The organism is Arthrobacter humicola, from assembly GCF_039531445.1.
Lineage (GTDB): Bacteria > Actinomycetota > Actinomycetes > Actinomycetales > Micrococcaceae > Arthrobacter > Arthrobacter humicola.
Window position 1 is genome coordinate 183,080 of sequence record NZ_BAAAQB010000012.1, and the last position, 56,549, is coordinate 239,628.

The 56,549-nt window shown below is 69.0% G+C and carries 52 protein-coding genes, 1 tRNA gene and 1 riboswitch (2 of these 54 running past the window's edge); of the genes, 28 read left to right on the plus strand and 25 right to left on the minus strand.

All coding sequences use genetic code 11. The features are described 5' to 3' along the window. Window positions 1–1,003, minus strand: the 5' portion of a protein-coding gene (locus tag ABD243_RS05280; protein ID WP_344362861.1) for an aminotransferase-like domain-containing protein. Its footprint begins 599 nt before the window's first position; 1,003 of the gene's 1,602 nt are visible here — the first part of the coding sequence; the start codon lies at window positions 1,001–1,003; the stop codon falls past the left edge of the window. 61 nt (window positions 1,004–1,064) lie between these two features. On the opposite strand from ABD243_RS05280, the gene yczE reads away from it, so the two are divergent. Then, window positions 1,065–1,697 carry a membrane protein YczE gene (gene yczE / locus ABD243_RS05285; RefSeq protein WP_344362864.1) on the plus strand — a complete coding sequence of 211 codons (633 nt, stop codon included), beginning with the start codon at window positions 1,065–1,067 and terminating at the stop codon, window positions 1,695–1,697. Between the two features lie 222 nt (window positions 1,698–1,919). Here yczE and ABD243_RS05290 read toward each other — a convergent pair whose 3' ends face one another. The 9 genes from ABD243_RS05290 to ABD243_RS05330 all read right to left on the minus strand — a co-directional run bounded on the left by ABD243_RS05290 (window position 1,920) and on the right by ABD243_RS05330 (window position 12,842). Beyond that, complete coding sequence (locus ABD243_RS05290) at window positions 1,920–2,783, minus strand: DNA-formamidopyrimidine glycosylase family protein (RefSeq protein WP_344362867.1); 864 nt, start codon at window positions 2,781–2,783, stop codon at window positions 1,920–1,922. Then, window positions 2,776–7,923 carry an Lhr family helicase gene (locus ABD243_RS05295; protein ID WP_344362870.1) on the minus strand — a complete coding sequence of 1,716 codons (5,148 nt, stop codon included), beginning with the start codon at window positions 7,921–7,923 and terminating at the stop codon, window positions 2,776–2,778. The genes ABD243_RS05290 and ABD243_RS05295 overlap by 8 nt, the downstream gene beginning before the upstream one ends. A 62-nt stretch (window positions 7,924–7,985) precedes the next feature. Continuing rightward, window positions 7,986–8,615 (minus strand): DUF4232 domain-containing protein, encoded by a 630-nt coding sequence (locus ABD243_RS05300; RefSeq protein ID WP_344362873.1) that lies wholly within the window; start codon window positions 8,613–8,615, stop codon window positions 7,986–7,988. Window positions 8,616–8,729: 114 nt separating this feature from the next. Beyond that, window positions 8,730–9,416 carry a YcnI family copper-binding membrane protein gene (locus ABD243_RS05305; RefSeq protein WP_344363128.1) on the minus strand — a complete coding sequence of 229 codons (687 nt, stop codon included), beginning with the start codon at window positions 9,414–9,416 and terminating at the stop codon, window positions 8,730–8,732. Window positions 9,417–9,742: 326 nt separating this feature from the next. Continuing rightward, on the minus strand, window positions 9,743–10,360 hold the full coding sequence (locus ABD243_RS05310) for a hypothetical protein (protein WP_344362876.1): 618 nt from the start codon (window positions 10,358–10,360) through the stop codon (window positions 9,743–9,745). Window positions 10,361–10,494: 134 nt separating this feature from the next. Next, window positions 10,495–10,638 carry a hypothetical protein gene (locus ABD243_RS05315; protein ID WP_344362878.1) on the minus strand — a complete coding sequence of 48 codons (144 nt, stop codon included), beginning with the start codon at window positions 10,636–10,638 and terminating at the stop codon, window positions 10,495–10,497. Continuing rightward, window positions 10,625–10,870, minus strand: coding sequence for a hypothetical protein (locus ABD243_RS05320; RefSeq protein WP_344362880.1), 246 nt, complete (start codon window positions 10,868–10,870; stop codon window positions 10,625–10,627). The genes ABD243_RS05315 and ABD243_RS05320 overlap by 14 nt, the downstream gene beginning before the upstream one ends. A 213-nt stretch (window positions 10,871–11,083) precedes the next feature. Further along, window positions 11,084–11,644 carry an SRPBCC family protein gene (locus tag ABD243_RS05325; RefSeq protein ID WP_344362883.1) on the minus strand — a complete coding sequence of 187 codons (561 nt, stop codon included), beginning with the start codon at window positions 11,642–11,644 and terminating at the stop codon, window positions 11,084–11,086. Window positions 11,645–11,825: 181 nt separating this feature from the next. Next, window positions 11,826–12,842, minus strand: a complete 1,017-nt coding sequence (locus ABD243_RS05330; RefSeq protein ID WP_344362887.1) for a LacI family DNA-binding transcriptional regulator — start codon at window positions 12,840–12,842, stop codon at window positions 11,826–11,828. A 162-nt stretch (window positions 12,843–13,004) separates the two neighbouring features. Between ABD243_RS05330 and ABD243_RS05335 the strand changes: the two genes are divergently transcribed. The 14 genes from ABD243_RS05335 (at window position 13,005) to ABD243_RS05400 (ending at window position 27,725) form a co-directional block, all read left to right on the plus strand. Then, window positions 13,005–14,570, plus strand: a complete 1,566-nt coding sequence (locus ABD243_RS05335; protein WP_344362889.1) for a sugar ABC transporter ATP-binding protein — start codon at window positions 13,005–13,007, stop codon at window positions 14,568–14,570. After that, the gene (locus ABD243_RS05340) at window positions 14,567–15,589 is read left to right on the plus strand and encodes an ABC transporter permease (protein ID WP_116767064.1); all 1,023 of its coding nucleotides are present in this window, start codon (window positions 14,567–14,569) and stop codon (window positions 15,587–15,589) included. The genes ABD243_RS05335 and ABD243_RS05340 overlap by 4 nt, the downstream gene beginning before the upstream one ends. Beyond that, entirely contained in the window at window positions 15,579–16,592 is a 1,014-nt protein-coding gene (locus tag ABD243_RS05345) for an ABC transporter permease (RefSeq protein WP_344362908.1), read from the plus strand. The genes ABD243_RS05340 and ABD243_RS05345 overlap by 11 nt, the downstream gene beginning before the upstream one ends. Window positions 16,593–16,650: 58 nt before the next feature. Next, window positions 16,651–17,736: a rhamnose ABC transporter substrate-binding protein gene (gene rhaS / locus ABD243_RS05350; RefSeq protein WP_425547128.1), complete on the plus strand. Its 1,086-nt coding sequence runs from the start codon at window positions 16,651–16,653 to the stop codon at window positions 17,734–17,736. Window positions 17,737–17,865: 129 nt separating this feature from the next. After that, window positions 17,866–18,240: an L-rhamnose mutarotase gene (locus ABD243_RS05355; RefSeq protein WP_116767062.1), complete on the plus strand. Its 375-nt coding sequence runs from the start codon at window positions 17,866–17,868 to the stop codon at window positions 18,238–18,240. Further along, complete coding sequence (rhaI, locus tag ABD243_RS05360) at window positions 18,237–19,403, plus strand: L-rhamnose isomerase (RefSeq protein ID WP_344362914.1); 1,167 nt, start codon at window positions 18,237–18,239, stop codon at window positions 19,401–19,403. Before ABD243_RS05355 ends, rhaI begins: the two co-directional genes overlap by 4 nt. A gap of 6 nt (window positions 19,404–19,409) precedes the next feature. After that, window positions 19,410–21,461: a bifunctional aldolase/short-chain dehydrogenase gene (locus ABD243_RS05365; protein ID WP_425547129.1), complete on the plus strand. Its 2,052-nt coding sequence runs from the start codon at window positions 19,410–19,412 to the stop codon at window positions 21,459–21,461. Beyond that, on the plus strand, window positions 21,458–23,017 hold the full coding sequence (locus ABD243_RS05370; protein ID WP_344362918.1) for a rhamnulokinase: 1,560 nt from the start codon (window positions 21,458–21,460) through the stop codon (window positions 23,015–23,017). The genes ABD243_RS05365 and ABD243_RS05370 overlap by 4 nt, the downstream gene beginning before the upstream one ends. After that, on the plus strand, window positions 23,014–23,817 hold the full coding sequence (locus ABD243_RS05375) for a (Fe-S)-binding protein (RefSeq protein WP_344362921.1): 804 nt from the start codon (window positions 23,014–23,016) through the stop codon (window positions 23,815–23,817). Before ABD243_RS05370 ends, ABD243_RS05375 begins: the two co-directional genes overlap by 4 nt. Then, window positions 23,814–25,385: a LutB/LldF family L-lactate oxidation iron-sulfur protein gene (locus ABD243_RS05380; RefSeq protein ID WP_344362925.1), complete on the plus strand. Its 1,572-nt coding sequence runs from the start codon at window positions 23,814–23,816 to the stop codon at window positions 25,383–25,385. Before ABD243_RS05375 ends, ABD243_RS05380 begins: the two co-directional genes overlap by 4 nt. Next, entirely contained in the window at window positions 25,382–26,023 is a 642-nt protein-coding gene (locus ABD243_RS05385) for a LutC/YkgG family protein (RefSeq protein WP_344362927.1), read from the plus strand. Before ABD243_RS05380 ends, ABD243_RS05385 begins: the two co-directional genes overlap by 4 nt. A 108-nt stretch (window positions 26,024–26,131) precedes the next feature. After that, window positions 26,132–26,398 (plus strand): hypothetical protein, encoded by a 267-nt coding sequence (locus ABD243_RS05390; RefSeq protein ID WP_344362929.1) that lies wholly within the window; start codon window positions 26,132–26,134, stop codon window positions 26,396–26,398. 161 nt (window positions 26,399–26,559) lie between these two features. Further along, window positions 26,560–27,312: an SGNH/GDSL hydrolase family protein gene (locus tag ABD243_RS05395; RefSeq protein ID WP_344362932.1), complete on the plus strand. Its 753-nt coding sequence runs from the start codon at window positions 26,560–26,562 to the stop codon at window positions 27,310–27,312. A gap of 212 nt (window positions 27,313–27,524) precedes the next feature. Next, a complete protein-coding gene (locus ABD243_RS05400; protein ID WP_344362934.1) occupies window positions 27,525–27,725 on the plus strand; it encodes a hypothetical protein in 201 nt (66 codons plus the stop codon). 106 nt (window positions 27,726–27,831) lie between these two features. Here the strand turns inward: ABD243_RS05400 and ABD243_RS05405 are convergent, their stop codons facing one another. Both ABD243_RS05405 and ABD243_RS05410 read right to left on the minus strand, forming a co-directional pair. Then, window positions 27,832–28,416, minus strand: coding sequence for a dihydrofolate reductase family protein (locus tag ABD243_RS05405; protein ID WP_344362937.1), 585 nt, complete (start codon window positions 28,414–28,416; stop codon window positions 27,832–27,834). Window positions 28,417–28,663: 247 nt separating this feature from the next. Further along, a tRNA-Ser gene (locus ABD243_RS05410) sits at window positions 28,664–28,753 on the minus strand. A gap of 128 nt (window positions 28,754–28,881) precedes the next feature. Between ABD243_RS05410 and ABD243_RS05415 the strand changes: the two genes are divergently transcribed. Genes ABD243_RS05415 through ABD243_RS05430 form a run of 4 tightly spaced genes read left to right on the plus strand, consistent with a single transcriptional unit; the run spans window position 28,882 to window position 32,893 of the window. Continuing rightward, the gene (locus tag ABD243_RS05415) at window positions 28,882–29,928 is read left to right on the plus strand and encodes a dehydrogenase (protein ID WP_344362939.1); all 1,047 of its coding nucleotides are present in this window, start codon (window positions 28,882–28,884) and stop codon (window positions 29,926–29,928) included. Window positions 29,929–29,931: 3 nt separating this feature from the next. Next, entirely contained in the window at window positions 29,932–30,330 is a 399-nt protein-coding gene (locus ABD243_RS05420; RefSeq protein WP_116768385.1) for a 6-pyruvoyl trahydropterin synthase family protein, read from the plus strand. A 4-nt stretch (window positions 30,331–30,334) separates the two neighbouring features. Further along, entirely contained in the window at window positions 30,335–31,558 is a 1,224-nt protein-coding gene (locus tag ABD243_RS05425; protein ID WP_344362945.1) for a glycosyltransferase family 4 protein, read from the plus strand. A 48-nt stretch (window positions 31,559–31,606) separates the two neighbouring features. Beyond that, a complete protein-coding gene (locus tag ABD243_RS05430) occupies window positions 31,607–32,893 on the plus strand; it encodes a DNA glycosylase AlkZ-like family protein (protein WP_344362947.1) in 1,287 nt (428 codons plus the stop codon). 10 nt (window positions 32,894–32,903) lie between these two features. On the opposite strand, the gene ABD243_RS05435 is transcribed toward ABD243_RS05430, so the two are convergent. Then, entirely contained in the window at window positions 32,904–33,404 is a 501-nt protein-coding gene (locus tag ABD243_RS05435) for a nucleoside deaminase (protein WP_344362950.1), read from the minus strand. 89 nt (window positions 33,405–33,493) lie between these two features. Here ABD243_RS05435 and ABD243_RS05440 point away from each other — a divergent pair, with 89 nt between their 5' ends. From ABD243_RS05440 to ABD243_RS05455, 4 genes are all read left to right on the plus strand, one after another. Next, entirely contained in the window at window positions 33,494–34,336 is an 843-nt protein-coding gene (locus ABD243_RS05440) for a phosphatase PAP2 family protein (RefSeq protein WP_344362952.1), read from the plus strand. Between the two features lie 12 nt (window positions 34,337–34,348). Then, on the plus strand, window positions 34,349–34,984 hold the full coding sequence (upp, locus tag ABD243_RS05445; protein ID WP_091255877.1) for a uracil phosphoribosyltransferase: 636 nt from the start codon (window positions 34,349–34,351) through the stop codon (window positions 34,982–34,984). 60 nt (window positions 34,985–35,044) lie between these two features. Next, window positions 35,045–35,422, plus strand: coding sequence for a VOC family protein (locus tag ABD243_RS05450; RefSeq protein ID WP_116768382.1), 378 nt, complete (start codon window positions 35,045–35,047; stop codon window positions 35,420–35,422). A gap of 80 nt (window positions 35,423–35,502) precedes the next feature. Beyond that, window positions 35,503–36,183 carry an HAD-IA family hydrolase gene (locus tag ABD243_RS05455; RefSeq protein WP_344362956.1) on the plus strand — a complete coding sequence of 227 codons (681 nt, stop codon included), beginning with the start codon at window positions 35,503–35,505 and terminating at the stop codon, window positions 36,181–36,183. A gap of 28 nt (window positions 36,184–36,211) precedes the next feature. Here the strand turns inward: ABD243_RS05455 and ABD243_RS05460 are convergent, their stop codons facing one another. The 7 genes from ABD243_RS05460 to ABD243_RS05490 form a co-directional block, all read right to left on the minus strand. Then, window positions 36,212–38,368: an ArnT family glycosyltransferase gene (locus ABD243_RS05460; protein ID WP_344362959.1), complete on the minus strand. Its 2,157-nt coding sequence runs from the start codon at window positions 38,366–38,368 to the stop codon at window positions 36,212–36,214. Window positions 38,369–38,374: 6 nt separating this feature from the next. Continuing rightward, window positions 38,375–40,444, minus strand: coding sequence for a glycosyltransferase family 39 protein (locus ABD243_RS05465; RefSeq protein WP_344362962.1), 2,070 nt, complete (start codon window positions 40,442–40,444; stop codon window positions 38,375–38,377). Next, window positions 40,441–41,928, minus strand: a complete 1,488-nt coding sequence (locus ABD243_RS05470; protein WP_344362965.1) for a bifunctional glycosyltransferase family 2/GtrA family protein — start codon at window positions 41,926–41,928, stop codon at window positions 40,441–40,443. The genes ABD243_RS05465 and ABD243_RS05470 overlap by 4 nt, the downstream gene beginning before the upstream one ends. A gap of 177 nt (window positions 41,929–42,105) precedes the next feature. Next, the gene (locus ABD243_RS05475) at window positions 42,106–42,567 is read right to left on the minus strand and encodes a hypothetical protein (RefSeq protein WP_344362967.1); all 462 of its coding nucleotides are present in this window, start codon (window positions 42,565–42,567) and stop codon (window positions 42,106–42,108) included. A gap of 181 nt (window positions 42,568–42,748) precedes the next feature. Next, on the minus strand, window positions 42,749–43,555 hold the full coding sequence (locus ABD243_RS05480; protein WP_344362969.1) for an aggregation-promoting factor C-terminal-like domain-containing protein: 807 nt from the start codon (window positions 43,553–43,555) through the stop codon (window positions 42,749–42,751). After that, a riboswitch (cyclic di-AMP (ydaO/yuaA leader) is annotated at window positions 43,555–43,714 on the minus strand. Its footprint overlaps the gene before it by 1 nt. Before the next feature lie 181 nt (window positions 43,715–43,895). Continuing rightward, window positions 43,896–45,560, minus strand: a complete 1,665-nt coding sequence (locus tag ABD243_RS05485) for a sensor histidine kinase (RefSeq protein ID WP_344362972.1) — start codon at window positions 45,558–45,560, stop codon at window positions 43,896–43,898. A 3-nt stretch (window positions 45,561–45,563) separates the two neighbouring features. Next, on the minus strand, window positions 45,564–46,304 hold the full coding sequence (locus ABD243_RS05490; protein ID WP_116768375.1) for a response regulator transcription factor: 741 nt from the start codon (window positions 46,302–46,304) through the stop codon (window positions 45,564–45,566). Window positions 46,305–46,554: 250 nt separating this feature from the next. On the opposite strand from ABD243_RS05490, the gene ABD243_RS05495 reads away from it, so the two are divergent. The 4 genes from ABD243_RS05495 (at window position 46,555) to ABD243_RS05510 (ending at window position 50,171) form a co-directional block, all read left to right on the plus strand. After that, a complete protein-coding gene (locus ABD243_RS05495; protein ID WP_344362976.1) occupies window positions 46,555–47,463 on the plus strand; it encodes a hypothetical protein in 909 nt (302 codons plus the stop codon). A 534-nt stretch (window positions 47,464–47,997) separates the two neighbouring features. Further along, window positions 47,998–48,861, plus strand: a complete 864-nt coding sequence (locus ABD243_RS05500; protein ID WP_091255892.1) for a winged helix-turn-helix domain-containing protein — start codon at window positions 47,998–48,000, stop codon at window positions 48,859–48,861. A 100-nt stretch (window positions 48,862–48,961) separates the two neighbouring features. After that, entirely contained in the window at window positions 48,962–49,489 is a 528-nt protein-coding gene (locus ABD243_RS05505; RefSeq protein ID WP_344362979.1) for a SixA phosphatase family protein, read from the plus strand. 139 nt (window positions 49,490–49,628) lie between these two features. Further along, on the plus strand, window positions 49,629–50,171 hold the full coding sequence (locus ABD243_RS05510) for a hypothetical protein (protein WP_344362981.1): 543 nt from the start codon (window positions 49,629–49,631) through the stop codon (window positions 50,169–50,171). Window positions 50,172–50,246: 75 nt separating this feature from the next. On the opposite strand, the gene ABD243_RS05515 is transcribed toward ABD243_RS05510, so the two are convergent. The 5 genes from ABD243_RS05515 to ABD243_RS05535 form a co-directional block, all read right to left on the minus strand. Next, window positions 50,247–50,921, minus strand: coding sequence for a hypothetical protein (locus ABD243_RS05515; RefSeq protein ID WP_344362984.1), 675 nt, complete (start codon window positions 50,919–50,921; stop codon window positions 50,247–50,249). Window positions 50,922–50,938: 17 nt separating this feature from the next. After that, a complete protein-coding gene (locus tag ABD243_RS05520) occupies window positions 50,939–51,601 on the minus strand; it encodes a TetR/AcrR family transcriptional regulator (RefSeq protein WP_344362986.1) in 663 nt (220 codons plus the stop codon). Then, window positions 51,598–53,670: a YhgE/Pip family protein gene (locus ABD243_RS05525; protein WP_344362989.1), complete on the minus strand. Its 2,073-nt coding sequence runs from the start codon at window positions 53,668–53,670 to the stop codon at window positions 51,598–51,600. Before ABD243_RS05525 ends, ABD243_RS05520 begins: the two co-directional genes overlap by 4 nt. Continuing rightward, on the minus strand, window positions 53,667–54,350 hold the full coding sequence (locus tag ABD243_RS05530) for a heme ABC exporter ATP-binding protein CcmA (RefSeq protein ID WP_344362991.1): 684 nt from the start codon (window positions 54,348–54,350) through the stop codon (window positions 53,667–53,669). The genes ABD243_RS05525 and ABD243_RS05530 overlap by 4 nt, the downstream gene beginning before the upstream one ends. 104 nt (window positions 54,351–54,454) lie before the next feature. Continuing rightward, a complete protein-coding gene (locus ABD243_RS05535) occupies window positions 54,455–55,960 on the minus strand; it encodes a dihydrolipoyl dehydrogenase family protein (protein ID WP_344362992.1) in 1,506 nt (501 codons plus the stop codon). A gap of 164 nt (window positions 55,961–56,124) precedes the next feature. Here ABD243_RS05535 and ABD243_RS05540 point away from each other — a divergent pair, with 164 nt between their 5' ends. After that, window positions 56,125–56,549: the 5' portion of a FadR/GntR family transcriptional regulator gene (locus ABD243_RS05540; protein ID WP_344362994.1), read on the plus strand. The gene runs 319 nt beyond the window's last position; the window shows 425 of its 744 coding nt (coding positions 1–425); its start codon is at window positions 56,125–56,127; its stop codon lies beyond the right edge, outside the window.

The window sequence follows — 56,549 nt, forward strand, 5'->3', positions numbered from 1 at the left end:
CGAGGTTCAGCTCCCGCAAGGTCTCGTCCACCACCAGCACGGTGCCCGATGCCGCTGCGGCCTTCACGAGGCGGCGCCGCTGGGCGTCGGGCATCAGCCGGCCCGTGGGGTTGTGGAAGTCCGGCACCACATAGGCCATCGCGGGCCGCTGCTGCAGTAGCGCTGATTCCATGGCCTCGAAGTCCCAGCCGCCTGCACCGTGGTGAGGAACGCCGTGGTGGCCAATTCCTTGGTGGCTAGCGCCGTTGCCCGCCGTGCCGGTGTGGCCTGTGCCGGTGCGGCCCGTGCCCGTCGGCCCTGGGGCGGGCATGGCCACGGGAACCGGGCGGCAGCCCGCGGCCCGGATGGCGTCGAGGGCGTTCGGGTAGCTCGGATGTTCCACGAGCACCTTGGTGCCCGAGCGGCCGGCCAGGGTGCGGAGCACAATGTTCAGGGCATGCTGTGCGCCCGAGGTGACCAGGATCTGCCCGGCCTTGGTCGGAACACCCGCGGCGGTGTACCGCGCTGCGATAGCTTCGCGGAGCGGGCCCACGCCCAGGGCGTCGTAGCCGAAGCCCGGCAGCAGTGCCGGCAGCTCCGTCAGCGCCGCGGCAAAGGCCCGGTGCACCACTTCGCCGCTGGCGGGCAGGGACGCGTAGGCCAGGTCCAGGATTCCGTCCGGCACCGCCAGACCCGGAGCGCCGCTGAGCCGCAGGGCGCCATCAGGGCCGCCGGCATGCGCGGGCCCCTGGCTCGGGATGCAGCTGCGGCTCCGGCTGCCCTGACCGCTGCTGAGGAAGCCCTGCTCGCGCAGCAGAGCGTACGCCGAAGTTACCGTCGTGCGGCTGATTCCAAGGCTTACGGCCAGGGAGCGCTCGCTCGGCAGGGCGACATCCAGGGCAATGCGCCCGTCGAGGATGAGCAGGCGGACGACGTCGGCCAGCTCGCGGTAGGCGGGTGCAGCACCAACGTTCCACTCGCCCAGCTGGCGGGCCAGTGATCCGGGCGTCAGAGAAATCGGCATGTAGCCAGTATTCCAAACTGGCTATGGATTACAAGGCCAGTTTTCGTGGAGGATGGAGTCCATGTTGACCCGCAGACTCCTCCAGCTCCTGATCGGCCTCGCCATGTACGGCGTTTCGCTCGCAATGTTCATCCGGGCCGGCCTGGGACTGGATCCCTGGGACGTCTTCCACCAGGGACTCGCTGTTAAGACCGGGCTGAGCATCGGCACGGTGGTGGTGATCGTCAGCTTCCTCGTCCTGCTCTTTTGGATTCCGCTCCGGCAGTGGCCCGGCGTCGGCACTCTGTGCAACGCCGTGCTGGTGGGTGTGTTCGCGGACGTCGGACTGGCCCTCATCCCGAAGTTCTCGCACCTTGGCGGCCAGATCGGAATGCTCGCGGGGGCCATCGTGCTCAACGGCATCGCCTCTGCCTGCTACATCGGCGCCCGCCTCGGACCCGGGGCCCGGGACGGACTCATGACGGGACTCGCCCGGCGCACGGGCTGGTCGGTGCGGGCCTCCCGCACCGGGATCGAAGTGGTGGTCCTCGGGGCCGGCTGGCTGCTGGGCGGTTCTGTTGGTGTGGGCACGGTGCTGTACGCGCTGGCGATCGGCCCGCTGGTGCAGTTGTTGCTGCCGCGGTTCACCGTGCCGGAAGTGAAGCGGCCCGAGATCCCGGTGGCGGCGGCCGACACCGCCGTCGCGGCTTCTTGAGCGCGACTTCTTGACCGCGGCTTCCTGACCTCCGAATCCTGAGCGGTCCATCCGGTACCCGCATCTTGACGACGGGGGAAATCCCTGCCGACGCACAGATTTCCCCTCGACGCGGGAATCCAGGTGTCCTCAGGTAAAGAGCGCCGCGCAGACGCTATTCCGCGTCACGAGTCCGATCACGCGGCGCAGGGGTCGCTACGCAGGGGTCCCTACGCCCGGGGGCTACGCCGGTCCCGTTGCGGGGGCCGGCAGCGGCTGGCACGTGGGGCAATAGTAGATGTCCCGTTCCTCTGTGAGCGTGCCGGTGCCGGTCTCCTTGCCAAGGACTCCGCGGCGGATCGGGGAGCCGCATTTGAGGCACGGCTGGTGCTCGCGCCGGTAAACCCAGTAGCCGGGGCGTCCGGCCGTGCGGCCCCCCGGAATGCCCCGCGCATTCAGCACGGTGGTCCGGCGGCCCGGGCCGAGATTGGCCGCCAGCAGTCCCTGGGCCTCCGTGATCATGGCGGCGAGATCCGGTACCGCGGACACGGGCGCCGCCGGATGGACGCCCGAGAGGAAGCAGGCCTCGCACCGGTAGATGTTCCCGATCCCTGCCAGCTTGCTCTGGTCCAGCAGGGCGACCCCGATGGGGACATCGGGGGCCGCGCGCAGCCGGCGTTCGGCCTCGGCCGCGTCCCAGTCCGGGCCCAGCAGATCCGGGCCCAGGTGCCCCACGATCGAGTCTTCCTGGTCGGTGCGGACCACCTCAAGAATGCCGAGGGAGAACCCCACGGCGTCGGCTGTGGCGGTGCGCAGCACGCACCGGGCCGTGAAGCCGGGCTTCCGCCAGCGCCCTCCGGAGGGGTAGACCTGCCAGCTGCCCTCCATCTTCAGGTGCGAGTGGATGGTGAGCCGGTCCTTCGGCGTCGGCCCCTGCACCCGCATCAGCAGGTGCTTGCCGCGGGGCACCACCTCGTCCACAGTCCAGCCGCCGAGCTTCAGGGTGGCGAAGCGCGGGACGCGGAAGTCGGACGAAACCAGTTCCTTGCCGGCCAGAGCGGCATGCAGCTGCGCCGCGGCGCGGAAGACGGAATCGCCCTCAGGCACGGATCCTCAGTCCCTTCGGGGTGGAGTAGGCCCCGGCCTGGGCGAGGGCGGCGGCCACCGGGGTGTCGAGGATGCCGTGGCCGTTGACTTTCTCCATGATCAACTTGTCCACTGCGCCGCGGGTCACCACTCCCACCAGGGCCGTGCCCGCCGCGGCCAGGACCTCGGCGTCGTCGCTGAAGGCGAGCAGGGTCTTGCCGCCGCGTTCGACGTAGAGGGCCAGGGCGCCGTCGACCAGAACCACAAGGGCTCCGGCTTTCCGGCCGGGGCGGTGGCCTGTGCCGGCGTCGACGTTGAGCGCAGGCCACGGGAGCGCGGCGCCGTAGGGGTTGGCGGGGTCGGTGGCGGCGAGGGCGAGCGCCACCGGTTCGGCCTTGTGCAGCTGGGCGTCCTCGACGTAGGACCGCAGCCGGTCCACCGTGGCCGGTACGGCGAACTGCGCGGCGCCGAGGTGCTCGATGAAGTAGCCGCGGCGGCACCGGCCGGCCTCCTCGAGCCGTGCCAGCACCTTGTACATGAGGCCAAAGCCGCCGAGGATGTTTTCTGCCATGACGGAGCCGCGGGTGACCACGCCGTAGCGGTCCAGAAGGAGTTCCGCGGTGGCCCGGGCGTGGATGGTGGCATCGAGTTCCGGGGATGGCAGGGCGGACCAGCGTCCGGCGGCGAGCGGGGGCGCGGGCGCGGTGCCGGTCACCGAGCCGTACCTGCCGCCGGTGAGTCCCGGCGATCCAAGCAGGCCGGTGCCGTGCGCACGCCCGGGCCGGCTGAGCCGCGGCGCGCGGGCCCGCGGGGCGCGCCCCACCTGCCGGTGCGCGGTGTGCCCGCCGGCGATGAGGGCCCGGACGGGGGCAAAGGTGTCGCCTGTGATCCGGCCCGCCCAGGCGAGATCCCACAGCGCGGCCACCACGTCCTGGTCGCTCAGCACGGTGTCCATGCCGCCGGCAACGTCGGTCAGCTGACGGAAGAAATAGCCGCCGCCGTTGGTCTGCAGGTGTTCGAGGAGCCGCCGTTGAGCATCGCCGGGTTCGAAATCGACGGCGGGATTCAGCGTCAGTTCGGCCGAATCGGCGAGGTGGAGGCTGATCCAGCCGTCGTTGCCGGGCAGCGAGCCGGCCCCGGACCAGAGGACTTCGCCGGCGGCCATGAGTTCGTCCAGCATGGCGGGCTGGTAATTGGAGACGCGGCTGGCCAGCACCAGCGGCTCCCAGGCGGAGGCCGGAATGGGCACGCCGGAGAGCTGGTCGACGGCCGTGATGATGCCGTCGAGGCCGCGCAGCGCGGACTGCCCGCGGCCGCCGGGTGTTCGCACGTTTTGCCAGGCGGGAAGGAACCGGCCGTACGCCGTGGCGTCCACGGGCTCCACTTCGGCCCGGAGCGCGGCGAGCGAACGGCGGCGCAGCTTGCGGAGGACCTCCGCGTCGCACCACTCGCTCACTCCCGCCAAAGGCGGAACGACAGGCGCAACGGCACTCGGGGCCGTGGCCGCCGCGTCCTCGGATTCCTCGGATTCCTTGGAGTCCGCGGTGCTGGCTGCCGTAGTGTCCGCCGTGACTGCGGGCGCCGGTGCGTGCGGGCGGAACTCGCCTTCCACCACGCGGCCGTCCGCGGCGAGCCGCTTCAGCGCGGTGCCGACGACGGCGACGCCGAGTCCCAGCCGGGCCGCGGCCTCGGCGGCTGTGAAGGGCCCGTGCGTGCGGGCGTAGCGCGAGACGAGGTCGCCGAGCGGGTCAGCGACCGGCTCGATGAACGCCAGCGGCACGCCCATGGGCAGCGGCACGCCGAGGGCATCGCGGAGCCGGGCGGCGTCTTCGACCGCCGCAAAGCGTTCGACGCCGGCGATGTTGACCTTGATCGCCCGGTTGGCCCGCTGCAGCGCGGTCAGGTGGGCCGCGGCGACGTGGACCCCGGTGACGGCGTCGCCCGCCACAGGAGTCTCGGCAGACGCTGGAGCAGGCTCCCGCGCCGGGGCAACCTCGGCGCTCGCCAGTGCCAGGGTTCCGGCGGGTTCAATGCCCGCGGTTGGTGCCGCCACCGATTCCAGGCGGGCGGCAACCTCGTCCGGAGTGAGCGGGCCCAGGAGGCGCAGGAGGTCCGCGACGCCCTCCAGCCCGCGCGCCCGGCGGTCCGGAGCGAGCCGCTGCAGCTCACGTTCCGTGGCGTCGATGACCTTCGCGTCGAGGAGTTCGCGCAGCTCCACCCGGCCCAGGAGCTCATTGAGCAAGGTGGAATCGAGCGCCAGGGCCGCGGCGCGGCGCTCCGCCAGTGGTGAATCCCCTTCGTAGAGGAACTGGGCCACGTAACCGAAGAGCAAGGACTTCGCGAACGGTGAGGGCTGTTGGGTGGTGGTCTGGACGATCCTGAGCTCGCGGCGTTCCACCGAGGCGGCGATGTCCTTGAGCGCCGGAAGGTCGTAGACATCCTGCAGGCACTCGCGCACCGTCTCCAGGACAATGGGGAATGTCGGGTACTTCCGGGCCACATCGAGCAACTGCGCGGAGCGCTGCCGCTGCTGCCACAGCGGCTGCCGTTTGCCGGGGTTCTGCCGCGGCAGGAGCAGGGCGCGGGCGGCGCACTCGCGGAAGCGGGAGGCGAAGAGGGCACTGCCGCCGACCTCCGCCGTCACGATCTGTTCCAGCTCCTCGGGATCGAAGAGGAAAAGCTCCGCACCCGGCGGCTCGTCTTCCATCATGGGCACCCGCAGCACGATGCCGTCGTCGGCGGCCATCGCCGAGCCGTCCATCCCGTAGCGCTGGTGCAGGCGCTGGCCCACGGCCAGGGCCCACGGCGCATGCACCGGCAGGCCGAAGGGGCTGTGCAGCACCACGCGCCAGTCCCCGAGCTCGTCGTGGAAGCGTTCCACCACAAGGGTGGTATCGCTGGGGACCACCTCGGTGGCGAGCCGTTGTTCGGCGAGGTACTGGATCAGGTTGTTCGCCGCGTAGTCGTCCAGCCCGCTGGCCTTGCATCGCTCGGTGGCTGGTCCGACGTCGGACGCTGAGAGTTCGCGCATGAACGCGCCGAGGGCGCGACCCAGGTCCACGGGCCGGCCCAGCGAATCGCCCTTCCAGAACGGCAGCTTGCCCGGCTGACCGAACGCCGGCGAGACGAGGACGCGGTCGTGCGTGATGTCCTCGATCTTCCAGCTGGTGGCGCCAAGGGCGAAGATATCGCCCACCCGCGATTCATAGACCATTTCCTCGTCGAGTTCGCCCACCCGGCGCCCGCCCTTGGCCGCCGCCGTGGCAGGGCTGGCTGCCCTGCCGTCCGCACTGGCACCGCCGGCGGGACCGCCGGTGCCCTCGACCTCGGTGCCGATGATGTAGACGCCGAACAGCCCGCGGTCCGGGATGGTTCCGCCGGAGGTGACGGCGAGCCGCTGCGCCCCGGGACGGCCCTCGATGGTCCCGGCGTTCCGGTCCCAGATGACCCGCGGCCGCAGCTCCGCGAATTCGTCCGAGGGGTAACGTCCGGCGAGCAGGTCCAAGGTGGCCTCGAACGCGGACCGGGGGAGCGAGGCGAAGGGCGCCGACCGCCGGACCGTGGCGAACCATTCCTCGACGTCGATGGCGCCCAGCGCGGCGGCGGCGACCGTCTGCTGCGCAAGGATGTCCAGCGGATTGGCCGGCACGCTGAGCCGCTCGATCTTGCCGTCGAGCATCCGTTCCACGGTGATGGCCGTGTGGACGAGATCGGCCCGGTGCTTGGGGAACAGGACGCCCTGGGAGATTTCGCCCACCTGGTGGCCGGCGCGGCCCACCCGCTGCAGGCCGCTGGCCACCGAGGGCGGCGACTCGACCTGCACCACGAGGTCCACAGCACCCATGTCGATGCCCAGTTCCAGGGAGGACGTGGCCACGACGCAGCGCAGCCGCCCGGATTTGAGATCGTCCTCGATCAGGGCCCGCTGATCCTTGGACACGGAGCCGTGGTGGGCGCGGGCCAGCACGGGATCGGCGCCCGCGGTGCTGCCGGCCTGGGCCATCATTTGCGCCGGCGTGGCGGTGGAGGTGGGCAGCGCCGAGGCGCCGCCGGACTGCACGGCGATCGGCACAGCATTCGGTCCGGCTTCGAAGTCCGGCGCGTCTGCGCCAAACTCGGTCCAGCCGCCGCCAGCTGCCATGAGCTGGCGTTCGGCGTAGATCTCGTTGAGCCGGGCGGTAAGCCGTTCGGCGAGGCGGCGGGAGTTCGCGAACACGATGGTGGACTGGTTGGCCAGCACCAGGTCCACGATCTTTTCCTCCACATGCGGCCAGATGGACGCCTGTGGCTGGAGACCGGAGGCAGGACCGGAATCGAAAGCCCCCGCGGCGCCCTGGAGATCGGACATGTCCTCAACCGGGACAGAAACGGTCAGGTCCCAGTTCTTCCGCGACGGAGGAGCCACAATTTCCACCGGTGCCGACCCGGCGAGGAACTGCGCCACCAGCTCTTTGGGTTCCACGGTGGCCGACAGCCCGATCCGCTGGGCGGGCTTGGGCAGCAGCGCGTCGAGCCGTTCCAGCGACACCGCCAGATGTGCTCCGCGCTTGGTGCCGGCGACGGCGTGGACCTCGTCGATGATGATCGTGTCCACCTCGCTGAGGGTTTCCCTCGCCTTGGACGTCAGCATCAAGAAGAGGGATTCCGGGGTGGTGATGAGGATGTCCGGCGGGTGGCTGAGCAACGAGCGGCGGTCGGCCGCCGTCGTATCCCCGGACCGGACGCCCACGGTGATGAGCGGGGCGGGAAGGTCCAGGCGTTTGGCGGTCTGCGTGATGCCGATCAGCGGCGCGCGGAGGTTGCGTTCGACGTCGACGCCGAGGGCCTTGAGTGGGGAAATGTACAGTACGCGGGTCTTCCGCGGGACCGTTTTCCGGCGGCCGCCCTTGGCCGTCGTGTCCAGGCCGGGCAGGGCTTCGGGCTCGGCCGGGGCGGAGGCGATCAGCCGGTCCAGCGCCCAGAGGAACGCAGCGAGCGTCTTGCCGGAGCCGGTGGGAGCGACAACGAGGGCATGCGAGCCGGAGGAGATGGCATTCCAGGCGCCGTTCTGGGCCGGGGTGGGCCCGGAAAAGGCGCCCAGGAACCAGTCCCGGGTCGGCCGGCTGAACCGGTCCATGGCGTCGGCCGCAAGTGTGCCGCCGGCGAGCTCCTGCCCCTTCATTCCTCCATCATGCCCTACCCGGCCGACACTATTGGCCGGGCAACGTCCTGGGGCGTCTGGGGCTACTTCGGCTGGAAGGCCCCGATGGTCAGCAGGTTGATCTCGGTGTTGCTGCAGGCATCAAGCGGCTGCGCGAGGAACAGGGAAGCGGTGTCCTCGGGCGGGTAGACCCGGAATCCTGCCGCGGGCGTCCGGGTGCAGTCCCCGTAGTTGGCGGCCTGGGTATAGCGCAGGGTGGCGACACCGGCCTGGCCCGGGGCAAGCTGGACATCGGTGACCGGCGTGGAGTCGTCGCGGGTGGCGGCGGCGCCGATCGGCTCGCCGTCGGCCCCTGCCGTGAGGGAGACGCCCGCGTAGCCCTTGAGCAGGCACGGCTCGGTGCCGGAGTTGGTCACGATCAGTTTCATGTAGACGCTGCCCGCCGCGCCGCCGCCTGTAGAGTCGGTGGTGGCCGTCAGGCCCGCGGCCTTGCACAGCGCGGGGCCGGACTGGGCCGCCTGCGATGCCGGGGCGGCAGAGGTGTCCGTTGCGGCGCCGGAGGCTGCGGGCAGGCTGGCCGGGCTGGCCGACGCGGTAGCCGGTGACGTCGCCGACTGGGTCTGCGCCGCGCTGCCCCCGCAGCCGCTGAGCAGGAGGGCCGCGACGGCAGCCGTTGTCACAAGCAGTGCATGATTCATTCGCTGAGACCTCATGGCTCCACCTTTATGCCCGCCGATGCCTTAGTCAACGACGCCACGGCGACGGAGCCCCGATTGATGCCCGGATTGTGATTTCCGGGCATCAACCGAGGTCAACCGCGCTGCGCGTTACTTCTGGGTCACGGAGCTGCTGCCGTTCTTGGTGCGGCTTCGGATGAATGCTGCCCCGCCGAGCACTAGGCCGCCTAGCCCGGCGGCCATGGCGCCCCAGCTCCGGGCCTGCGCGCCGCCGTCGTCCACGGACGCCATCTGGGTTGCTGCCGGGGCGGCCTCAACGCTGGCAGTGTGGGCCGAATGGCCGTCCGCGCCTGCGACGGCGTCGGTGACCGTCACAGACGGTGACGGGGTTTTGAGGGATTCCTCGTCCTGGCCTTCCTGCGGGATCTGCGACCAGTCGGTCTGACCCTGCTCGCAGGTCTGCAGGGTGGGGAAGTAGAGGGTCTTCCCCGGAGTATCGGGCAGCTTCACGGAGAGCACCAGGGTGTCCCGCAGTTCCGGGTCCAGCGGGGCCTTGGCCGTGTAGACGATCTGGCTGGTCCGCTTGGTGATGGACGTCCCGTTGTCCAGTTTCTTGGGCGCGGGCAGCTGCTCCACAACCTTTTGCACCGTCCAGTTCGGGTTCACCGTGGGCTGGGCGTCGTTGAGTTCGGCGGGCAGGGTGATGGTCATTTTGGTGGTCCCGGACGTATCGCAGCCGTGCGGAATCCCGAAGGTCAGCAGGGCGTACGAGTTCGCGGCGGTCTTGTCCGGGGTGGCTTCGACGTGCGCGGACGCGGCCGGAAGCCCGGCGAGCATCAGCGCCGCCGTTCCGCCGGCCACGGCCGTGACGGAGATGGTGCGGCGGAGGGCAGAGACGTGCAGTGTGGTTTTCACGGTAGGGGTGCCTTTCAGGCGGACGCGCTGCGCTCGGGGCAGCGCGAAGGTGGGGGTGGACGCGGCGGCTCCTACCGCTCATGGCTGTGCGGATCAGCCCAGCCCAGGACAGGACGGGGCAGCACAGGCGGCCCAGAACGGGCGGATTCGATCAGCGCAGGGCAGCGCACGGCAGCGCAGGCCGGATCGGAACGGGCCGGTTGAGGGCACAGCAGAGCGGGACAGCTCCGGCCGCGGCCGGAGGGATGTCAGGGAAGTACGACGGCGGCGGGCGGGCCGCGGCGGCTATCGGGACGGAGGTTCCGCCAGGGGAGCGGGGCACAGTCCGCCGGCCAGCCGGCCGGCACCGGTGCGGGGCCGGCGTCGGGCGTCACCGGTGACGGGAGCTGGACTAGCGGCCGGAGCCAGGCGGCGAGGGCCCACAGGGCGTCTTCGCCCTTGGCCAGGAGCAGCGCGCAGGCAAGAGTGGCCAGCGCGTGGCCGCTCAGCATGAACAGGGCCAGCGGGGAGTCCAGCTCATGGGGCTGAAGATGGGTGAGGGTCCCAGCGGGGATGACGGCCAGGCCGTGGTGGGTTGGCTCGCCGGCGGGCGTCCCCGCAACGGATCCGCCGAACGCGGTGAAGGCCTCGTGCAGGACCACCTGCCCGGCGCCCAGGAGGGCGGCCGCGGCCGGGAACCCAAGATGGAGCCGGGTGGCAACCGTGCAGGCCAGTCCGGTCAGGGCCAGGATGGCAACCAGGATGCCGGAACCGGGCAGTTGGCCGCCGGAGACGACGTGGGCACAGGCTGCCAGCGTCACCGCGGTGGTGGCGAAGAGGGCGGCCCGGAGGGAATGGAAAGGAACCCGGGCGTCGTGTAGTCGCACGGAGTCCTCCTGACGGGTCGCTGATCGCGGGTCGCGGTTTCCTACCAGATTCTACCGGCGCGCGGGAGCTGAGGGGCCCGGGCGGCTGGCGCCGGGGAGGTGCGGGAGTGCCCGGGGGAGGGAAGCCGCTGCGGCTAGTCGGTCTCGGGGCCCGAGCAGTAGTGGCAGTCATCGGGGCAGGAGGCGGCGCCGGAAGCCCAGGTGTCCGTCCCGGCTGCGGTGCCGGACAGGGTGGTCGGCTGGCGCACCAGGGGTGCGGAGCGTTCAGTTGTCAGCATGACGGGCTCCTTCGGGGTCTGCCACGGTCAGTTCGAAGCCGTCGGCAACATGGAACAGCTGCCGGCGTCCGCCGTCGGAGAGCACCCACACGACGGCGCCGTCGGCGGTGCGGTTGTCGACGCGTCCGGCGTACTCAATGCGGCCGCCCCGGCGGAGGTGGACGGCGTCGCCGATCTCGACGTCGTCCCAGTGGGCGGGGCCGCCGGAGGGCCGGTTCTTCTGCAAAGTCATGAGGATTCCTGAAAGGTCACGGGGAAACGTTGATGTGATCCAGCTAACCGTGGAATGGCTTGTCGGCTCAATGGTCAACTGAATGAGACACTTCCGTCTCGTTGTGCAGGAGTCCAGTGCGGGAGTCCGTTGCGGGGACAGTGCGGGAGTTTGGGCGCCACGCCTTCCGCTCCGCATCGCTGTCATGCGCGCCGGCGCGGGCTGCCGGCCGGTTCAGGCCCGCCACCGCAGCCAGGCGAAGGTGGGCCGCGGCGGCGGTGGAACAGGGTGCGTTGCGCCGGTGGCGATCCCCGCTGCAGCCCGGCGACGGCGCAGCTCCAGGGCCAGGCTCTCCTCGCCGCGGGCCATCGCCCAGCGGTGATTGGCGGCGAAACCGGGTTTGAAAAGCCAGCTCAGCCGCCGCAGCAGCGGCTTGGCGGCGCTGACCCGCCAGTCGTAGGTGATGACCGTTTCCGGCCCGTCCGGCTCAAAGGTCCAGCGGCCGGTGCCGTTGAGGTCGCCGGCGGCGGTGAGGGCGAAGCCGCGGCTGGTGACCGGCTCCGTGACCGTGAGCGTCCACCGGAGCGTGTAAGGCAGCCAGCCCTTCGTATGGAGGCGCACGGGGCGGGGAACGCCGGGCCCGGGTTCCGGACCGCCGGCCACCGGCTCGACGCTGAGATAGACGGACGGCCACCAGCGGGGCAGGGCGGTGGCGTCGCCGAGGACGGCCGCGACCTCCTCCGGAGTGCCAGCCACCCGCCAGACAGTCCGGAACTCATAGTCTGTGCTGCCCATGGGGGCCTCCCGAAATGTTCGCCAGCCGTAGGCGATGCAGCGGCCGGGGCGGATCGATGCACGTGACCGTACCCAGAAGGGTGCGTCCGGTCAATGGGCCTGGCGGAAGCCCGAGCGTGCGCTCCGGACGGGGCGAAAGGGCACATGCCCCCGGTCCTGAAGGGCGCAGGGCAGGGGCTCGCTAGTGGCGCCGGGTGCTCTGCCTGGCAACGAGTTCCGGCGTGAACACCACCTGGCTGTGGACGTGACCGTTCTCGTCGTCGATTTCGTCGAAAAGGAGCTGGGCGGCACGCTCGCCGATCAGGTGACGCGGCTGGCTGATGGAGCTGAGCGGAATGCTCGATTGGGACGCGAAGTCGATGTCGTCGAAGCCCACGATTGCGATGTCCTCGGGCACGCGGAGCCCGTTGGCGGCGAAGGACTGCAGGAGCCCGAGCGCCAGCTGGTCGTTGGCGGCAAACACGGCGTCCGGCCGCTTTTCGGGCTGAAGATTTCCGATGAGATCGCCGATCTGGCGCCCGCGCTCAAATTTCAGGTCGGGCGTTTCGAACAATTGCAGCGATACCCCCGCCGCTTCGGCCGCGTCGGCGGCACCGCGGTAGCGGTCCTCGACCTGCTGCAGCGTGAAGGGACCGCCCACGAACGCCGGGCGCACCGAACCGACGCTTAGGAGATGGGTCAGGGCCGTCGCGCCGCCGGCGACGTCGTTCACCGAAACCGAGCAGAACTGATCCGTGCGTGCGAGCCGGTCAACGAGCACCGAGGGGATGCCCCGGGCACGCATGGTTTCGAGCCGCTCCAGAACCTGGCCGAACGGGGTGATCAGGACGCCCTGGACGCGCTGCTGCTCGAACAGGTCCAGATAGGCCAACTCCCGCCCCGTGTCCTCGGCGCTGTTGGCCAGGATCAGGGAGTGCTTGTGGTCTTCGGCGACGTTTTCGGCCCCCAGCGCCACATCGGTGAAGAAGGGGTTCCGGACGTCCAGTACCAGCATGCCGAGGCTCCGGGTGGACCCGGACCGCAGCGACCGGGCCGATTCGTTGCGCACGAATCCCAGCTGGTCGATGGCAGCCAGGACGCGGCTCTTCTTGTCGACCGAGACCTGCTCCGGCCGGTTGAGGACATTCGAAACAGTGCCGACGGAAACCCCCGCAAGCGCGGCGACATCCTTCAGCTTTGCACCCGGGCCGCTTGACACGTAAGAACCTCCCAATCACTGAATCGAATCAATCCACTCCTTCAATGTTACGTCGTTCACATTGGCCGCCCGGATGTTTGCTGGTTGACACGCAGCGGAAACAAGCCCTAACGTGTGAGTAGGTTCACAAATGAATCGATTCATTACAAAGGAGTAACGGACATGGCCGAAGCACAGGACGCCACGGTTCGGAGCACCCGGAGGGCCGAGGCGGCAGATGTTCCGCTTCTGGAACTGCGGGATATCCACAAGTCCTTCGGCGCGGTGCACGCGCTGCGCGGCGCCAGCCTCAGCCTGTACAGGGGTCAGGTCACCGCGCTGGTCGGAGAAAACGGCGCCGGCAAATCCACTCTGGTCAAGACCCTCGCCGGACTGCACCAGCAGGACCGTGGTCAGGTTCTGCTGGATGGCGAGGAGGTCTCGTTCCGGGATCCGCTCCATGCCCGCGAGGCAGGGATCGCCGTCATCTACCAGGAACCGACCATGTTCCCGGATCTCACTGTCGCCGAGAACATCTTCATGGGCCGGCAGCCGCTGCGCTCCCTGCGCAGGATCGACCGGAAGGCGATGCGCCAGCAGGCCCTGGAGCTTTTTGAGCAGCTGGGGGTCAAGATCGATCCCGACCGGGCCGCACAGGGTCTCTCGATCGCCGACCAGCAGGTGGTCGAAATCGCCAAGGCCATTTCGCTCGACGCGCGCGTCCTGATCATGGACGAACCGACGGCGGCGCTCAGCGGCGTCGAAGTTGACAGGCTCTTCGCCGTCACCCGGACCCTGCAGGCCCAGGGGGCCGCAGTAATGTTCATCTCCCACCGCTTCGAGGAAGTCTTTGCCCTGGCGGACTGGATCACCGTGATGCGCGACGGCGCGCACGTCGCCACCGCCCCGGCCTCCGAACTCACCGTCGACGGCGTGATCCGGCAGATGGTCGGCCGCGACGTCGCGTCCTTGTTCCCGAAGCAGGAAACGACGATCGGGCCTACCGCCCTCGAGGTGAAGGGGCTCAGCCGCAAGGGCGTGTTCTCGGATATTTCCTTCACCGTGCGGGCCGGCGAAATCGTCGGCCTCAGCGGCCTTGTGGGCGCCGGGCGTTCCGAGGTGGCGCGGGCCGTCTTCGGCATCGACAAATACGACTCCGGTGAAGTCCTGGTCCGCGACGCGCCGCTCAAATCCTTGTCCCCGCGGGCATCGATGGCCGCCGGGCTCGCGTTCGTGCCGGAGGACCGGCGCAAGCAGGGCCTGGTCATGGAGCTGAACGTGAGCCGGAACCTCACCCTGACGCTCCGGCGGAAACTGAGCCGTTTCGGCCTCCTCACCAACCAGGCCGAGGCCCAGGCCACAAAGGAATGGGCCAAGAAGCTGCAGATAAAGGCGGGGTCTCCTATGTCCCCGATCTCGACTCTTTCAGGCGGCAACCAGCAGAAGGTCGTCCTGGGCAAGTGGCTGGCCACCGGCCCGCGAATCCTGATCATCGACGAACCCACCCGCGGAATCGACGTCGGCACCAAGTCCGAGGTGCACCGGCTCATCTCCGAGCTCGCGGGCACGGGCCTGGCCGTCCTCATGATCTCCTCGGAACTGCCCGAGATCCTGGGCATGTCGGACCGCGTACTGGTGATGCACGAGGGACGGATCACCGCCGAACGTAGCCGCAAGGACGCCACGGAGGAATCGGTCATGACGGCCGCCACGGGAGTCGACCCGAAAACCAAGGAGACAACAGCGTGACCACCCTAACCCTGCAACGTCAGCCGTCCACGGCCTGGCTGGGGACGTTGACCCGATCCCGTGAATTCAGCGTGTTCCTCGCGCTGGTCATCCTGATCGCCGTCACAGTAGCGGCCAACCCGCGGTTCTTGAGCGCGCAGAGCATCAAAGACCTGCTGCTGAACTCCTCTATCCTGGTGATCCTCGCCGTCGGCCAGGCGATCGTGATCGTGACGAAGAACGTGGACTTGTCGGTCGGCTCAGTGCTCGGACTGACAGCATTCGCGACCGGAAAAATCTTCATAGCGCTGCCCGATCTTCCCGTGATCGCCATGCTCGTCATCGGCATCGCCCTCGGCGCCATGCTGGGGGCCATCAACGGGGCGCTGATCGCGGTGGCCAAGGTGCCGGCCCTGGTGGTCACCCTGGGAACCTTGTACATCTTCCGCGGCGTTGACTTCGCCTGGGCCCAGGGTCAGCAGATCAGCCCCTCCGACCTGCCGGCAGACTTCCTGGCCCTCGGTGCCGGCACGCTGCTGGGATTCCCCTACCTGGCCCTGATCGCCCTCGCGGTCGTCATGGCTTTCGGCCTCTACCTGAAGAACCTGCGTTCCGGACGCGAGTTCTACGCCATCGGATCAGACGTCCAGGCCGCCCGACTGTACGGAATCCGGGTCGGGCGGAAGGTCTTCTCCGCCTTCGCAATCTCCGGCGCCCTCGCCGGACTCGGCGGGGTCATCTATGCAGCCAAGTACGGCAACCTGGACGCGACGGCGGGCCAGGGCCTTGAACTGAACGTCGTGGCCGCGGCCGTGGTTGGCGGGGTGGCCATTGCCGGCGGTGTCGGCACGGTCTACGGGGCAGCCCTCGGCGCCGTGCTCCTGACCACCATCACCTCTGCCCTTCCGGTCCTGGGCGTCTCGCCGTTCTGGCAGCGGGCCATGATCGGCGTCCTGATCCTGGCCTCGATTGTCCTGGACCGATACCTTGCCCTGCGCACCGAGCGCCGTCTGAGAGGACACGATTCACATGCTGGTTGATACAGCACCGCCGGCAGCAGAAACCCGCCGCGCCCCCCGCTTCGGCTTCCTGCGCAGCTGGGACACCGCCATCATTCTGGCCCTCGTGGCCAGCATCATCGTCGCCTCCCTGACCGTGAGCGGTTTCGCAACCTCCCGCAACGTCGGGTTCCTCCTCATCGACGTGATCCCGGTCCTGCTCCTGGCGCTGCCGATGACGCTGATCATTATCACCGGCGAGATCGACCTGTCCGTCGCCAGCATCGCAGGCTTCGTCAGCTGCGTGTTCGGAGCGCTCTGGAACGCCGGGATGCCGATGGAAACGATCGTCCCCTTGTGCCTTGTCCTCGGCGCCGTGTCCGGGGCGCTCAACGGTTTCCTGGTCTCCGTGGTCGGGCTGCCGTCCCTGGCCGTGACCATCGGTACCTTGGCGTTGTACCGAGGGCTTGCCTTCGTTGTCCTGGGGGATCAGGCGGTCACCAGCTTCCCGCGGGCCATCACCACGGGCCTGCAGGCAAAGATCGGCACCACGGGCATTCCCGTCTGGATTCTGCCGGTCATCCTCCTGGTCATCATCTTCGGTGTCGCCCTGCACTTCACCGGCTTCGGCCGCTCCCTGTTCGCCATCGGCTACAGCGTGGACGCCGCCCGTTTCTCGGGAATCGGCGTCGCGCGGACCAAGTTCTGGCTCTTCGTCATCTCGGGCACCGTCGCGGCACTGGTCGGCGTGTGGTGGACCCTGCGATACGGAAGCGCACGCGGCGATAACGCCACGGGCCTGGAACTGTCGGTCATCGCGGCAGTACTGCTCGGCGGCGTGTCCATCTTTGGCGGCAAGGGCACCCTTCCGGGCGTCATCGCCGGCGTCGGGCTTCTGGCCATCCTGCGCAACGCTCTCCAGCTGGCGAGCGTCCCCGAGGACACGCTGTCCATGCTCACCGGCGGCCTCCTGATCCTGGCCGTCGTCGCCCCTAACGCCATCGCCTGGGTCCGTTCTCTCTCCCACAAAGCTTCAACGACCTGACCACCGTTCACACCACAGCAACAACGACGTTCAGTTGAAAGGCACCACTATGAAATTCATGTCCACGACCGGATCCCGTCGCCTCGCGCCGGCCTATATCGCCGTCGCCACGGGACTCGCGCTGGCGCTTAGCGCCTGCGGTGGAACCACCAACACCTCCAGCACCGCCGGCGGAGGGGCCGCATCTTCCAGCGCCGCAGCGGATCCGAATGCGCCGATCAAGGAAGGCCTGAAGGTGGCCTTCCTGCCCAAGCAGCTGAACAACTCCTACTTCACGGTCACAGACCGCGGCGGCAAGGCCGCGGTGGACGAGTACAAGGGCGTCTTCTCCGAGGTGGGCCCCTCAGAGGCCAGCGCCTCCAGCCAGGTGAGCTACATCAACACGCTCACGCAGCAGGGCTCCAACGTCATCGCAACCTCGGCCAACGATCCCAAAGCCATCTGCTCGGCGCTGGACGAGGCCCGCAGCGCCGGCGCGAAGGTGGTCACCTTTGACTCGGACACCGACCCCTCCTGCCGCGACCTCTACATCAACCAGGCCACCGCTGAAGGCATCGCGTCCACCCAGATCAAGCTCATCTCCGACGCCATCGGTCCCGACGGCGGGGACATCGCCATTCTGTCCGCCACGGCCAACGCCACGAACCAGAACGCGTGGATCGAGCTGATGAAGAAGGAACTCGAGAAGCCCGAGTACGCCAAGCTCAAGCTCGTCGCCACCGCGTACGGCGATGACAACGCCCAGAAGTCCCAGCAGGAAGTCCAGGCGCTCCTGCAGGCCCACCCGACCCTCAAGGGCATCATCTCGCCCACGACTGTCGGCATTGCCGCAGCCGCCCAGTACCTCTCCGGGTCCGAGTACAAGGGCAAAGTCCAGCTGACGGGCCTCGGCTTCCCGAGCCAGCTCAAGGAGTACCTGAAGAACGGCACCATGAAGTCGTTCGCCCTGTGGGATGTCGAAAAGCTCGGCTACCTCGCCGCCTACGCCGGCGCGGCCCTCGCCTCCGGCCAGATCACCGGCGCCGAAGGCCAGACGTTCAAGGCCGGCACCCTGGGTGAGTTCAAGGTCGGCCCCAACTCCACCGTGCTGCTCGGCGAACCCACGGTCTTCACCGCCGCGAACGTGGACCAGTACAACTTCTAGGCACCCCGCTCCGGCGCTGATGTCATGATCAGCGCCGGAGTTTCTTCACTCAGCACGCACAATGCTATTGTCTAAATGAATCGATTCAATCAACTCAATGATCAAGAGTCGAGATCAGGAGAATTCCTCATGAGGGTGTGCTTCCGCTCCTCGGTCAAACCCAGCCAGATTCCCGAATACCGGCGCCGTCACGCCGCCGTCTGGCCGGAGATGCTCCGGGAACTCAAGGCAGCGGGCTGGAACAATTACTCGCTGTTCCTCGCCGACGACGGGCTGCTGGTGGGGTATGTGGAGTGCGACGACTTCGACGCAGTGCGCGCCCGCATGGCCCTCACCGAGGTGAACGCACGCTGGCAGGCCGAGATGGCAACCCTTTTCGAAGACGAAGCACAGGCGCCGGACCAGGGCTTCCTCCAGCTCACCGAAATTTTCAATCTTGAGGACCAGTTGTCCGCGGCCAACGCCGCTGAGGACAACCCCCAACCGCAGAAGGAACAATCATGAACACCATAGAAACGGCCCTGGGTCGCCTCGGGGAACTCGCCATCGAGGTCCCGTCCTGGGCCTACGGCAACTCCGGCACCCGCTTCAAGGTGTTCGGCACCCCCGGCACCCCGCGCACCGTCCACGAGAAGCTGGCCGACGCCGCGAAGGTCCACGAACTCACCGGCCTGGCACCCACGGTCGCGCTGCACATCCCCTGGGACAAGGTGGATGACTATGCGGCCCTGAAGGAGTATGCCGCGGACCTGGGCGTGGGCCTGGGCACGGTGAACTCCAACACCTTCCAGGACGATGAGTACAAGTTCGGGTCCCTGACCTCTTCCAACCCGGCGGTTCGCCGCCGCGCCGTCGACCACCACCTTGAGTGCCTGGAGATCATGCACGCCACGGGTTCGCGGGATTTGAAGATCTGGCTCGCGGACGGCACCAACTACCCCGGCCAGGATGACATGCGCGGCCGGCAGGACCGCCTGGCCGAATCCCTGCAGGAAATCTACGCCGGCCTGGGCGAGGAGCAGCGCCTGGTGCTGGAGTACAAGTTCTTCGAGCCGGCCTTTTACCACACCGACGTCCCGGACTGGGGCACCTCCTACGCCCAGACCCTGGCCCTGGGCGAGAAGGCCTTCGTCTGCCTCGACACCGGTCATCATGCCCCGGGCACCAACATCGAATTCATCGTCATGCAGCTGCTGCGCCTGGGCAAGCTCGGCTCCTTCGACTTCAACTCCCGCTTCTACGCGGACGATGACCTGATCGTCGGCGCGGCCGATCCCTTCCAGCTGTTCCGCATCATGCATGAGGTCATCCGCGGCGGCGGCTTCGGTAAGGACTCGGGCGTGGCCCTGATGCTGGACCAGTGCCACAACCTGGAAGAAAAGATCCCGGGCCAGATCCGCTCCGTGCTCAACGTCCAGGAAATGACGGCCCGCGCCCTGCTGATCGATACCGATGCCCTCGCCGAGGCGCAGCGCAGCGGAGACGTCCTGGCCGCCAACAGCATCTTCAACGATGCCTTCTACACCGATGTCCGTCCTGCGCTGGCGCAGTGGCGTGAGTCCCGCGGCCTGCCCGCGGACCCGATGGCCGCTTTCAAGGCCAGCGGCTACCAGAAGAAAATCAACGAGGACCGCGTCGGCGGCCAGCAAGCCGGATGGGGAGCGTAAGCAGGCATGAACATGCAGAACACAGCCAACAAGACTGTTGAAGAGCTGATCTCCCGGTCCAACCGCCTCGGCGCGGACAAGCGGAACACCAACTTCGCCGGCGGCAACACCTCCGCCAAGGACACCGAGAAGGATCCCGTGACCGGCGAGGACGTCGAGCTCCTGTGGGTCAAGGGCTCCGGCGGGGACCTGGGCACGCTGAAGGCCGAAGGCCTTGCCGTACTGCGGCTGGACCGCCTGCAGGCGCTCAAGAACGTGTACCCCGGCGTCGAGCGTGAAGACGAAATGGTTGCGGCGTTCGACTACTGCCTGTTCGGCTTGGGCGGCGCCGCGCCGTCGATCGACACCGCCATGCACGGCCTCGTCGACGCCGCGCACGTGGACCACCTGCACCCGGACTCCGGCATCGCCATTGCCACGGCCACCGACGGCGAGGCGCTCACCAAGGAGATCTTCGGCGAGAAGGTGGCCTGGGTGCCGTGGCGCCGGCCCGGATTCCAGCTGGGCCTGGACATCGCGGCGATCAAGGACGCCAACCCGCACGCGGTCGGCACCATCCTCGGCGGCCACGGCATCACCGCCTGGGGCGCAACCAGCGAAGAGGCCGAAGCCAACTCGCTGTGGATCATCGAGCAGGCCGAGCAGTACATCGAGGATCACGGCAAGAACGAACCCTTCGGGCCGAAGCTTCCCGGCTACGCCGCCCTCCCGGAGACCGAGCGCCGCGCGAAGGCCGCCGCCCTGGCGCCCGTGATCCGCGGACTCGCCTCCACCGACAAGCCGCAGCTGGGGCACTTCAGCGACACCCCCGCCGTCCTGGAGTTCCTCGAAGCCGCAGAGCACCCGCGGCTCGGCGCCCTGGGCACCTCCTGCCCGGACCACTTCCTGCGCACCAAGGTCAAGCCGCTGGTCCTGGACCTGCCCGCCGACGCGTCGATCGAGGACTCCGTGGCCCGGCTCAAGGAACTCCACACCGCCTACCGCGCGGACTACCAGGCCTACTACGACCGCCACGCGACCCCGGACAGCCCCGCCTTGCGCGGCGCGGACCCGGCGATCGTGCTGGTCCCCGGCGTGGGCATGTTCTCCTTCGGCGCGAACAAGCAGACCGCCCGGGTGGCGGGGGAGTTCTACCTCAACGCCATCAACGTCATGCGCGGCGCCGAGGCCGTCTCCAGCTACGCCCCGATCGAGGAATCCGAGAAATTCCGGATCGAATACTGGGCCCTGGAAGAAGCCAAGCTGGCCCGGATGCCCAAGCCGAAATCCCACGCCGGCCGCATCGCCCTGGTGACCGGGGCGGCGTCGGGCATTGGCAAGGCGATCGCCACCCGCTTCGCCGCCGACGGCGCCTGCGTGGTCATTGCGGATCTGAACCTGGACAACGCCCGGGCCGTGGCCGCTGAACTGGGCGGCTCCGACGTCGCGATCGGCGTCCAGGCCGACGTCACCGACGAAGCCCAGATCGCCGCAGCTATCCAGGAAGCCGTCCTGGCCTTCGGCGGACTGGACCTGGTGGTCAACAACGCCGGGCTCTCCATCTCCAAGCCGCTCCTGGAAACCACTGAGAAGGACTGGGACCTGCAGCACAACGTCATGGCCAAGGGCTCGTTCCTGGTGGCTAAGGCCGCCGCGAAGGTGATGATCGACCAGGAAATGGGCGGGGACATCATCTACATCTCCTCCAAGAACTCCGTGTTCGCCGGCCCGAACAACATCGCCTACTCCGCCACCAAGGCTGACCAGGCCCACCAGGTCCGGCTCCTGGCCGCGGAACTGGGCGAGTACGGGATCCGGGTCAACGGGATCAACCCCGACGGCGTGGTCCGCGGCTCCGGGATCTTCGCCGGCGGCTGGGGTGCCAAGCGCGCCGCCGTCTACGGGGTGCAGGAAGAGGAGCTGGGCAAGTACTACGCCCAGCGCACCCTGCTCAAGCGCGAAGTGCTGCCCGAAAACGTGGCCAACGCCGCCGCCGTGCTCACCGGCAGCGAGCTCTCCCACACCACCGGGCTCCACATCCCCGTCGACGCCGGCGTGGCCGCGGCCTTCCTGCGATGAGCACGGAACCCTCAGCGACGAACGCCGCCCCGGCACTCGTGGTGACGAACAGCAGTGCGGCGCCCGCCCGCAGTCTCTCCGCCGGCAGCGTCTTTGCCGGCAGCGTCTTCGCCGCCGTCGACATCGGCGCCTCCTCCGGCCGGGTCATCCTGGGCCACGTCATCGAGGGGCGGGCAGAGCTGGAGACGGTGCACCGCTTCCCCAACGGGGTCAAGGAGCTCGACGGCGGTCTCCGCTGGGACTTCGACGCACTCTTCGCCGAGGTCCTCACCGGGCTCGCGGCCGCCGCCACGGCGGCCGCGGCCCGCGGTGAGAGCATCGCCAGCATCGGGATCGACACCTGGGCCGTGGACTACGGTTTGGTCAACGCCGCCGGCGACCTCGTCGCGGCGCCGTTCAGCTACCGCGATGACCGCAGCCGCGCCGCCGTCGCCCGGGTCCACCAGCTCCTGGACCCGGCCCGCCTCTACGCCACCACGGGGCTGCAGTTCCTGCCGTTCAACACGATCTACCAGCTCGCCACCGAGGCCCACCTTGACGGGCTGCAGGCGCTGCTCATCCCGGACCTCATCGGGTTCCTGCTGACGGGCCAGCGCCGCACGGAGGCCACCAACGCCTCCACCACCGGGCTCTTCGACGCCGTCGCGGGGGAGTGGGCCACTGAGTTCCTGTCCGCCCTGGGCCTGCCCAAAGACCTGTTCCCACCGCTGATCCAGCCCGGCGAGACGGTCGGCACCCTGCTGCCGGAGATCGCGGAACGGACCGGCCTGACCGCCGCCACGAAGGTGGTGGCCGTGGGCTCGCACGACACCGCCTCGGCCGTCGCCGCCGTGCCCGCGGAGCGGCGCAACTTCGCCTACATTTCCTCGGGCACGTGGTCCCTGGTCGGCGTCGAACTGTCCCACCCGGTCCTGTCCGAGGCCAGCCGGGCCGCGAACTTCACCAACGAACGCGGCGTGGACGGCACCATCCGCTACCTGCGCAACGTCGGCGGCCTCTGGTTGCTCAGCGAGTGCCAGCGCACGTGGGCGGGAGAGGGTTACCGGCCGGAACTGGTGGAACTGCTCGACGCCGCCGCAGCGCTTCCTCCCGGCGGCCCGCTCATTAACGCCGACGACCCCTACTTCATCGCCCCCGCCAACATGCCCGATCGTATCCGGGCCGCGGTCCGCAACACCGGCGCGGTCCTCCCGGAGCATCCGGCGCACATCGTGCGGTGCATCCTGGACAGCCTCGCCGCCGGCTACGCCCGGACCATCGCCGACGCCGAACGGCTCGCGGACCTGAGCACCGAGGTCGTGCACATTGTGGGCGGCGGTTCCCAGAACCGGCTCCTGTGCCAGCTCACCGCCGACGCCACCGGCAAGCGCGTGATCGCCGGCCCCGTGGAAGCCACGGCGCTGGGCAACGTCCTGGTCCAGGCCCGCGCCGCCGGTGTGGTCAGTGGCGGGTTGGGGGAGCTGCGCGCCGTGGTGCGTGCCTCCCAGCACCCCGCGGAATATGTGCCGGCGCGCCGTCCGGCCCCCAGCCCCATGAGCAGTGGAGGTGCCCTGTGAGGATCGCGCTCTTCGCCACGTGCATCGTGGACGCCATGTATCCGAGCACGGCGCGCGCCACCGTGGCCATCCTGGAACGCCTCGGCCACGAGGTCATCTTCCCCGCCGGGCAGGCCTGCTGCGGGCAGATGCACGTCAATAGCGGCTACTTCAAGGAGGCACTGCCGGTCGTCGCCAACCATGTGCAGGCCTTCGAGGCGGATGAGTACGACGTCGCCGTCGCACCGTCCGGCTCCTGCGTCGCCTCCGTGAAGCACCAGCACCCCATGGTCGCCCGCCGCTGCGGGGACGCCGGGCTGGAAGCCCGGGCGGCCGCCGTCGGACACAAGACCTACGAGCTCTCCCAGCTCCTGGTGGATGTCCTGGGCGTCACCGACGCCGCGGCGCAGCTGGGCTCCTACTTCCCGCACCGCATCACGTACCACCCCAGCTGCCACGGCATGCGGCTGCTCCGGCTCGGCGACCGGCAGCTGGACCTGTTGCGCTCCGTCGGCGGCATCGAGCTGGCCGAACTGCCCGAGGGCGAGCAATGCTGCGGCTTCGGCGGCACCTTCTCCATGAAGAACGCGGACGTGTCCTCGGCCATGCTCGCGGACAAGACGGTCAATATCTGCGGCACCGGCGCCGACCTCTGCACCGGCGGCGACGCGTCCTGCCTGATGCATATCGGCGGCGGCCTGTCCCGGCAGCGCAGCGGCGTCACCACGATGCACTTCGCCGAGATCCTGGCGAGCACTTTCGAGAATCCCGCCACCGTCACCGGCGACGTCCGCCTCACCACCGGAAGGACAGCACGATGAGCGGCACATTCCTGGGGATGCCGTCCCTGCCCGTTTTCGGCATCGGCAACCTGCACGAACACGAGCCCTTCCCCAAAGCCGCGCACCGCGAACTCGGCAACACCCAGCTGCGGGCAAACCTCGGCCACGCCACCCGGACTATCCGGGACAAGCGGCTGGCCGTCGTGTCCGAACTCCCCGACTGGGAGGAGCTGCGCGACGCCGGCCGGGCGATCAAGGAATCCGTCATGGCCCGGCTGCCGGAGCTGCTCGAACAATTCGAGGCGAACTTCACCGCCCGCGGCGGGACCATCCACTGGGCCCGCGACGCCGACGAAGCCAACCGCATTGTCGCCTCCCTCATCCGGGAGCAGGGCGCCGACGAGGTAGTCAAGGTCAAGTCCATGGCCACCCAGGAAATCGGCCTCAACGAATACCTCGAGGAACAGGGGATCGCGGCGTTCGAGACCGACCTCGCCGAGCTCATCGTCCAGCTGGACCACGACAAACCCAGCCACATCCTGGTCCCGGCCATCCACAAAAACCGCACCCAGGTCCGGGACATCTTCCTGCGCGAAATGGAGGGCGTGGACCCGGAGTTGACCAACGAACCCGCCCGCCTCGCCGCGGCTGCCCGCGCCCACCTGCGCCGCAAATTCCTCAGTGCCAAGGTGGCCGTGTCCGGCGCGAACTTCGCCCTCGCGGACTCCGGCACCCTCGCCGTAGTCGAATCCGAAGGCAACGGGCGCATGTGCCTGACACTCCCGGAAACCCTCATCACCGTCATGGGCGTGGAGAAGCTGCTGCCGGCCTGGGAAGACCTCGAGGTCTTCATGCAGTTGCTCCCGCGGTCCTCCACCGGCGAGCGGATGAACCCCTACACCTCGCTGTGGACCGGCGTCACGCCCGACGACGGGCCGCAGAACGTGCACCTCGTCCTGCTGGACAACGGACGCAGCGCCGCCCTGGCCGACGAAATGGGCCGCTCCGCCCTGCACTGCATCCGCTGCAGCGCCTGCATGAACGTCTGCCCCGTCTACGAACGCACCGGCGGGCACGCCTACGGCTCCACCTACCCGGGACCGATCGGCGCGATCCTGTCCCCGCTGCTGACCGGGATCACGGCGGAAGAGAACAACTCCCTGCCCTACGCCTCGTCCCTGTGCGGGGCGTGCTACGACGCCTGCCCGGTGAAGATCAACATCCCGGACATCCTGGTGCACCTGCGCGGCGAGGACGTGGACAGCAAACGCGGCAAGAAGAAACTGCCCAGCCAGATGGACCTCGGCATGAAGGCCGCCTCCTGGGCGCTATCCTCCGGCAAGAACCTCGGCCTGGTCGAGAAGGCGCTGCCCCTGGGCCGGCTCGCCGCCGGCCCGGACAAGAAGATCACCAAGCTGCCGGGCATCGCCGCCGGCTGGACCCAGAGCAGGGACATCCCCGCACCGCCGGGCCAGTCCTTCCGGCAATGGTGGAACAAGGAACACCAGGCACCGGCGGCCGCACCCGGTGCGGCGGCGCCCGGCCCTGGGCCGACCGGCACCGAGGCCCCCAGCACAGGATCCGCCGGTACAGAGGAGAACCCGTGAACGCGCGCGCAGAAATACTCGACCGGATACGCTCGGCCCTCCGGGACGCCCCGGCCGTCCCGGAGGTGCCCCGCGACTACCGGCGCTCTTCCGAACTGGGCGAGGACGCGCTCATCGAACTGCTCACGGACCGTCTCCTGGATTACAAGGCGAACGTCTTCGTTGAGGATGCCGCCGCGGTGCCGCAGCGGCTCGCCGCGCTGCTCGAGGGCACTGGCCGCTACGCCGTCCCGCACGGCCTCGCGGAGTCCCTGTTCGCGGAGGCGGACGCGCACGACGGCGGTTCGGGCCGCCGCGTCACCGACGCCCCGGGGCACCGGCTGAGCGTCGAGGAACTGGACGGGGTGGACGCCGTCGTCACCGGCAGCGCCGTGGCGGTCGCCGAAACCGGCACCATAGTCCTGGACGCAAGTCCGGATCAGGGCCGCCGGGTCATCAGCCTCGTTCCGGACCGGCATATCTGCCTGGTCCGCGCCGGAGACATCACGACCATCCTGCCCGAGGCCCTGCGCCGGCTCGACGCCACCCGCCCGCAGACGTGGATCAGCGGGCCCAGCGCCACGAGCGACATCGAACTCGAACGAGTCGAAGGGGTCCACGGCCCGCGGACCCTGGATGTCGTGATCGTGCGCGGCTGAGTAGCAGGGCCTCCGGTTGGGTGGCGACGGGTTCCGGGAAAGCACCGCCAGCCCGATCACCCAGACGACACTCATGGTCTTCTCAGGTGGGAGTTGAACCATGGAAACATGTACCTAGTCGACCCCAGAGCCTATGCACAGCGTTTACTGCATCCTGGCGCTTGGTTCCTCACGTCGATCCGCCGGCACCTCACCGCCGGAGAGCAGCGGCCCGCCCACTCCTGGCTCGACTATCTCGAGGCCGGCATCACCGGAACAGTCAGCACGGCCTACACGCGGCGCAGAGCCAAGGAACTCGAGCAGGCCTTCCGCAACGGCGAGGTCTCCTACGAGGACGCGTGCCTGGAAATGGAGCAACTCGACGGAGGGGTCTGAGCGGTGCCTGCGCCCGCCGGAGCCGGGGCCGCAAATAGGGGGAACCCCTGTCAGTGCGACTGACAGGGGTTCCTTGCCGTGCGGTAGCTACCGAATCGACCCGTGTCTATTCTGGATACCATGGCAAAGCGACATGCCGGAGACGCTACCTGGGAGCCGCAGTGACCCGCAGCCGCCACCGCCGGCCGACCTTGGAGACCGCACTCGGTGCGTCGGCTGTCCTCTGCGCTCTCGCTGCCTGCGCCCCGGCTGCCGACCACCGCTTGGCCCAAGCGAGCCCACGGCAGAGCACTGCCGCCCCGGCCCCATTCCAGACCCCTCGGAGGACGACGCCGGAACGCGTGGTGGTCATCGGCGATTCCCTCAGCACGGGGTTCGGCACCTCCCCGGAGGAAGCCTGGCCCCGCCAACTGGGCCAGGCGCTGCAGTCCGGGCAGCACCCGGTGGACATCATCAACGCGGCAAAAAACGGTGCGGGCTACCTTGCCGCCGGAGAGGGAGGGGAGACGTTCGGGTCGCAGATCGCCGCCACGCTCAATGCCTCGACAGACATCGTTGTGTTCTTTGGCTCGGACAACGATGCAGGCCAAGATCCGGCGGCCCTGAAAGCCGCCGTCGCGGACGCCCTTTCGACAAGCAAAACCCTGGCCCCCCACGCGGCCAGGATCGTCATCGGCCCCCTCACGGCCTTTGAGCCGGTGAAGGCGGATGTTGATGTAATCCGCGACCAGGAGAGGACAGTTGCCCTCGACGCAGGCGCAGAGTTTGTTGATCCGATCACGGAGCATTGGATAGCCGGGCCCAGCTCTCCACTCCTGGGGCCCGACCACGAACACCCCAGCAGCCAGGGACAACGATTCCTGAAAGGCATGATTCAAGGCATACTCGCGTCCCTGAAAACCCCGCCGCCGTGACTTCCCCTCCCGGAGCCCGTCGCCATTGAACGTCCGCATCCCGCCGATGCTGGTGCTTCCGCTGCCGGACTGTTGCGCACGAAGACGGCGGAACTGCTGGCAGACCTTGAAGCGTTGGGGCGCTCTCACACCTGGCCGCGCTAGGATGCACGTCATGAGCGCGTGCAGACGCTAGCCCCATCCGGGGGCTGGCGACAATGGAAAGGCATTCCATGATTCAGCACGCCATTGCTTCGCGCCTGTTCGCCATTTTTGGGCACCGCATTTGCTGCGGCGAAATCCCCGACTGGACCGCCCGTGTAGGCCAGGCCTGGGACACTTACGACGTGGCGCCATACAACCTCTACAACGTCATCTGGCGGGCTCAGAACTGGGTTCTGCAGAATTGTGAAAGCCGCGTCACCGATTCCTAAGCACCCAGGAACAGCCCCGGCTCCGGTAATCGGTCCGGGGCTTTCTGGTGCGCTCGTTCCGTTCCAAACAGCCGTCATCCGGTGCCGGCCCTCAGCGCCTACGGAGTTAGCTGACGCGGCGATACCGGATGTGCGTGGCCAGCCGTGAGTGAAGCACCTCAACGGGTTCGAAGCCGAAGGATTCAACCCCGTCGAAGATGCGCTCGCCCGAACCGAGCAGGACCGGTGCGATGTCGAGGGTGAGCTCGTCGATAACACCCGCGATCAGTGCCTGTCGGACGGTTGAGGCCCCGCCGGCGATGTCCACGCCCTTGTCCCCGGCGGCCTGGCACGCCGCAGAGTAGGCCGCGTCGAAGCCCTCGGTGACAAAGTGGAAGGTCGTCCCGCCGTCCATCTGGATCGGATCATGTCCGTGATGGGTCAGCACGAAGACCGGCGCGTGGTACGGCGGTTCGGCTCCCCACCACCCGGTCCATTCCTCATCCCAGTCCCCGCGGACCGGGCCGAACATGTTCCGACCCATTACATACGCGCCCCGCGGGCGCATGAGCCACTCGTTCGCGACTTTGTCGGCATGGTTGGCTCGCGGGTCGCCGATGTGCCAGCGGTGCAGCTCGAGCCCCCGCTTGCCCAGCGGGTTCTCGCGGCTCTGGTCCGGCCCGGCGACGAAGCCATCCAGCGAGATCGACATGTGACAGGTTGTGTCCGGCACCGCGAACCTCCTGAGTGATTGCTACCGGCATGCGGTCATGTGGGGATTCTGGGGATCGTAGCAGGTGATGGCATCCTCGCCAATGCCTCGGCGGGCTGGCCCCCGACGGTCTCCTCACGCGGTCGCACGGGCCGGTCTATAAGTGCGGCGTTACCGCGGCACTTTCCGGAAAAAGCAAAGGCCCCTGCTTCCCTTGTAAACAAAGGGAAGCAGGGGCCTTATTATCTGGCGGTGACGGTGGGATTTGAACCCACGTTGGCTTTGACACCAAACAACATTTCGAGTGTTGCACCTTCGGCCGCTCGGACACGTCACCAACCTGACTAGGGTACCGGAGCAAGGCGCCCATCCACAAAACGAGCCGCGACGGCACCCGAACAAACCCGTTGCCCGCGCGCGCCGCCCTTCCCCGCACACGGGCAGGGCACTAGATTCGGAAGCACCATGACTACTTCTCAAGGGCCCGCCACCGCGACCGCCTACTGGACCGTCGGCCCGGAACAGGGTGAGCTCCGCAGCGAGGAACTACCCGCCCCCGGACCCGGCGAGGCACTCGTCCGGACCCTGTACTCGGGCATCAGCAAGGGCACCGAGCTCGTCGTCCATCACGCCAGCGTCCCCGAGTGCGTCGCCGGGGCCATGGCCGCCCCCAACCAGGAGGGGGACTTCCCCTACCCCGTGAAGTTCGGCTACCTCACCGTCGGGGTGGTCGAGGCCGGCCCGGACGGCTGGGCGGGCAGAACCGTCTTCTGCCTCTACCCGCACCAGGACCGCTTCGTGGTCCCGGTTCAGTCACTGACCGTGATCCCCGACGGCGTCCCGTCCCGCCGTGCGGTACTCACCGGCACGGTGGAAACCGCCGTCAACGGCCTCTGGGAAGCCGGACCCCGTCTGGGGGACAGGGTTGCCGTGATCGGGGCCGGACTCGTCGGCGGAACGGTGGCCAGGCTCCTGGCCGGCTTTCCGCTGGCGCGGCTGCAGCTGATCGACGTCGACCCCGCCAAGCGCGCGTTCGCAGACGCCCTCGGCGTCGACTTCAGCCACCCCGACGACGCCCTCCCGGACTGCGACATCGTGATCCACTGCTCCGCCTCGCAGGAAGGCCTGGAGCGGAGCCTGCAGCTGGTGGGCGACGAGGGCGACATCATCGAAATGTCCTGGTACGCCGACCGGAGAATCAGCCTGCCGCTGGGCGAGGACTTCCACGCCCGCCGCCTGTCCATCCGGGCCAGCCAAGTGGGCAAGGTCGCGCGCGCCCGCCGGCACCGCCGCACCAACGCCGAGCGCCTCGCGCTTGCCGTGTCCCTGCTGCAGGACCCGGTCTTTGACGTCTTCCTCACCGGATCCTCGGAGTTCGCGGAGCTCCCCGACGTCGTCCAGCGACTTGCCGACGGAACCCTGGACGCCCTGTGCCACGTCATCGAATACCCGTCAGACGAAGCCCCGTCCACTGATCCATCCATCGCCCAGCCCATCGAAGCCACGAGGTAGCCCGTGTTCAGTCTGACCGTCCGCCGTAACTTCATGATCGCCCACAGCCTGCCCCGCGAAGTCTTCGGCCCCGCCCAGGGCCTGCACGGGGCCACGTTCGTCACCGAGGTGACCTTCCGTCGTCGTGAGCTCAATGACGACGCGATCGTGCTGGACATCGGCGCGGCGGGGGTCGTGGTGGATGAGGTCCTCGACGAGCTGAACTACAAGAACCTCGACGAGCACCCCGACTTCGCCGGCAAACTGAGCACCACTGAGGCCTTGGCCCGGTACATCGGCGACGGCGTCGCCGCGCAGATCCGCATCGGCAGGGACGGCCGCGCGCTCACCGGGCTGGACGTCACCCTGCGCGAGACCCCCGATGCCTGGGCCAGTTACTCGCTGGACTTCGACGCCAGCTAAGCAGATGCCGCCGGTCAGCCTGCGCATCCGGTTCGTGGTGCCCGGGAACGTCCGGCACAACTCCGGCGGTAACGTCTATAACGCCGAACTTGCCCGGGAACTTACCGCCCTGGGCGCGGACGTGGAGACGTGCCCGCTCGACGGCGACTGGCCAGGCGGCAGCGGCGCGGACCGGCGTCGCCTGGCCCGGCTGCTGCACGCGACGCCCGACGCCGGCGCCCCTGCTGAGTCGGGTCGCGCCACTTTGGGGTCAGACCCGACGGGCCCGACGCCTGGTTCCGTGACGCTGGTCGACAGCCTCCTCGCCTGCGGAGCGCCCGACGAACTGGAAACGGCCGCCGCCGCAGGCCAGCAGGTCTGGATCCTGCTGCACATGCCCCTGCCGGACCACCCGGAGCGTGAACACCGGGCCCTCCAGGCCGCGGCCGGGGTCATCTGCACGAGCGGTTCAGCCGCGGTGGACATCCGCGCCCGGCACGGCCTGGACGGCATCAGGGTGGCCCTCCCCGGCACCGCGCCCGCACCGTTGGCACCGGGCAGCCTGTCCGCCGGCTCCGGCGACCCGCACTTCATTGCCGTGGCCGCACTGCTGCCGAACAAGGACCAGGCGCTCCTGCTGGAAGCGCTATCACGGCTCACGGACCTGCCCTGGACGGCGTCCCTCATCGGCTCGGACGCCGCCGATCCGGCCTATGCCGCGCAACTCCGGGACACGGTACAACGGCTGGGCCTGGCCCGGAGGGTCAGCATCCCCGGCGAGCTCCGGGGCTCAGCGCTCGACGCCGAATGGGATGCGGCGGATCTCAGCCTGCTGATTTCCCGGGCCGAAACCTACGGCCTGGTGGTCACCGAATCACTGGCTCGCGGCATTCCCGTAGTGGTGCGCGAGGGCACCGGCGCCGTCGAAGCCCTCGCCGCCGGCACGCCACAAAACCTGCCGAGCAGCTCGGCTGGGAACCCGGCCGGCAGGCCGCCCGCCCCGCCGGTGCCGAACCTGCCGCTGTCGGGCGCCGCCGTCGGCCTTGGAACGGACCCCGCCCCGCTGACAGGCCTGCTGCGCCGCTGGCTGGGCGACCCCGCGCTCAGGCAACGCTGGCGGGACACGGCAGTCGCCGCACGCGGCCGGTTGCCCGGCTGGGACACCACCGCCCGTACCGTGCTGGGGTTCCTGGCGACGGAAACGGCAGAGGCCGGAAAAGCGGCCGGCAAACCCGACGGTGCGGGTTGATACCCCTTCTTGATACCGCTGACGGAGAAGCTGTTGGAGAATGAGCCCATGAGCACCCAGCCTGTGACGACGCACGCACCGTCGGTCAAAGAGCCCGTGGACATCCCGGAGCCGCAGAGCCTGACCCGGGAACGGCTCCGGGCCTGGGCCTGGCACCGGCAGGGCCTGGACGGCTCGCTGGCCGGCTCCACGGCGGAGCAGGTGCTCGCCCGGGCCGGCTGGGCCCGGTCCGTGGGCGGTGCCAATCCGTACCTCACCCTCTTCGCCCGCGCCGGCATCCGCCGCGAACAGGTGGACGCCGACGTCCTCGCCCACCGGATCCTCGAGCTCCCCGCCGCCCGCGGCTGCACCTACGTCCTGGGCCGTGACGACTTCGCCTGGGCGCTCCAGCTGGGCCGCGACGCGGCCGAATCGGCCTTCAAGGTGGTGGGCAGGCTCGGCGTGGACCGTGGCGAAGTCACGCTGCTGGAAGAGCAGGTGCTGCACACGCTCGCCGAAGCCGACAGGCCCCTGGATCCGCGGCAGCTCAAGGACGAGCTCGGCGATTCCGTCCGCAACCTCGGGGAAGAAGGCAAGAAAAAGGGCGCCACCACCACGCTGCCCACCGCGCTGGGGCTCCTGCAGTCGGACGGCAGGATCCGCCGGGTTCCCGCCAACGGGCGCCTGGACCAGCAGCACTACGCCTACGAGCCTTGGGGCCTGCCGGCCAGCAACTTTGACGACGACGCCGCCCGCACCGAGCTGATCCGCCGCTACCTGGGCTGGACCGGCGGCGCCACCTTCAAACAATCGCAGTGGTTCACAGCGTTCACCGTGGCGCAGACCAAGGCGGCGCTCGCCGCCGTCGGCGCCGTCGAGGTACCCACCGCCCAGACCTCACAGGACGCCGCCGGGGGAGACGCGCTGTGGATGCTGCCCGACGACGTCGGACTCCTCGCCGCCTTCGACGAACCCGCAGACGAACAGATCCAACTGCTCGCCGGAACGGATTCACTCTTCCTGCTGCGCCGCAACGCGGCGGACCTGCTCGCCGACGAAGACCAACACAAGCCGGCGCTGGAATCGCTCGCTCTGCAGGCGGACCTCCCGGACCACCCCATCCTGGACCGCGGCCGGATCATCGGGCTCTGGCAGTACGAACCGGCCAAGGAACGGATCGTGCCGTGGCTGTTCCACGGCCCCACGGCCGCCGTGACGCAGCGGATCGCCGAGGTGGAAGCTTGGATCCGCGAAGACCTCGGTGATTTCAGGGCCTTCAGCCTCGACTCGCCGGCCACCCGGCAAAAACGCATCGATGCGCTCGCAGCATCTGCAGAAGCCTCCGGGGCCGGGTAGCCGGAACGGATCAGGCGCGGTGTCCGGCGAAGAAGTCCCGCAGCAGCGCGGCGCATTCCTGCTCCCGGACGCCGGCATAAACTTCCACCCAGTGGTTGAGCCGGCGCTCGCGGAGGATGTCGAACACGGACCCCGCGGCCCCGGCCTTCTCATCCCAGGCCCCGAACACCACCCGCGGAATCCGGGCCAGGACGATCGCCCCCGCGCACATCGCACACGGCTCCAGCGTGACCACCAGGGTGCAGTCCTCCAGCCGCCAGCCGTCGTCGTCCCTGCCTTCCAGGGCCCGGCGCGCCCGCAACCGCGCGGCCGCCTCGCGGATGGCCACCATCTCGGCATGCGCCGTCGGGTCTCCCAGGGCCTCGCGTTCGTTCCGCCCCGCGCCCAGCACGGAACCGTCCGGTCCGATCACGACGGCGCCGATCGGCACGTCTGCGGTGGCCAGGGCATTCCGGGCCTCGGCCAGGGCAAGGCCCATCCATTGGTCATGGCGGGGCTCCGGAGAAGTCATGGGTCAATGATAGTTTCGATCCTAAGTATGCTGTTCAGCCGGGCTGTGCGGCCCGCGAGTTAAATTAGTCAAGTATCCGGGAGACGGCCGTGACCACCAGAACAGAGAACTGGCTGACGCAGCGCTGGGGCAAGTGGGTGGTGCCCTACGCGGCGCTGTGGATCACGATGCTGATCGGCGGCGTGGTGGTGGTGATCCTGGCACTGACCAGCGCCGAGGTCTACGACAACGTGGTGGACGACGCCGGCCTCGCGAACCTGGACAAGCCGGCACTGGCGTTCATGGAAAATTTGCGCAGCCCCGGCCTGGACGCCTTCATCACCGGGTTCACCAACATCGGCGGCGGCATCGGCATGCCCATCCTGGCCAGCATCCTGACCGCGATACTGATCTATACCTCCCGCAGTTGGCGGCCGCTGATCCTGATCGGCGGCGCCGCCGCCGTCTCCGTGACCGCCACGGCCCTGGGCAAGAAACTGATCGGCCGCGCCCGCCCGGACCACGCCGACGCCGTGCCGCCGTACGAAAACTCGCCATCGTTCCCGAGCGGGCACACGCTTAACACCACGGTGGTGATCGCGCTCGTGGTGTACCTGGCCTGCCTTCAGATCAAACGGACCAGCGCCCGGATCGCCCTGATCACCGCGGGGGCGATCTTCATCATCGCGATGGGCCTCAGCCGGGTCTATCTGGGCCACCACTGGATGACGGATGTGATCGTCGGGTGGGTGCTGGGACTGGCCTGGGTGGGGATTGTGATCCTGGCCCACCGGCTCTTCCATGTGCTGCGGCACCGCGAACACGCCGGCCCCGCGCCGACCTTTGAGCACCCCGCGCACCTGCACGAAGGCGCCGCCGGCGCCAGTGCCCGGGCAGGGACGGACGACGCCGATACTCCCGGCCCAGCGGGACGGTCCCCGGGATCCGGATGATAGTTTTGACCCATGCGCACTCTCGTTGTGGACCACCCGCTGGTCGCCCATAAGCTCACCGTTCTGCGGGACAAGAACACCCCGTCCCCGGTCTTCCGCCAGCTCACCGAAGAGCTTGTGACGCTCCTCGCCTACGAGGCCACGCGTGATGTCCGCACCGAACCGGTGACCATCGAGACGCCCGTCAGCACCACGATCGGCACCGCGTTCACCAAGCCCACCCCGCTGGTGGTCCCGATTCTGCGCGCCGGGCTCGGCATGCTCGAGGGCATGACCAAACTGGTCCCCACAGCGGAGGTCGGCTTCCTGGGCATGGCCCGCGACGAAGAGACCCTGGACATCATCACCTACGCCGAGCGGCTCCCGGAGGACCTCACGGACCGCCAGATCTTCGTCCTCGACCCCATGCTGGCCACCGGCGGAACCTTGCGCGAGGCCATCAAGTTCCTCTTCAAGCGCGGCGCCTCCGACGTTACCTGCATCTGCCTCCTGGCCGCCCCCGAGGGCCTGGCCAAGCTGGAAGAAGAGCTGTCCGAGGCCAACGTGACCATTGTCCTGGCCTCGATCGACGAGAAGCTCAACGAAAAGTCCTACATCGTGCCCGGCCTGGGCGACGCCGGAGACCGGCTCTACGGCATCGCCGGCTAGGGCCGGCTCCCCGCGGGGGATCCCTTCCGCAGTGCGGCGGCCCGCGTTAGCCTGTGCGCCATGGACTGGAAACTTGAACTCGTGTTTGTGCCCGTGTCCGACGTCGACCGGGCGAAGGATTTCTACGTCAACAAGGTGGGCTTCAACGCCGACTACGACGAACGCCCCATGGAAGGCATCCGGTTCGTCCAGTTGACGCCGCCGGGCTCCGGCTGCTCGATCGCGATCGGGGAGGGCCTCAACGACGCCCCGCCCGGCACGGCGCCGAGCCTCCAGCTCGTGGTGAGCGACATCCAGGCCGCGCACCGGCAGCTCAAGGACAACGGCGTGGACGTCAGCGACATCGACGTCCAGGACTGGGGACACTTCATCTACTTCGCCGACCCCGACGGCAACAAATGGGCCGTGCAATACATCCCCGGCCGGCCCAACGGCTGAGCCCGCCACATTGCGCCCGGTGACGCCTGCGCCCCCCGACCGCAGGGCCTAAGCCCGGGGGCATGCGGCAGGATGGAATCATGAGCCTTCCCTCCCGCCGCAGTGCCACGACCCTGACCGCCCGCGCCGTTCTGTTCGATATGGACGGCACACTGGTGGATTCCACCAGCATCGTGGAACAGGTATGGACCACCTTTGCCGGGCGTTACGGCCTCGACATCGCGGAGATCCTGCGTTCCTCCCACGGAGTCCAGGCGATGGATACGGTCCGCAGGTTCGCCCCGGCCGGCGCGGATATCCACGCCCTCGCGGCGGAACTGGGCCGGATGGAGCTGGCCGAGACCCGCGGCATTGTCCCGGTGCCGGGCTCGCTGGAGCTGCTCGCGAGCCTCCCGCCGGATGCCGTGGCGCTGGTGACGTCAGCGTCACGGGACCTGGCCGAGGTCCGGATGGCCGCCGCGGGGATCGGCATCCCGGCCGCCGCGGTCACCTCCGAGGACGTGGCCCGGGGCAAACCGCACCCCGAGGGATATCTCCGGGCAGCTGCCCTGCTGGGCGTGGACCCGGCCGACGCCGTGGTGTTCGAGGACGCCCCGGCGGGCATCGCGGCGGGAGTCGCCGCCGGCATCCGGACCGTGGCGGTGGGCCCGAACGCCGGCGAGCTGCCCGACGGCGTGCTCCACATCCCCGACTACTCCGAGGTTGCCGTGACCACGCACTTCACGGTCGCCGGCGTGCGCACCCTGTCCTTCAACTTCTAGGGCCCGCCCGCCGTCCGGACGCGGCCGCCTACCGCGCCAGCTGGTACACGCTGGTCCCGCCCACGGTCTGGGCGGTGAAATTGTCCTGCACCCACGCGGCAATCTGGGCGGCGTCATTGGATCCGCTTTCGCCCTGCATCATGCGTCCGGCGATGAAGTAGTGGATCTTGCCGTCGGCCACGTACTGCTGGAACTGTGCCAGCGTCGGCGCCGGGTCCGTGCCGTTGAACCCGCCGACGGCCATCACCGGCAACTGTGTGGCCAGCTGGTAGCCAGCGGCGTTGTTGGATCCGACGACGGCGGCAGCCCACGTGAACTTGCCGGCGTCCGTCTGCAGCGCGGTCACCAGGGCCGTCGGCGGCGTGCTGGCCCCCAGCAGGCCGCCCATGCCACCCGCCCCACCGGCCCCCGGGCCGCGGGCGGCACCCGTGAACGTGCCGTTGCCATTCCCCGCGGCTGGGCCGCCAAAGCCGGCGCCGCCGCCGAAGCCGGCGGCGGCGCCGAAGGCCACCGGCATCCCCGCCCCGCCCCGGCCGGACACGGCCGGTCCGGCGCTGACGATCGAGCCGCTGTGGGCGGTGGCCGCGGTGGACAGCGAGCACGCCAGCGGTCCGGCGAGGGCAGCGGCCACCGCGAGTGCCGCCGTCGTCCGCGCCATGACCCCGGACGCCTTCATGCCGGACGCTTTGACCCCAGTCCTCTGAAATCCGATCCTCTGAAATCCAAGCCGCTGAAATCCCGGGGCGGCGGCGGCCAGCACCAGGCAGGCCGCGGCGAGCGCGCCCAGGAGCGCCACCCAGCGCAGCCATGGCAGGAACGTCGCCGCGCGGCCCAGCAGCTCCGAGGCCATGGCCCCGGCCGCCACGATCGCCGCGGCGAGCACCGCCGCCGCCACGGGCTGGTCCCGCCGCTGCCACAGCAGGACGCCGCCGAGCCCGGCGAGCCCGGCGATCCCGGGGGCCAGCGCCACCATGTAATACGGGTGGATGATCCCGGCCATGAAACTGAACGTCAGGCCGGTGACCGCCACCCAGGAACCCCAGATGATCACCGAGGCCCGCACGGCGTCGGTGCGCGGCGCCCGGCGCCCCAGCCACAGCAGTCCCGCCCCGAGCAGCAGCACCGAGGGCAGCAGCCAGGCGATCTGGCCGCCAAATTCACTGTTGAAAAGCCGGAAGAGCCCCGGCGTGCCCCAGCCGTTGCTGCCGCCCACGCTCCCGGTTTCATCGCCGCTTAGCCGTCCCAGGCCGTTGTAGCCGAGGGTCAGTTCCAGGATCGAGTTGTTCTGCGACCCGCCGATGTAGGGGCGGTCCGCCGCCGGAATGAGCTCGACGGCGGCCAGCCACCACCCGGCCGCGGCGGCCATCGCCACACCCGCACCGAGCAGGTGAACGGTGCGCCTGCCCAGCCCGGCCGGCGCCGCGAGCAGGTAGGCGAGGGCGAAGCCGGGCACAACCAGCAGCACCTGCAGCTGCTTGGTGAGGAATCCGAAGCCCAGAAGGACCCCCGCAAACAGGAGCCAGCGCAGGCGCGCATCCTGGACGGAGCGCAGCACGGCGTAGGCGGCCGCGGTCATCAGGAGCACCAGCAGGGCATCGGGGTTGTTGAAGCGGAACATCAGCACCGCCACGGGGGTCAGCGCCATGACCGCACCGGCAAGGAGCCCTGCCCGGTGGGCCAATCGCGGATTGGCTGTGGCGGGGGCCGCGGCCCGGCGCACGGCCAGGTACACGAGCCAGACCGTGCCCACCCCCATGAGTGCCTGCGGCACGAGGATGCTCCACGAGCTGAGCCCGAAGAGCCGCACCGAGAGCCCCATTACCCACAGCGACGCCGGCGGCTTGTCCACGGTGATGGCGTTGGCGGCGTCGGAAGAGCCAAAGAACCAGGCCGTCCAGTCCTGCGACCCGGCCTGGGCCGCGGCGGAGTAAAAAGCGTTGGCCCAGCCGGAGGCGCCCAGGTTCCACAGGTCCAGCACGGCCGTGGCCACCAGCAGGGCCGCCAGTTCCAGCCGCGGCCGCCAGGCTCCGGGGCCGCGGCGTGCAGCGCCGGCCGCCCGGGGTGCCGGGGACTTCGGGAGCTGCTGGTGCGGCGGGACCTGCGGGAGGTTCGGGGCTTGCGGGCCCGCCTGTCCCGGCGCGCGGGCCGGCGTAGGGCCTGTCCTGGGGTTCAGGGTGTCAGTCATGGCGCCCTATGCCCCGAGCTTGTAGACGGTGGCGTTGCCCACGGTCTGGGCCTGGAAGTTGGCCTCGACCCACGCGGCGACCTCGGAGTTGCCGCCGCGGCCCCCGCCCATGCCGCCCATGCCGCCGGAAATGAAGTAGCCGATCTCGCCGCGGTCCACCATCGCCTGGAACTGCGCGAGCGTCGGGTAGGGGTCTCCGCCGTTCCAGCCGCCCAGCGCGATCACGCTGGTGCCCGTGGCGAGTTCCAGGCTCGCGGCCTGGGTGGCGCCGGAGACAATCGCGGACCACTTGGCACCGGAGGACTTCAGCAGGGTCGTCAGCTCGGCCGAGGCCGTTTCCTCGCCGGGTCCGCCGAGCGCCCCCGGCGCGCCGCTGGTGTCGGCGTTCGCGCGGTCGCCGAATGCCCTGCCTGCCGTCCCGAAGCCGCCGCCCATCGCGGACGCGGTGGGCCCGGACGTGGGAATCGAACCGGAGTGCGGCTGGGCCACCGTTGCCAGCGTCCATGCGGTGCTGCCGAGTCCGCCTGCGAGCAGGGAGAGAACCACGACGCCGGCCGTGGCGGCCTTGCGGAACCGGGCCGGAAGCCCCGCGAGGCTGTCCACCCGCAGGAGCAACGCCGCGGCCGCCAGGACGCCCAGGACCACGACGGTCACCCGGAGCCCGGGAAGCCAGGACGGGTCGCGGCCAAGGAGCACGGCGGACCAGACCGCGGTGGCCAGTACCGTCACGGCCAGGACAATCCGTGCGGGCCAGTAGGCCCGGCCCCGCCACAGTTCCACGGAGCCGATGCCCGCCAGGGCTGCGACCGCGGGGGCCAGCGCCACGGCGTAGTACGGGTGCACGGTGCCGCTCATGAAGCTGAAGATCCCGGCCGTCACCACCAGCCAGCCGCCCCACAGCAGGAGCGCCGCACGGGTCCTTGAGGTCCGGGTCTCGCGCCGGGTGAACCACAGCCCCGCAGCCAGCAGGATCAGGGCCGCCGGCAGGAGCCAGGACACCTCGCCGCCGAAACTGGTCCCGAACATCCGGGCGATCCCGGCCGCGCCACCGAAGCCGACGTTACCGTTGCCGCCCGGGCCTCCGGCGTTGCCGCCCATGTTGCCCCCGCCGGGCATGCCTCCGCCGGACCCGGTGATCCGGCCCAGGCCGTTGTACCCGAACGTGAGTTCCAGGAAGCTGTTGGTCTCCGAACCGGCCATGTACGGCCGGGCCGAGGCCGGGGTCAGTTGGAACAGGACAATGTAGCTTCCGGCCACGACGGCGATCCCCGCGGCTGCGGCCAGCAGGTGCAGGAGCCGGCGGCCCAGGGTGGTGGGCGCCGCCCACAGGTAGGCCAGAGCCAGTCCCGGCACAATCAGGAAGCCCTGCAGCATCTTGGACAGGAACGCCAGGCCGATCACCGCGCCGGCTCCGGCGAGCCATTTCCAGCCGGCCTTCTCGATGGCGCGGGTGGTGAGGTAGGCGGCCAGCACCAGGCACAGGGTGAGCATGGCGTCCGGGTTGTTGAACCGGAACATGAGGGCGGCCACAGGGGTCAGCGCCAAGGCGCCGCCGGCCATCAGGCCCGCGGCCGGCCCGGCCACCCGCTTGACGGTCAGGTAGAGAAGCCCGACGGCGGCCACTCCCATCAGTGCCTGCGGAATGAGCATGCTCAGTGCCGAGAAGCCGAAGATCCGCCCGGCGAGGGCCGGGATCCACAGGGCGGCCGGCGGCTTGTCCACAGTGATGGCGTTCCCGGCGTCGAGGGAGCCGAAGAGCAGCGCGGTCCAGTCCTTGGTCCCGGCCTGGATCGCCGCGGCGTAGAAGGAATTGGCGTAGCCGGTGGCTTCCAGGTTCCAGAGGTACAACACGGCGGTGATGGCCAGGAGCAGAGCTGCCGAGGGCCGCACCCAGCGGGGCTGCGGTCCGAACATCAGGTGTTCCCGGCGGTTCCGGGATGCGGGCGGGCGGGATGCGGGCGGCTGTGGCGCCGTCCCGCCTGCCTCGGGTGCCGAGGCAGGGGAATCCTGGACTGCCGGCGTGCCGGCGGGGGAGCCCGCCTGGGCTCCGGCGGTGGGGCTGATGGTTGACGTCATTTACTGGGCCGTTTCTGTGCGGGGAAGGAAGCATCGGTGGCAGCTGGCGCCGGAGCAGTGCCTGTGGTGGTGGCGGGCACGGCAGGAGTGCCGGTGCGGCCGGGAACTGCGGTGGCGGGCCGGTGACGGAACACCACCAGACGGAAGAGCAGGAATTTGACGGCCGTGGCGGCGAGGTTGGCGGCCGTGACCGTGACCAGTTCAAGCCAGCGGTCCGGTGCCCCTCCTGACGCGTTGTGAACCACGGCGAGGGCGCCCGAGGTCAGGGCCAGGCCGATCCCGAAGACCAGCAGGCCCTCGAAGTGGTGGCGTGCCGCCTGGCTGCTGCCCTGGATGCCGAACGTGAAACGCCGGTTGGCCGCGGTATTGGCCACGGCGGTAGTGAGCAGCGCGAGGAAATTTGCCAGTTGCGGGTCCATGATCCCGCGGCAGAGCAGGAAAATCACCAGGTATGCCAGAGTGGAGGCCACCCCGATGCTGCCGAAGCGGACGAGCTGTCCAAAGAGGCTTCCGCCGGGACTTTGTTCCTGGGCCCGCGAGGAAGCAGGAAGCGGTCCGCGGGCGAGGGCGGCGCGCAGCTCGGGAACCGGGATCCGGCCCGAGACCAGGTCCCGGCTCAACCGTGCCATGCCGCGCAGGTCCGCGATGGCGGTCTGGACGATGTCCACGCTCGAATCCGGGTCATCGGTCCAGTCCACCGGGACTTCGTGGACGCGCAGGCCGCACTTTTCGGCCAGGACCAGCAGCTCGGTGTCGAAGAACCAGGCGTTGTCCAAAGTGTGCGGGAGCAGTTGCCGGGCCACATCCGCCCGGATCGCCTTGAAGCCGCACTGGGCGTCGCTGAAATGGGCGCCCATGAAGGACTGAAGCAGGAAGTTGTAGCTGCGCGAGATGAATTCCCGCTTCGGCCCGCGGACCACCCGCGAGTTGCGGGTCAGCCGGGTCCCGATCGCGAGGTCGGAGTGCCCCGAAATGAGCGGGGCAAGGAGGGGGCCGAGCGCCGCCAGATCGGTGGAAAGGTCCACGTCCATGTATGCCAGGACCGGCGACGGCGAGGCAAGCCAGACCTTGCGCAGCGCATTTCCGCGGCCTTTTTCGGCCATATGGACCACGTTCACCTCGCGGAGCTCACGGGCTACGCGTTCCGCCGTCTTGAGTGTTCCGTCGGTGCTGGCATTGTCCGCCACCGTGATCCGGAAGGAGTGCGGGAAGGAGCCCAGAAGATAGGCGTGGAGCCGGCGCAGGCACGCCTCGAGGTCCCGCTCCTCGTTGAAGACCGGGATGGTGACGTCCAGCAGCGGCTCGCTGGTGCGCGTGTCAATAGCTGAGCGCCGGCCGCCCGGGCTGGTGAGCGGCCCGCCGAACCGGGCCTGGGCGGGCGCGTCGGCCACGGCGAGCCCGGAAAGTGCGGCGGGTGCTGCCGGACCGGCCGGCGTCGCGGTGGAGTGTGGCAGGGTTCCTGAGGCCTGGTCTGTGAACGTCATGGCTCAACTGTCCCGGCGGTCCATATGAGGGCTTTAGGGTCAAGCTGTGCGGGGGCTGTGGAAGTCCGCCGGCGACGCACGGAGTCGTCTGCAATGCCCGTGCTGCCGGAGCTCCGGACAGATAACCGGGGGCGGTGCCCACAACGCGGTGGTGGTGCACTGCCCCCGGTTAGTCCGTCAGGGAGCCAGCAGAGGACAAACGTTCGCTGCAGTGCCCGGTCCGCTGAACCTCCTCAGCTCCGAGTTGTCCAGGTTGAGGGCGTAGTTGACGTTGCCGGTGGTCAGGTACAGGCCGTCCGGCGAGGGGAGCAGCAGTAGATTCCTGCCCGTGGAGACTACCTCAACGCTGTCGCTGAGGAATGTGTAGCGGCTGGTACCGGTGATCACGTAGTTGAGGGTCTTGCCGTTGGCCGTCAGCGTGATTTTCAGTCCTGGCGACGTACTGATGACAGTGCCGGCAGGCGTCGCGATGTTCTTGAACTTGCCGGTGAGCTGCGCCGTGACCGGAAAGCCACAATTATCCAATGTGAACGTGGCTGGATCGGCGGGCTGCGGAGGTCCCGACGGCACCGCCCCGGCCGGTCCGGCGCCGACAAAGAGTGCGGCCGCGAGGACCGCCGGAATAGCCCATTTTTTCATGTTGTGCTCCTGAAATTTGATTCCGTGCCCTGGAGCGGGCACCCCGCGTACTTGGTGAATGGAGGCAGCGGTGCCCAAGCCTCCCGCCCCGACCTTGAGAAAACCTTGTTCTCCGAAATACGCGAAGGCCCCGGATCACGATGGATCCGGGGCCTCATGGGCGCTGCTGGCTGGTGCCGGCTTAGTACCAGTTGTGGGACAGGTGGAAGTTCAGGGCGCCGCAGGGGGAGCCGTAGCGCGACTTGACGTAGTTCAGGCCCCAGTTGATCTGGGTCCGGTAGTTGGTCATGTAGTCCGCGCCGGCGCTCGCCATCTTCGAGGCGGGCAGGGACTGGACCACACCGTAGGCGCCGCTGCTGGCGTTCGTGGCCGTCGTCTTCCAGTCCGATTCCTTCGTCCAGAGCTTCTGCAGGCACTGCATCTGGCCGGGTGCCCAGCCATAGCTGCCCAGCTGGGCCGCGGCGTAGGCCTGTGCCCCGGCGGGGTCGTCGATGGCGACCGGCGCCGGTGCCGGCGCGGGAGCCGCTGCGGGAACGGGGGCTGCTGCGGGAGCGGGCGCCGGTGCTGCCGCCGGGGCCGGCGCGGCCGGGGCAGCAGCGGCAGCGGCAGCGGGTGCCGGTGCTTCGGCCGGCTTGACCTCCGAGATCTGAGGTACCGCGCCGCTGGGTGCTGCAGCTGCCGGCGCGGCGACCTGGACCCGTTCAAAGTTCAGCTTGGCTAGGGGATCGGCCGTGGTGGCCGTTTGGGAGCTCGCAACAGTCGCCCCGTAGCTGCCGGGCTCTGCGGCCTGGCTGGCGGCGGCGCCGCCTGCCACGAGTACTGCGCAGGCGGCGGTGACGACGGCGGCGCGGCGTCCGGTGATGCCGAGCCCGGTGGCCAGTCGCGACAGGGCGGACGCCTGCGGGGCCGGTGCGGCACGGTGGCGCGACTTGCCGGCGCGGGAATGTGAAACGCCGTCAGGGCGCGTTTGTACCTGGAATTCAGTCATGATGGCCTCTCAACGCCTGCGGAGTTAGCTGTCGGGTTCGGATGAGGTCATCCGGCCGCACGGAATATCACGTGTCGGCTTCACCCCAAGGGCGCATGTGTGCAGAATGCCCGGGAACTCTGGGTCCCCCGCCTCTGCCTGGTCCAGCGGAATCCGGGAAGCGGCAGAGTTTGGCGTCCATCCGGATATGCGGCACAAATGGAGGCCGCACTCGAAAAACGGTACAGGACTCCTGGGCTTAAGTCACATTTGGGTAACGGCGGTCACAGGGGCGGCGTGTCGCGTTGCGCGAGATTCCCCGCGCGGGTGCCGGCAGCCGACCCTGTAGCCCCGGCGCCGGTTACGCCGACGGCGGTACGGCCGGGAGCCGTACAGCGAACTCCGTCCGGCCCGGTCGGGACGTGACCTCGACGGTCCCCCCGTGGGCCTCCACGATCGACTGGACAATGGACAAGCCCAGCCCGCTGGTGCCCTCGGACGTCGGTGCGCCCGCCGTGGCATATCCGCTCCCGTTGCTGCCGGCTGCACCCCCGGACCTGCCGGAAACAGAGCCGGAAAGAGGAGCGGTAGAAGAGCCGGGAGCGATGCGGGCAGCGGACCCGGACCGGGCCCCCGCCGTCGCTGGCGCAGGGCTGCCTGCGGAGCTGGCTGCCGGATTGGTGCGCGACGCGTCAGCCCGCGCGAAGCGGGCGAAGACTCGGCCGACGAATTCGGGGGCGATGCCGCTGCCGTTGTCCGTCACAGTGACCACGGCGCTGCCGTCCGCCGAACGCATGACGCCCGTGACCACCTTGGTCCCCGGTGCCGTGTGCTTGCGCGCATTGGACAGGAGATTGGCGAGGACCTGGTGGAGTTGGGCCGCATCGCCGCGCACCACCACCGGCTCATCCGGCAGTTCCAGCTGCCAGATCCGGTCCGGGGCCATGACCTTCTCATCGCTCACGGTCTCGACGGCCAGTTGGGTGAGGTCGACGTCGGCGACCTTGAGCGGCTGCCCCTCGTCCAGGCGCGCCAGCAGCAGCAGGTCCTCCACCAGGGTGGTCATCCGCTCGGACTGGCTTTGGACGCGGGCCAGGGACTTCTCGCCGTCGGGCGTGAAGTGCTCGGTCATCCGCATCAGCTCCGTGTAACCGCGGATGGCCGTGAGCGGAGTGCGGAGTTCGTGCGAGGCATCGGCGACGAACTGCCGCACCTTCATTTCGCTCTCCTGCCGCGCCTCAAGGGCGTTGGAGACGTTGTCCAGCATCTGGTTCAGCGCGTAGCCCACGCTGCCCACTTCGGTGCCGGGGTGGGCGGCCGACGCCGGGACACGCACCCCGAGCGCCACCTCGCCGGCGTCGAGCGGCAGGCGGGAGACCTTGGTGGCCACCTCGGAAAGCTGCTCCAGCGGCTTCATGGTCCGCCGGATGACCGCCGTGCCGGCGAGGCCGATCAGCACCAGCCCGCCTGCGGACACGACCACCATGGTCCACACCAGCGAGGCCAGGGTGTCCTGCTTTTCCGCCAGCGGGAGCCCGGTGACAATCACGTCGCCATACGGTGCACGCACGGCCATGAGCCGGTACGCGCCGGCCGAGAGCGTCCGGTCCACCGGCACACCGTTCGGGGCCAGGGTGAGGAGGACGGCGTTGTCGTCGGGGGAGAGGCTCTTGCGGGTGGCGTCCCCGGCCAGGAATCCGGCGCTGCTGACCTCGCCGTCCGCCAAGCGGGCGTTGAGCGTTCCGACGCCCTGCCCCCGGGCCTCGAGGGGGTCGGGGCGGCCGCCCGAGCTGCCGGGCACGGGCCGGCCGAACTCGCTGGAGCGGTGCGATGCTTCGCCGAGCTGGTCATCGAGCTGCCGGGTCAGGAAGAGGTCCATGGAGGCGTAGCTGAACAATCCCACAGCGCCGCAGATGGCCACGAGCAGCCCCATGGCAACGAGGACCAGCCGGGTGCGCAAATGCCACGTGGACGGGTTGCGCCAGTCACGCCCGGGGACGCGGGTGACGCCGGAAAGGGTGGGCACGGATCAGTCCGCCGGCTTCAGGACGTAGCCGGCGCCGCGCACCGTGTGGATCATGGGCGCGTGGTTGGCGTCCACCTTCTTGCGGAGGTACGAGATGTAGAGTTCCACGATGTTCGCCTGGCCGCCGAAGTCATAGTCCCAGACCCGGTCCAGGATCTGGGCCTTGCTGATCACCCGCTTGGGGTTCTCCATGAGGTACCGCAGCAGTTCGAACTGCGTAGCGGTCAGATGCAGCTCCTCGCCGGCCCGGGTGACTTCACGGGTATCGACATTGAGCACAAGGTCACCCACCACGAGTTCGGCGGTGTCCATGGCGGCCACCCCGGAGCGCTGGACCAGCCGATGCAGGCGCAGCAAGACCTCTTCCATGCTGAACGGCTTCGTGACGTAGTCATCGCCGCCGGCCGCCAGGCCGGTGATGCGGTCCTGGACGGCGTCCTTGGCGGTGAGGAACAACGCTGGAACCTCCGGCGCGAACGCGCGGATCCGGCTGAGCAGCTCGACGCCGTCGAACCCGGGAAGCATCACATCCAGCACCAGCACGTCGGGGCGGAACTCCTTGGCAAGCCGGACCGCGCTGGGCCCGTCGGCCGCCACGGCCACGGACCAGCCGGCCATCCGCAGGCCCATGCTCATGAGCTCGGAGAGGCTGGGCTCATCGTCCACCACCAGCGCGCGGATGGGGGAGCCGTCCGGATGCGTGAGCTGGGGAAGGTTGTTGGTCATGGAGTGCGAAGTGGCCATGGGACAACTCTCCGATCTGCCGGTTAGGCGGGGCTTTGGGGACCCTGTGCGGCACCTGTGAATCCCAGCCTAGCGAGCTGAACGCCTTTCCGGGCCCCGTCCGGGCTGCCTCGGAAGAACTGTGGGTAGCAGCCCGGCCGTCTGGTCCGCCGGAGGGTCACAGGCGCGGCTGTCGGCCCGCACAGCGCAGGCACAGGATCGCTCAGCACTCTGGAGTGAACATCGATCCGCATCCTGAAGGAGAAGCACCATGAGCGGTCAGCATCCCGGAGCCGGTTCCGGCCCAGTCCCTGAACCCACGGCACCCGCGCCCGTTACGACGCCTCAGGGAGTCGGGCCTCAAGCGGCCTGGCAGCACGACGCCCCGCCGTACGACGCCTCGCAGAGCCAGGCCGGTCAGCGCGGCGACGGCACTCCCCCCGGCTGGGGCGCGCCCTCCGCCGATTCGACAGCTCCGGCCTCGGCCCCGGTCTGGGGCATGCCCGGTCAGGAACTGCCGTCCCCTCCAGCTGCCGGGTGGGGTGCCCCCGGAACCGGATCCAAAAACGCCTCAGCGGCCAAGCCCTGGACGCTCAAGCGGGGCCTCGCCGTCGCCGGGGCGGCAGCAGTCCTGGCGGTCGGCGCCGGGGCGGGCGTCTACGCCCTTACCTCAAGTTCTGCGGCATCCGCTGGCACGGCGGGCGGGGTAGGCGGCGCCCAGGGCCCCGGCGCCCAGGGTTTCGCCCCGGGCATGCCGGGATCCGCACAGGGCGGAGCCGCGGGCGGCGGAATGTCCGGGCAGGGTGGTCCCGGCAACTTCGCGGCCGGTGGAATGGGCGGGCTGAACTCAGCCGTGCATGCCGAATACGTCGTGCTGCAGGGAAGCGACTACGTCACCATGGCCGAGCAGATGGGGACGGTGAGCGCGGTCAGTTCGTCCTCCGTCACGGTCAAGAGCAGCGACGGCTTCACCCGCAGCTATGCACTGGGCAGTGACGTGGTGGTGAGCAATCTGCAACAGCGGCGCCAGCAGGCTGGCGGCGGCTCGGGCACGCAGCTGAGCGTGACGGACATCGTCGCCGGCGGGACGGTGCGGATCGTAGCGGCCAAAGATGGCTCCGGCTACTCTGCAACGTCCGTCATGGTGGTGGCGGCGACCTCCACCGGTCAGTCCAACTGACCCCGCTGGGGCGCCCAGTGTTGCCGGGTCCGGCGGGCCCGGCAGCACGCCCACTCTGTGGACGGCGACGGCGGGGACGCCGGGTTTTGCCGATTCGACCTGCTGTGAACGATTTCCGCAGTTCAGCGACTCTCATCGAACATAATTCGGAGTGAAGCGCTTGCCGACCGCCGAGTCAAAAAAACACCTGTTATTTTATTACGCCGACCAAATTGTGATTTGCACTACACTTGCGGAATTCGTCTCACTATGTGGAACCTGCGGTCCATTGTTACTTGCACGTTCGCATTGTTACGTTGCACACTTCAATTGTGAACAAGAACTCAACAGCACCTGCAGCTGCAGCTTCCTGGGTCAGCACACCCGCTGGTACCGAGATGCGCTGTTGTCGAATGCACGCCTAACTTTTACACCCCAAGAGTTTCTAGGCATTCGCCCCCCAGCCCAGAGTCGGGCGCCCCTCCCCAGTTTTCATTGCGGGGAAAGTAGCATTCGAGCCGCGATGACGGCCATTCACATTGAGGTAAGCATTCCATGTCAGTTGCATCCGGATACGTCCACATCTCCGTCCGTAACGCCAGCAAGGCCGGCCAGACCTCCGGGATCCGCCAGGGCTTTGGTGGCCGCTCCGCATTCGCACCCGCTGGTTCGGCCGGCACCTTCCCGGCCCCCGGATATGCAGCCCAGGGCTACAACCCTGACTCCTACGGTCAGCTCCGCGCCGTTCCGCCCGCCCCGGCCACTGCGCCCACTCCCGTGATCGCTCCGGGTGCCGGCAGCGCGGTCCGTCCTGCTCCCAGTGACAACGTCGCCCGCGGCTTCGTGCTGTACATGGGGATCGACGAGGAAACTGCGGCCGCCGCCGGCACCTCGATCGCCAAGCTTGCCCAGGAGATCCGGGCCTACGCCCAGTCCCTTGTTGCCGGCGCCGAAAGCTACGCCGCCGTCGCCGTCGCGCCGGCCAGCGCCCCGGGTTCCGCCCTCGACGTCGTCCGTTCGACGTTCGGCGACCCCACCGCCGCTGCCCGCCAGCGTACCGAGACCGCCCGCCTGCAGCAGCCGCAGGATCCGCGGCCGTCCGGTGTGCTGATCGATCTGGCCCGCCGTGAGGTGCACCTCGACGGCGAATCCCTGAACCTGACGTTCAAGGAATTCGAGCTCCTGAACTACCTTGTGGAGAACGGCACCCGCACCGTAGGCCGCGACGAGCTCCTCGAAGGCCTGTGGCGGAACGCCGAAGAGGTCCCCAACGAGCGGACCATCGACGTCCACATCCGCCGCCTGCGTTCCAAGCTCGGACGCCTGGCCAACACAGTCCGCACCGTCCGCGGCCAGGGCTACCGCTTCTACGAGCACCCCGAGGTCGTCGTCTGGGCCGCTCCGGAATACTCGATCTAGCCTTGGCTGCACGCAAAGCGTCCGTTCCTCCTACTACGGGGACGGGCGCTTTCGCTTTCGCGGCACGATCCCTCGGCGCCTGCCGCATTAGGATTGGGGCATGAGCGCGCATCACATCAAACGGCTGGTGATCATGAGGCACGCCAAGTCCGACTGGCCCGGCGGGGTGGCCGATCACGAACGGCCGCTCGAAGAGCGCGGCCACAGGGATGCTCCCGTCGCCGGAAAGTGGCTGCTCAAACACGACGTGGTCCCCGACTTCATCCTCTGCTCCAGCGCGCTCCGGACCCGCCAGACCTGCACCTGGGTGTGCCACGCGCTAGGTGACAAAGCGCCGACGCCGAAGCTTGAGGACGACCTGTACGCCGCGTCCGCCTCGCGCATGCTGGCGGTGATCAACCACGTTCCGGATACCGTGAACACGCTCATGGTGATTTCGCACATGCCCGGTGTCCAGGACCTTGCCATGCACCTGGCGTCCCGGGATTCCGATCACGATGCGTACATGGACGCGGCCACCCGATATCCGACGAGCGGGCTGACCGTGCTGGAAACGGAGAAGTCGTGGGCCGAACTGGACGGGCAGGACGCGCGGCTCACCCATTTCAAGGTTCCGCGCGCAAAATAACCGCCCGGCTGCCCGGGCGATGATTCCGGATTCCATAGCTACCGGCTGCATTCTGCGGTTTACTGTTCCTGTTTGCTGATGTGGTTTTTCCAATGGTTTTGGGGCAGGTAAGGCAACCTCAGAGAAAAGGTGGATCAACGTGGATTCAGGGCAGCTCATAGGAATTATCATCGGCATCGTTGTGGTGCTGGCGATTGTCGCGGTCGCAGTCATGGTCAGCCGCAGGCGCAAGGTCGCCGCGGACCGGAATCGCGCTGCTGAAATGCGTGAACAGGCCAAAGCCGACGAGCTCACGGCGCGGGAACGCGAGGCCAAGGCGACGCGGGCCGAGGCGGACGCGCAGCAGGCCGAGCTTGAGGCCGAACGCCTGCGGCAGGAAGCCCGCAGCCGCCAGGAAGAAGCCGAAAAAGTCCGCTCCGGCGCGCAGGAGCAACTGCGCAAGGCCGACGAACTGGACCCCGACGTCGTCACGTCCGAGCACGACGATGCGGCAGCCGAGACCCCCACCCGGCGGAGTCTGCGGTCCGAGCCGGTCTCCGGTGAACCAGGGGCCGGCGAGCCGGTTCCCGGCGCGCGCGTTTCCGGTGAAGAGCGCAACCCGGACGACGTGACGCAAGCCGACACGGCCCAAACCCACACCACGGATACCAACCCGCCGGACGACAGGCCGCGAAACCTCTGAGCCCGGAATCAGGAACCCAAATTCCCGCGCCCGGAATTCCAAGGCCGGAATCCTGCGCCGGCCGCGGCGGCGTGATTATCGGCGGGCGGAATTCCGGGCGGGCGTTTTCGCACTGGGTGGCTTGGCGGGTGTTTTTGCTGCGGGTGACCGGACCGGTGATTTTGCCGCCGGTGATTTGACGGAGGGGACCCTCGCGGGTGCCTTTGCCGCAGACTTGGCGGCCGGCCGCGCAGCCGCCGGACGTGCGGTGGTTCCCCGCGCCGTCGTGCGCGACGCCGCCGGCCGCGGGCTTGCGGTCCTGGCCCCCGCGCCCCGTGAAACCGGCGCCGGACGGCGCCGTGGGGCCTGGCCGGGGGCGCGCCGGCCGCGGCTCCTGCCGGGCAGGGCGGTGCCGGCGAACAACAGCAGCAAGGTGACGGCTCCGGCGGCGCCGGCCAGATAGAAATACAAATCCGGGTGCGCGGAATCGACGCGTGTGGACAGGGCATTGGGGTCCGGGTTGAAGGCGAGGCCCCACTGGCGCAGGAAAGCGATTCCGAACGCGATGAAGAGGATGCTGCCGGCCCCGCTCGCCACGAGGGTCTTGTGCCGGCGCCGGATCACGACCTCGGCCACGCAGGCCACATAGGCCGCCGCCGACGCACCGAGGAACCACACGAACACGGTCTCGTTCAGGGTGATCCCGGTCAGGACCAGGAGGGCCCCGGCGGCGAGGAACGCTCCGATGGCGATCTTCCCGCTGATACCCATGTGACGCATGTGAATAATCATGCCTGAGCGGGCGGCTGCTTCACGACGTAGCCGCGCATGGAGGCCATAATTGCGGCCACACTCTGCTCGCGGGTCCGCTCCGGGTTGTAGGCGTGGCGGTCCAGTCCCACCACGAAACAGGCGCCGAAGATGGCCGTTTCGAGGCTTCCCCGGGACACTCCGGGGTCCACGGGATAGACGGCGGCGACTCCGTCGATGGCAGAGCCGATCACCGCGAGCAGGCGTCCGCGGAGCTCGGCGAAGGTGTCCTGCCATTCGCTGGGGGTCCGCCAGTTCTCGCTGACCCAGAGCCGGGCGAAGGACGGGTACTCGGCCATGAAGTCCATGGCCTGGCCGATCATCTCCTCCATGGCGGCGAGGGGATCGGCGGAGTCGTCCCGGACGCTCAGGAGCCGCGCCATGAGGATGTCCACACCGTGGCGCAGCAGCTGGGCAATGAGGTCCGATTTGCTGCCGAAGTTGTAATACACCGTGCCCTTGGACACCCCGGCGGCCGTTGCGATCTCGTCGACGGTCACGCCCGCCGCACCCCGTTCGCCGATCAGTTCCATGGACGCTTCGAACAGCTTCTGCTTTGTGGCGTTGGTGCGGCCGGGACGGAGCTTCTTCTCCGTATCCCCGGGGCCCGCCGTGCTGCCGCCGCGTGGGCTGTTGGTCATACGGCGATCTCCGGTTTCAGCGTCTTGAGGGTCCAGTACTTGTTCTTGCGGACGGCCGCGGTTGACATGGCCAGTCCCAGCAAAGTGTAGCCAACCAGACCGAGCATGGTGGGCAGGATGATCGCGAGGTCGGCCCCGTAAATCAGGTGCCGCATGCCGCTGACCACGTAGCCCATGGGCAGGATCTGGTGCACGACGTGTAAGGGCTCCGGCGTGGTCTGCCAAGGGAACGTGCCGCCGGAGGACACCAGCTGCAGCACCAGCAGGATGAGCACCACGAGCTTGCCGGGCGAGCCCAGCAGCGCCACGACGCCCTGGATGATGGCGCTAAACGCCATCGCGGCCGCCAGCATGAGGAACCACATCAGTACCGGATGGGCGGGGTCCAGTCCGAGCCCCACATCCACCACGAGGGTCAGCAGGCTTGCCTGGACGGCGGACACCGCCAGGAACGGAAGCCAGCCGCCCGCAGCGATTTTCCAGGCGGGCGCGTTGGAGGCCAGCGCGCGCTGGGTGACCGGGCGCATGGCCTGGACCAGCATGAAGACGCCGATCCACAGGGCCAGCGTAAGGAAGAACGGCGCCAGCCCGGCGCCGTAGGACCCGGCCTTGGCCTGCGAGACCTTGCTGACCGCGACGGGGTCGGCCATGACCTTGGAAAGGCTGTCCTTCTGGGCGTCGTCCGGGTTGGGTACCTTGCCCGCGCCCTGGGCGAGTTCCCCGGCGAGGGTTCCCGCGCCGTCGGAAGCAGTGGCCGCGCCGGTCTCCAGCTGGGCGGCGCCGTCGTCGAGTTTCTGGGCTCCCTGCACGAGCTTGCCGGCGCCGTCCATGGCATTCTGCTGGCCGGCGGCGAGGGTGGCGGAACCGCTGGCGAGCTGGTCCGCCCCGGCGGAGGCCTTGGCGACGGCGTCGCTGAGGGCGGGCGCCGCACCGGCCAGCTGCGAGGCGCCGGCGCTGACGGCGGCGGAACCGTCGGCGAGTTTCTGGACCTGGGTGGCGGCAGTCTGCAGTTTCGCGGCGGAAGCGGCAGCAGCCGGCGACGGCGCGGCCGGCGCGGGGGTGGCGTCGACGTCGGCCACGACCGCGTCGGCCTGCTCCTGGGTGAGGACTCCGGCGGCGACCAAGTGGCCGGTCGATGCCACCACCCGGCTCCGCTGGCCCTGCGCGGCGGCCTGTTGCGCGGCCTGGTTGGCGGCGGCGAGCTGGCCGGGGATGGACTGCATCGCGGTATTGAGCGCGGCGTTGCCGGCAGCCACCTGGGCGGCGCCGTCAGCCAGCTGCTGTGCGTTGGCGGGCAGGGCTGCCGTCTTGTCCTTGAGCTGGGTGAGGCCGCCGCTGAGCTGGGCCGCCCCGGCGCTCAGCGACGTGGCGCCGTCCCGGAGCTTGACTTCGCCGTTGTAGAGCTCGGAGGCACCGCTCTTGAGCTCGCCGGTGCCTTGGTGCAGGCTCACCGTGCCGTCATGGAGCCGGGCGACGCCGTCGGCCAGTCGCCCTGCGCCATCGGAGGCCTTGAGCATCTGCGTATGGATGGTGCCGAACCCGGTCAGGAGCTGATTGGCGGTCTCCTCGCCCACCTCCTTGGCGACCGTCGTGTGCACGGCCGTGGTGAGTTTGTCCACGATGGTGCTCAGGAGGTAGTTGTTGGCGTCGTTGGTGGTGACATTGAGCATGGCCTGGTTGGCGGCGTCGAAGCTGCCCGGAGAGGCCAGGTTCGCGGAAAAGTCCTTCGGGATCTTCAGGGCAAACGCGTAGGTGCCGTTGCTGACGCCCTGGTCGGCTTCCTCCGTGCTGCCGACCGTCTTCCAGTTGAAGACGTGGTCGTCCACAAGGCTCTCGGCCACCTTCCGGCCTGCCTCCAGCCGGGTGCCGTCGGCGGACGCGGCGCCGGAGTCCTCGACCACCAGGGCCGCATCGATCTGGTTCAGCTTGCCGTACGGATCCCAGTTCGCGTAAAGGTACACGGCGCCGTAGAGCAGCGGGACCAGGGCCAGGGCCAGGATGGTCAGCTTGGGCAGCAGACCGCCGGTCATTCGTTTGAGCTCGGAGCGGGCCAGCCGCAGCACAGTCACTTTGCGTCCTCGGTTTCGGGTAGGAAGGTTTCAGCGGGGCGGGTTTCGTCGGGCTCGGGGACTGCGTTGCCGATCACGGCGGCGGGCCCGGTCCAGCCGTCCGGAATGCGGGTGACGGTAGCGACGACGGCGAGCGGCCGCCCGGCGTCGTGCGCCAGTTCCATCAGCCGCGGCAGCCAGTCGGAGGCGTCGCCGCTGTGCCGGTCGGGGGAGTCCATCACGAGCAAGCCCGTGTCCGGATTGGCGAGGGCGAGCGCCGTGAGCAGTTCGACCCGCCGGCCGGCCGGCAGCTGCTCGGCCCAGAGCCCGGCGATGTCCTCGAAGTTCTTGAGCTTCAGCCACGGGGTGCTGCGCAGGGCGCCGCGGTGGCGGCGCGGGATCAGGGACAGGTCCTCTGTGACGAGGTCGCGGACGCTCAGGTGCTGCTCGGGCTCGTTGACGCCGGGGGAGTCGACCACGTTGCTGGCCTGCCGGAGCGCCTTGATCCGGCCGCTGCCGTCCCAGCCGATGTTCCCCGAGGAGGGCCTCATGCGTCCGGTCAGGGCCAGGGCGAGGGCCGTCCTCTGGTCCTGGCGGGGGCCTTCGACGAGCAGGAGTTCACCGCGCGCGGCCTCCAGCGAGGTCGGCGGCAGCAGGTCATCCCGCCGGCCGGTCACGGAGAGTTGTTGTACGCAGAGCAAAGCTTGCCTTTCGCAGAAACGGTGTCTGCTCCAAGGCTAACTAAACTGACCGGTCAGTTCAAATAAGATGCCGGTGATGTGATGAACGAGACGCGCCGGCAGGTTCAGAGGCCGTAGGCCTCCAGCAGGCGGAGCCAGACCTCGCTGATCGTCGGATAGGAGGGCACGGCATGCCACAGCCGGTCCAGCGGCACTTCCCCCACGATCGCGATGGTGGCCGCGTGCAGGAGTTCGGCAACATCCGGGCCGGCGAACGTGGCGCCCAGCAGCACCTTGCGGTCCTCATCGATGACCAGCTGCGCCCACCCTTCGTAGTTTTCGGCGTGCAGGGAGGAACCGGAAACCTGGATGGGAAGCTCCACGGTGGAGGCCCGGAAGCCGTCCTTCCCGGCCTGCGCCTTGGTCCGGCCGACGTTCGCCAGTTCCGGGTCGGTGAACACCACGTTGGGCACCGCGTGGTCATAGGCCGTCTGGGCAAAGCCGGTCCACGGTGCCGGCTCGCCGGTGAGCTTACCCTTGGCACGGGCGGCAATGGCGTCGCCGGTGGCCCGGGCGCCGTATTTGCCCTGGTGCGTCAGCATGGCCCGTCCGGCGGCGTCGCCTGCCGCGTACAGCCACGGGCTGCCGGACACCTCGTTTTCCGCGGCGCGGTGGACTAGGCCGGTGGAATCGGTGGTGAGCCGCAGCGGGCCGCCCTCCGGCGCGGAAATCCCGACGCTGTCCAGGCCGATCCCCTCGAGGGCAGGGTGCCGGCCGGTGGTGACCAGCAGTTTGTCGGCCGTGAGGCTCGCGCCCGCGGCTGCCCCTGCGCTGGCGCCGGTACCGCCCCCGGACCCGCCGTCGAGCACGAGCGTGAGGGAACCGTCGTCGTTCTCACTGACGCTGCGTGTACCCGTATGGAGGCGGAGGTCGACGCCGTCGGCGCGCAGTCCGGCAGCGACCAGTTCGGCGGCCGGCTCCGGGAAGGCGCCCAGGAGGGCGCCGCGGGCAACGAGCGTCACGGCCGCGCCAAGGCGGGCGTAGGCCTGGGCCAGTTCGACGCCGGCCACCCCGCCGCCGAGCACGGCGAGCCGCTCGGGAACTTCGCGGGCGGACGTCGCCTCCCTCGTGGTCCAGTATTCGATGTCCTGGAGTCCCTCGACCGGGGGCTGGTTGGGGGTGGATCCCGTCGCAACCACCACAGCGTGCCGGGCCGTGAGCGCGTAGCTGTTGCCGTCCAGCCCGGCCACCTCCACCTGCCGCGGGGCGGTGATCCAGCCGTGGCCGCGGATTAGATCTATCCCGGTGTCTTCCACCCATTTGACCTGGCCGTCGTCCTGCCAGTTCGAGGTGAAGTAGTCCCGGCGCTTAAGGACGGCGGCAACATCGAGGGTTCGGGTGACGGCCTCCAGGGCGCCGGGGACGGTCTGCGCGCCGTGCAGCGCGGTGCCCGGCCGCAGAAGCGCCTTCGACGGCATGCACGCCCAGTAGGAACACTCGCCGCCCACCAGTTCAGCCTCGATCAGGACCGCCGTCAGGCCGCCGCGGACCACGCGGTCCGCGACATTTTCCCCGACCGCGCCCGCGCCGATCACAATGACATCGAATTCCCGCTCGAGCCGTAACGTCATGGCACCAGCCTACGCCGGGGCCGTGACGCGCTCGGGGCGGGTGCTGGGGCAGGCGCTTCGTGCACCGTCGCGGCCGGGGCCCGGCGTAATGTGCCGGGAAAAGCCCTTTGCAGGACCGGGGACCATCGATACTGTTGGGACCATACTTGGGGGAGGAGGCGGCCATGGCCGCAGGAAATATCACAGCAGGCAAGACCATACCGATGGCGCGGTTCAGTGCGCAGGCCCGGCTCCGGGCGCTTCAGGCGGACATCCTGGAGCTGATCCTCGAACGCGATCTTGTCGCCGGGGACCCGCTGCCCACGGAGAGCGAGCTAACCGCCGCTCTCGGCGTCGGCCGCAATACGCTGCGGGAATCGCTGAAGGCGCTCCAGGCGGTGGGAGTCATTGAGATCCGGCACGGCTTCGGCATGTTCGTGGCCCCGAGCAATTTCGAGGCACTGACCGACGGCCTCACTTTCCGTGCGCGGTTGTCGCTGCGCCACCACGGCGAAGAAGCGATGCAGCTCGTCGATGTCCGGCAGGCGCTCGAATCCGGCCTGGTCGGTGCCGCCATGGACAAGATCACGCCCGAACAGCTGGCCGCGGT

Excerpts from the sequence above, each read along its gene's own strand:
- yczE (WP_344362864.1), top strand. The coding sequence starts at position 1,065 with ATGTTGACCCGCAGACTCCTCCAGCTCCTGATCGGCCTCGCCATGTAC.
- ABD243_RS05295 (WP_344362870.1), bottom strand. The coding sequence starts at position 7,923 with ATGAAGGGGCAGGAGCTCGCCGGCGGCACACTTGCGGCCGACGCCATG.
- ABD243_RS05300 (WP_344362873.1), bottom strand. The coding sequence starts at position 8,615 with ATGAGGTCTCAGCGAATGAATCATGCACTGCTTGTGACAACGGCTGCC.
- ABD243_RS05305 (WP_344363128.1), bottom strand. The coding sequence starts at position 9,416 with ATGCTCGCCGGGCTTCCGGCCGCGTCCGCGCACGTCGAAGCCACCCCG.
- ABD243_RS05315 (WP_344362878.1), bottom strand. The coding sequence starts at position 10,638 with ATGCTGACAACTGAACGCTCCGCACCCCTGGTGCGCCAGCCGACCACC.
- ABD243_RS05320 (WP_344362880.1), bottom strand. The coding sequence starts at position 10,870 with ATGACTTTGCAGAAGAACCGGCCCTCCGGCGGCCCCGCCCACTGGGAC.
- ABD243_RS05325 (WP_344362883.1), bottom strand. The coding sequence starts at position 11,644 with ATGGGCAGCACAGACTATGAGTTCCGGACTGTCTGGCGGGTGGCTGGC.
- ABD243_RS05335 (WP_344362889.1), top strand. The coding sequence starts at position 13,005 with ATGGCCGAAGCACAGGACGCCACGGTTCGGAGCACCCGGAGGGCCGAG.
- ABD243_RS05345 (WP_344362908.1), top strand. The coding sequence starts at position 15,579 with ATGCTGGTTGATACAGCACCGCCGGCAGCAGAAACCCGCCGCGCCCCC.
- rhaS (WP_425547128.1), top strand. The coding sequence starts at position 16,651 with ATGTCCACGACCGGATCCCGTCGCCTCGCGCCGGCCTATATCGCCGTC.
- ABD243_RS05355 (WP_116767062.1), top strand. The coding sequence starts at position 17,866 with ATGAGGGTGTGCTTCCGCTCCTCGGTCAAACCCAGCCAGATTCCCGAA.
- rhaI (WP_344362914.1), top strand. The coding sequence starts at position 18,237 with ATGAACACCATAGAAACGGCCCTGGGTCGCCTCGGGGAACTCGCCATC.
- ABD243_RS05365 (WP_425547129.1), top strand. The coding sequence starts at position 19,410 with ATGAACATGCAGAACACAGCCAACAAGACTGTTGAAGAGCTGATCTCC.
- ABD243_RS05370 (WP_344362918.1), top strand. The coding sequence starts at position 21,458 with ATGAGCACGGAACCCTCAGCGACGAACGCCGCCCCGGCACTCGTGGTG.
- ABD243_RS05380 (WP_344362925.1), top strand. The coding sequence starts at position 23,814 with ATGAGCGGCACATTCCTGGGGATGCCGTCCCTGCCCGTTTTCGGCATC.
- ABD243_RS05390 (WP_344362929.1), top strand. The coding sequence starts at position 26,132 with ATGTACCTAGTCGACCCCAGAGCCTATGCACAGCGTTTACTGCATCCT.
- ABD243_RS05400 (WP_344362934.1), top strand. The coding sequence starts at position 27,525 with ATGATTCAGCACGCCATTGCTTCGCGCCTGTTCGCCATTTTTGGGCAC.
- ABD243_RS05405 (WP_344362937.1), bottom strand. The coding sequence starts at position 28,416 with ATGTCGATCTCGCTGGATGGCTTCGTCGCCGGGCCGGACCAGAGCCGC.
- ABD243_RS05415 (WP_344362939.1), top strand. The coding sequence starts at position 28,882 with ATGACTACTTCTCAAGGGCCCGCCACCGCGACCGCCTACTGGACCGTC.
- ABD243_RS05425 (WP_344362945.1), top strand. The coding sequence starts at position 30,335 with ATGCCGCCGGTCAGCCTGCGCATCCGGTTCGTGGTGCCCGGGAACGTC.
- ABD243_RS05430 (WP_344362947.1), top strand. The coding sequence starts at position 31,607 with ATGAGCACCCAGCCTGTGACGACGCACGCACCGTCGGTCAAAGAGCCC.
- ABD243_RS05435 (WP_344362950.1), bottom strand. The coding sequence starts at position 33,404 with ATGACTTCTCCGGAGCCCCGCCATGACCAATGGATGGGCCTTGCCCTG.
- upp (WP_091255877.1), top strand. The coding sequence starts at position 34,349 with ATGCGCACTCTCGTTGTGGACCACCCGCTGGTCGCCCATAAGCTCACC.
- ABD243_RS05450 (WP_116768382.1), top strand. The coding sequence starts at position 35,045 with ATGGACTGGAAACTTGAACTCGTGTTTGTGCCCGTGTCCGACGTCGAC.
- ABD243_RS05455 (WP_344362956.1), top strand. The coding sequence starts at position 35,503 with ATGAGCCTTCCCTCCCGCCGCAGTGCCACGACCCTGACCGCCCGCGCC.
- ABD243_RS05460 (WP_344362959.1), bottom strand. The coding sequence starts at position 38,368 with ATGACTGACACCCTGAACCCCAGGACAGGCCCTACGCCGGCCCGCGCG.
- ABD243_RS05465 (WP_344362962.1), bottom strand. The coding sequence starts at position 40,444 with ATGACGTCAACCATCAGCCCCACCGCCGGAGCCCAGGCGGGCTCCCCC.
- ABD243_RS05470 (WP_344362965.1), bottom strand. The coding sequence starts at position 41,928 with ATGACGTTCACAGACCAGGCCTCAGGAACCCTGCCACACTCCACCGCG.
- ABD243_RS05475 (WP_344362967.1), bottom strand. The coding sequence starts at position 42,567 with ATGAAAAAATGGGCTATTCCGGCGGTCCTCGCGGCCGCACTCTTTGTC.
- ABD243_RS05480 (WP_344362969.1), bottom strand. The coding sequence starts at position 43,555 with ATGACTGAATTCCAGGTACAAACGCGCCCTGACGGCGTTTCACATTCC.
- ABD243_RS05490 (WP_116768375.1), bottom strand. The coding sequence starts at position 46,304 with ATGGCCACTTCGCACTCCATGACCAACAACCTTCCCCAGCTCACGCAT.
- ABD243_RS05495 (WP_344362976.1), top strand. The coding sequence starts at position 46,555 with ATGAGCGGTCAGCATCCCGGAGCCGGTTCCGGCCCAGTCCCTGAACCC.
- ABD243_RS05500 (WP_091255892.1), top strand. The coding sequence starts at position 47,998 with ATGTCAGTTGCATCCGGATACGTCCACATCTCCGTCCGTAACGCCAGC.
- ABD243_RS05505 (WP_344362979.1), top strand. The coding sequence starts at position 48,962 with ATGAGCGCGCATCACATCAAACGGCTGGTGATCATGAGGCACGCCAAG.
- ABD243_RS05515 (WP_344362984.1), bottom strand. The coding sequence starts at position 50,921 with ATGGGTATCAGCGGGAAGATCGCCATCGGAGCGTTCCTCGCCGCCGGG.
- ABD243_RS05520 (WP_344362986.1), bottom strand. The coding sequence starts at position 51,601 with ATGACCAACAGCCCACGCGGCGGCAGCACGGCGGGCCCCGGGGATACG.
- ABD243_RS05535 (WP_344362992.1), bottom strand. The coding sequence starts at position 55,960 with ATGACGTTACGGCTCGAGCGGGAATTCGATGTCATTGTGATCGGCGCG.